At 72.6% G+C, this 57671-nt stretch carries 42 protein-coding genes (1 of these 42 running past the window's edge); 15 read left to right on the top strand and 27 right to left on the bottom strand.

Going from position 1 to position 57671, the window contains the following annotated elements; all coding sequences use genetic code 11:
• The 10 genes from OO47_RS12940 to OO47_RS12895 all read right to left on the bottom strand — a co-directional run.
• Nucleotides 1-638, bottom strand: partial view of an ABC transporter permease gene (locus tag OO47_RS12940; protein ID WP_030207022.1) — the 5' portion only. Its footprint begins 286 nt before the window's first position; only the first 638 of its 924 coding nucleotides appear in the window; the start codon lies at nucleotides 636-638; the stop codon falls past the left edge of the window.
• Nucleotides 639-750: 112 nt separating this feature from the next.
• Nucleotides 751-2376 (bottom strand): peptide ABC transporter substrate-binding protein, encoded by a 1626-nt coding sequence (locus OO47_RS12935; protein WP_030207021.1) that lies wholly within the window; start codon nucleotides 2374-2376, stop codon nucleotides 751-753.
• A gap of 168 nt (nucleotides 2377-2544) precedes the next feature.
• Entirely contained in the window at nucleotides 2545-3657 is a 1113-nt protein-coding gene (locus tag OO47_RS12930) for an ABC transporter ATP-binding protein (protein ID WP_030207018.1), read from the bottom strand.
• Nucleotides 3650-4705 carry an ABC transporter ATP-binding protein gene (locus OO47_RS12925; protein ID WP_030207015.1) on the bottom strand — a complete coding sequence of 352 codons (1056 nt, stop codon included), beginning with the start codon at nucleotides 4703-4705 and terminating at the stop codon, nucleotides 3650-3652. The genes OO47_RS12930 and OO47_RS12925 overlap by 8 nt, the downstream gene beginning before the upstream one ends.
• Before the next feature lie 14 nt (nucleotides 4706-4719).
• A complete protein-coding gene (locus OO47_RS12920) occupies nucleotides 4720-5676 on the bottom strand; it encodes an ABC transporter permease (protein WP_030207012.1) in 957 nt (318 codons plus the stop codon).
• A complete protein-coding gene (locus OO47_RS12915) occupies nucleotides 5669-6601 on the bottom strand; it encodes an ABC transporter permease (protein ID WP_030207008.1) in 933 nt (310 codons plus the stop codon). The genes OO47_RS12920 and OO47_RS12915 overlap by 8 nt, the downstream gene beginning before the upstream one ends.
• 171 nt (nucleotides 6602-6772) lie before the next feature.
• Complete coding sequence (locus OO47_RS12910) at nucleotides 6773-8410, bottom strand: peptide ABC transporter substrate-binding protein (RefSeq protein ID WP_030207006.1); 1638 nt, start codon at nucleotides 8408-8410, stop codon at nucleotides 6773-6775.
• Nucleotides 8411-8982: 572 nt separating this feature from the next.
• Nucleotides 8983-10884, bottom strand: a complete 1902-nt coding sequence (gene typA / locus OO47_RS12905) for a translational GTPase TypA (protein WP_030207003.1) — start codon at nucleotides 10882-10884, stop codon at nucleotides 8983-8985.
• Between the two features lie 303 nt (nucleotides 10885-11187).
• The gene (locus OO47_RS12900) at nucleotides 11188-13680 is read right to left on the bottom strand and encodes an ABC transporter family substrate-binding protein (RefSeq protein ID WP_030207000.1); all 2493 of its coding nucleotides are present in this window, start codon (nucleotides 13678-13680) and stop codon (nucleotides 11188-11190) included.
• Between the two features lie 147 nt (nucleotides 13681-13827).
• The gene (locus tag OO47_RS12895) at nucleotides 13828-14712 is read right to left on the bottom strand and encodes a transglutaminase domain-containing protein (protein WP_051715350.1); all 885 of its coding nucleotides are present in this window, start codon (nucleotides 14710-14712) and stop codon (nucleotides 13828-13830) included.
• Nucleotides 14713-14996: 284 nt separating this feature from the next.
• On the opposite strand from OO47_RS12895, the gene OO47_RS12890 reads away from it, so the two are divergent.
• Together OO47_RS12890 and OO47_RS12885 are read left to right on the top strand one after the other, a co-directional pair.
• A complete protein-coding gene (locus OO47_RS12890) occupies nucleotides 14997-17114 on the top strand; it encodes a TPM domain-containing protein (protein ID WP_199812296.1) in 2118 nt (705 codons plus the stop codon).
• A gap of 61 nt (nucleotides 17115-17175) precedes the next feature.
• Nucleotides 17176-17883 (top strand): PspA/IM30 family protein, encoded by a 708-nt coding sequence (locus OO47_RS12885; RefSeq protein ID WP_030206992.1) that lies wholly within the window; start codon nucleotides 17176-17178, stop codon nucleotides 17881-17883.
• An 82-nt stretch (nucleotides 17884-17965) separates the two neighbouring features.
• Here the strand turns inward: OO47_RS12885 and OO47_RS12880 are convergent, their stop codons facing one another.
• The 5 genes from OO47_RS12880 to OO47_RS12860 all read right to left on the bottom strand — a co-directional run bounded on the left by OO47_RS12880 (nucleotide 17966) and on the right by OO47_RS12860 (nucleotide 23091).
• Nucleotides 17966-20536, bottom strand: coding sequence for a SpoIIE family protein phosphatase (locus OO47_RS12880; protein ID WP_033208995.1), 2571 nt, complete (start codon nucleotides 20534-20536; stop codon nucleotides 17966-17968).
• 144 nt (nucleotides 20537-20680) lie between these two features.
• Nucleotides 20681-21103, bottom strand: coding sequence for an ATP-binding protein (locus OO47_RS12875; RefSeq protein WP_030206986.1), 423 nt, complete (start codon nucleotides 21101-21103; stop codon nucleotides 20681-20683).
• 199 nt (nucleotides 21104-21302) lie between these two features.
• Nucleotides 21303-21734 (bottom strand): (deoxy)nucleoside triphosphate pyrophosphohydrolase, encoded by a 432-nt coding sequence (locus tag OO47_RS12870; protein ID WP_051715346.1) that lies wholly within the window; start codon nucleotides 21732-21734, stop codon nucleotides 21303-21305.
• 45 nt (nucleotides 21735-21779) lie between these two features.
• Complete coding sequence (locus OO47_RS12865; protein WP_030206980.1) at nucleotides 21780-21959, bottom strand: hypothetical protein; 180 nt, start codon at nucleotides 21957-21959, stop codon at nucleotides 21780-21782.
• A 379-nt stretch (nucleotides 21960-22338) separates the two neighbouring features.
• Nucleotides 22339-23091 (bottom strand): GntR family transcriptional regulator, encoded by a 753-nt coding sequence (locus OO47_RS12860; RefSeq protein WP_030206979.1) that lies wholly within the window; start codon nucleotides 23089-23091, stop codon nucleotides 22339-22341.
• Between the two features lie 241 nt (nucleotides 23092-23332).
• Here OO47_RS12860 and OO47_RS12855 point away from each other — a divergent pair, with 241 nt between their 5' ends.
• A complete protein-coding gene (locus OO47_RS12855; protein ID WP_030206976.1) occupies nucleotides 23333-24697 on the top strand; it encodes a glycoside hydrolase family 18 protein in 1365 nt (454 codons plus the stop codon).
• An 83-nt stretch (nucleotides 24698-24780) separates the two neighbouring features.
• On the opposite strand, the gene OO47_RS12850 is transcribed toward OO47_RS12855, so the two are convergent.
• Both OO47_RS12850 and OO47_RS12845 read right to left on the bottom strand, forming a co-directional pair.
• Nucleotides 24781-25947 carry a DUF4190 domain-containing protein gene (locus OO47_RS12850; RefSeq protein ID WP_033208993.1) on the bottom strand — a complete coding sequence of 389 codons (1167 nt, stop codon included), beginning with the start codon at nucleotides 25945-25947 and terminating at the stop codon, nucleotides 24781-24783.
• 202 nt (nucleotides 25948-26149) lie between these two features.
• Nucleotides 26150-27724: a S8 family peptidase gene (locus OO47_RS12845; protein WP_030206973.1), complete on the bottom strand. Its 1575-nt coding sequence runs from the start codon at nucleotides 27722-27724 to the stop codon at nucleotides 26150-26152.
• 190 nt (nucleotides 27725-27914) lie between these two features.
• On the opposite strand from OO47_RS12845, the gene OO47_RS12840 reads away from it, so the two are divergent.
• Nucleotides 27915-29027 carry a pyridoxal-phosphate dependent enzyme gene (locus OO47_RS12840; protein ID WP_030206971.1) on the top strand — a complete coding sequence of 371 codons (1113 nt, stop codon included), beginning with the start codon at nucleotides 27915-27917 and terminating at the stop codon, nucleotides 29025-29027.
• Nucleotides 29028-29084: 57 nt separating this feature from the next.
• On the opposite strand, the gene OO47_RS12835 is transcribed toward OO47_RS12840, so the two are convergent.
• The 4 genes from OO47_RS12835 to OO47_RS12820 form a co-directional block, all read right to left on the bottom strand.
• Nucleotides 29085-29810, bottom strand: a complete 726-nt coding sequence (locus OO47_RS12835) for a DUF4232 domain-containing protein (RefSeq protein ID WP_030206969.1) — start codon at nucleotides 29808-29810, stop codon at nucleotides 29085-29087.
• 141 nt (nucleotides 29811-29951) lie between these two features.
• On the bottom strand, nucleotides 29952-32600 hold the full coding sequence (locus OO47_RS12830; protein WP_030206967.1) for an AfsR/SARP family transcriptional regulator: 2649 nt from the start codon (nucleotides 32598-32600) through the stop codon (nucleotides 29952-29954).
• Nucleotides 32601-33575: 975 nt separating this feature from the next.
• Nucleotides 33576-35978 carry an ABC transporter permease gene (locus tag OO47_RS12825; protein ID WP_030206964.1) on the bottom strand — a complete coding sequence of 801 codons (2403 nt, stop codon included), beginning with the start codon at nucleotides 35976-35978 and terminating at the stop codon, nucleotides 33576-33578.
• The gene (locus tag OO47_RS12820) at nucleotides 35972-36754 is read right to left on the bottom strand and encodes an ABC transporter ATP-binding protein (protein ID WP_030206961.1); all 783 of its coding nucleotides are present in this window, start codon (nucleotides 36752-36754) and stop codon (nucleotides 35972-35974) included. Before OO47_RS12820 ends, OO47_RS12825 begins: the two co-directional genes overlap by 7 nt.
• A 189-nt stretch (nucleotides 36755-36943) precedes the next feature.
• Between OO47_RS12820 and OO47_RS12815 the strand changes: the two genes are divergently transcribed.
• From OO47_RS12815 to OO47_RS12790, 6 genes are all read left to right on the top strand, one after another.
• Nucleotides 36944-38161 (top strand): sensor histidine kinase, encoded by a 1218-nt coding sequence (locus OO47_RS12815; RefSeq protein ID WP_030206957.1) that lies wholly within the window; start codon nucleotides 36944-36946, stop codon nucleotides 38159-38161.
• Complete coding sequence (locus OO47_RS12810) at nucleotides 38161-38793, top strand: LuxR C-terminal-related transcriptional regulator (protein WP_033209009.1); 633 nt, start codon at nucleotides 38161-38163, stop codon at nucleotides 38791-38793. The genes OO47_RS12815 and OO47_RS12810 overlap by 1 nt, the downstream gene beginning before the upstream one ends.
• Nucleotides 38794-39100: 307 nt before the next feature.
• Nucleotides 39101-40348, top strand: coding sequence for a helix-turn-helix domain-containing protein (locus tag OO47_RS12805; protein WP_030206952.1), 1248 nt, complete (start codon nucleotides 39101-39103; stop codon nucleotides 40346-40348).
• Between the two features lie 308 nt (nucleotides 40349-40656).
• Nucleotides 40657-41448 (top strand): toll/interleukin-1 receptor domain-containing protein, encoded by a 792-nt coding sequence (locus OO47_RS12800; RefSeq protein ID WP_030206948.1) that lies wholly within the window; start codon nucleotides 40657-40659, stop codon nucleotides 41446-41448.
• Complete coding sequence (locus OO47_RS12795; RefSeq protein ID WP_030206945.1) at nucleotides 41445-43448, top strand: hypothetical protein; 2004 nt, start codon at nucleotides 41445-41447, stop codon at nucleotides 43446-43448. Before OO47_RS12800 ends, OO47_RS12795 begins: the two co-directional genes overlap by 4 nt.
• The gene (locus OO47_RS12790; RefSeq protein ID WP_030206942.1) at nucleotides 43445-44686 is read left to right on the top strand and encodes a hypothetical protein; all 1242 of its coding nucleotides are present in this window, start codon (nucleotides 43445-43447) and stop codon (nucleotides 44684-44686) included. Before OO47_RS12795 ends, OO47_RS12790 begins: the two co-directional genes overlap by 4 nt.
• Nucleotides 44687-44919: 233 nt before the next feature.
• Here the strand turns inward: OO47_RS12790 and OO47_RS12785 are convergent, their stop codons facing one another.
• The 4 genes from OO47_RS12785 to OO47_RS12770 form a co-directional block, all read right to left on the bottom strand.
• Complete coding sequence (locus OO47_RS12785; RefSeq protein WP_030206938.1) at nucleotides 44920-45336, bottom strand: PIN domain nuclease; 417 nt, start codon at nucleotides 45334-45336, stop codon at nucleotides 44920-44922.
• The gene (locus tag OO47_RS12780; protein ID WP_234323151.1) at nucleotides 45333-45476 is read right to left on the bottom strand and encodes a hypothetical protein; all 144 of its coding nucleotides are present in this window, start codon (nucleotides 45474-45476) and stop codon (nucleotides 45333-45335) included. Before OO47_RS12780 ends, OO47_RS12785 begins: the two co-directional genes overlap by 4 nt.
• A 62-nt stretch (nucleotides 45477-45538) precedes the next feature.
• Complete coding sequence (locus OO47_RS12775) at nucleotides 45539-46183, bottom strand: LuxR C-terminal-related transcriptional regulator (RefSeq protein ID WP_030206935.1); 645 nt, start codon at nucleotides 46181-46183, stop codon at nucleotides 45539-45541.
• Complete coding sequence (locus OO47_RS12770; protein ID WP_078489623.1) at nucleotides 46168-47415, bottom strand: sensor histidine kinase; 1248 nt, start codon at nucleotides 47413-47415, stop codon at nucleotides 46168-46170. Before OO47_RS12770 ends, OO47_RS12775 begins: the two co-directional genes overlap by 16 nt.
• 176 nt (nucleotides 47416-47591) lie before the next feature.
• Between OO47_RS12770 and OO47_RS12765 the strand changes: the two genes are divergently transcribed.
• Nucleotides 47592-49520 carry a serine hydrolase domain-containing protein gene (locus OO47_RS12765; RefSeq protein ID WP_106969391.1) on the top strand — a complete coding sequence of 643 codons (1929 nt, stop codon included), beginning with the start codon at nucleotides 47592-47594 and terminating at the stop codon, nucleotides 49518-49520.
• A gap of 115 nt (nucleotides 49521-49635) precedes the next feature.
• Here the strand turns inward: OO47_RS12765 and sbnB are convergent, their stop codons facing one another.
• Nucleotides 49636-50643 carry a 2,3-diaminopropionate biosynthesis protein SbnB gene (sbnB, locus tag OO47_RS12760; RefSeq protein ID WP_030206929.1) on the bottom strand — a complete coding sequence of 336 codons (1008 nt, stop codon included), beginning with the start codon at nucleotides 50641-50643 and terminating at the stop codon, nucleotides 49636-49638.
• Between the two features lie 80 nt (nucleotides 50644-50723).
• Entirely contained in the window at nucleotides 50724-52994 is a 2271-nt protein-coding gene (locus OO47_RS12755; RefSeq protein ID WP_078489622.1) for an MMPL family transporter, read from the bottom strand.
• A 373-nt stretch (nucleotides 52995-53367) separates the two neighbouring features.
• Here OO47_RS12755 and OO47_RS12750 point away from each other — a divergent pair, with 373 nt between their 5' ends.
• The 4 genes from OO47_RS12750 to OO47_RS12735 form a co-directional block, all read left to right on the top strand.
• The gene (locus OO47_RS12750; protein WP_234323150.1) at nucleotides 53368-54351 is read left to right on the top strand and encodes an ATP-binding cassette domain-containing protein; all 984 of its coding nucleotides are present in this window, start codon (nucleotides 53368-53370) and stop codon (nucleotides 54349-54351) included.
• Nucleotides 54348-55151, top strand: a complete 804-nt coding sequence (locus OO47_RS12745; protein ID WP_030206923.1) for an ABC transporter permease — start codon at nucleotides 54348-54350, stop codon at nucleotides 55149-55151. The genes OO47_RS12750 and OO47_RS12745 overlap by 4 nt, the downstream gene beginning before the upstream one ends.
• A 21-nt stretch (nucleotides 55152-55172) precedes the next feature.
• Nucleotides 55173-56153: a 2,3-diaminopropionate biosynthesis protein SbnA gene (gene sbnA, locus OO47_RS12740; RefSeq protein WP_030206921.1), complete on the top strand. Its 981-nt coding sequence runs from the start codon at nucleotides 55173-55175 to the stop codon at nucleotides 56151-56153.
• Nucleotides 56150-57671 (top strand): condensation domain-containing protein (locus OO47_RS12735; RefSeq protein ID WP_030206918.1); only part of this gene is annotated, 1522 nt, incomplete at its 3' end. The genes sbnA and OO47_RS12735, both read left to right, overlap by 4 nt.

Genomic DNA, 57671 nt, shown 5'->3' with positions numbered 1-57671 from the left:
CCCTTGGCGACGGCGGTGCGGACGTAGTCGGCGCGCTTGTTCTCGGCGATCGAGGTCCGGGTGAGCCGGGTGACGTAGGCGAGCGACACGGAGGCGAGGACCAGGCCGGGGACGATGAGTTCGTCGAAGGTGGCGGCGGAGGAGACCGAGGGGTCGATCCACTTCCACTTGACGCCGAGGAGGAGCTGGACGAGCAGGCCGGTGACGAAGGTCGGGACGGAGATGACGACCAGGGTGAGCAGCAGCACGGTGGTGTCGACGGGCCGCCCGCGCTTGAGGCCGGTGAGGACGCCGAGGCTGATGCCGATGACGATCTCGAAGAGGATCGCCACGAGGGTGAGGCGGATGGTGACCGGGAAGGCGTTGGCCATCAGCTCGGTGACCTCCTGGCCGTTGAAGGCCGTGCCGAAGTCTCCGGTGAAGACGTTGCCCATATAGGTCAGGTATTGCTGCCAGACCGGCTTGTCGAGGCCGAACTCCTTCTTGAGCTGGGCGGCGGTCGCCGGGTCGCACTGGCGGTCGCCGCACAGTCCGGCGACGGGGTCGCCCATCACGTTCACCATCAGGAAGATCAGCAGCGTGGCGCCGAAGAAGACCGGGATCATCTGCAGCAGTCGCCGGATCACGTATCGACCCATGAGGGACTCCGGGGGTTGGCTCCGGTGCGGACGTGCTTCGGAGGGGAGGAAGGCGTACGGCCCGGCGCGGAGGTCCGCGGGCCGGGCCGTGCGCCGTCGGCCTGCTACGCCGTCAGTTCACCTTGATCTGGTCGTAGACCGGGACGCTGAAGGGGTTCAGGGTCACGTTGCTCACGCGCTCCGAGTAGCCGGCGCTGCCGTTCTGGTACCAGAGCGGGATGGCGCCCATGTCGTCGCGGAGGACTTCCTCGGCCTGCTGGAAGATGCCGACGGCCTTGGCGGTGTCGGCCTCGGCGTTGGCCTGGTTCACCAGCTTGTCGAACTCGGGGTTCGTCCACTTGCCGTCGTTGGAGGAGGCGTTGGTGTAGTACAGCGGCTGGAGGAAGTTCTGGATGAGCGGGTAGTCCATCTGCCAGCCGGCGCGGAACGGGCCCGTGAGCTTCTGCGTGGTGACCTGGTTGCGGTAGTCGGCGAAGGTGCCGACGGGGTTGCCGACGCAGGCGCGGTCGTTGCCGAGGGCGCGGTTGATGGAGTTGCAGACCGCGTCCACCCACTCCTTGTGGCTGCCGGTGTCGGCGTTGTACGAGATCCGCATGGTGCCGCCGGGGATGCCGCCGCCCTCGGCGACCAGCTTCTTCGCCTCGGCCGGGTCGTACGTGCAGAGGTCGCCGCAGACGTCCTTGAAGCCGCCGTCCTCGCCGAGGACGGGCGAGGTCCAGTCGACGGCGGGGGTGCGGGTCTTCTGGAAGATGGTCTCGGTGATCTGGTTCCGGTCGATGGCCCGCGACAGGCCCTGGCGGAGCTTCGCCTGGTTCGGCTTGTTCCAGTTCGGGTCGTAGAACGGGAAGGAGAGGGTCTGGATGATGCCGGCGGGCACGTTGATGTACCGGTCGCCGAGGTCGGCCTCGACGTTCTTGAGCTGGGCGGCGGGGACGTCGTCGACGAGGTCGAGGTTCCCGGCGATCAGGTCGGTGTAGGCGGTGTTGTTGTCGGTGTAGACCTTGAGGGTCACGCCGCCGTTCTGCGCCTTGTCGGTGCCGGGGTAGGCGTCCCACTTCTTCAGGACCATCTGGGAGCCCTTGGAGTACGAGTCGATCGTGTACGGGCCGTTGCCGACGGGCTTCGAGAGCCAGCCGGCGCGGTCGCTGAAGAAGGACTGGGGCAGCGGGGCGAAGGCCGCGTAGCCGAGGGTGACCGGCCAGGTGGAGAACTTCTGGGTGAGCTTGACCGTGAAGGTGCGGTCGCCGGTGACCTTGAGGCCGGACATGGTCTCGGCGGTGGGGTCGCCCTTCTCGGGGTGGACCTGGTCGTAGCCCTCGATCTGGCCGAAGAAGTAGGCGTTCTTCTGGTTGTTCTTCAGGTGGGCGCCGTAGTTCCAGGCGTCCACGAAGGACTTGGCGGTGACCTTCTCGCCGTTGGAGAAGGTCCAGCCGTCCTTGACGGTGATGGTGAAGTTGGTCGAGTCGGTGGTCTCGATCTTCTCGGCGAGCATGTCCTTGGCCTCGCCGGTCTTGGGGTCGTACTGCTTGAGCCCCCGGAAGATCATGGACAGGACCTTGCCGCCCTGGACCTCGTTGGTGTTGGCGGGCTCCAGCGGGTTCTGCGGGTCGCCCCACGAGGAGGACACGACGCCGTCGGCCCCTCCGCCGCCGCCGCTGTCCCCGCCGCCGCAGGCGGTCGCCGCGAGGGCGACGGCGGTGGCCAGAGCGGCCCACTTGGCGTGCGTGGCTCCGCGCATGGAGTGCCTCCCGTATGTACCGATTCACACTGAGAGCCCCAATATCACCCCGCGACAACGCGCCTGCATGTTGTCGGCGCCCATCAGTGCGACGGCGGACCGCACGGAAACGGCCGGCTCCCGGCGCCGTGGGGCGCCGGGAGCCGGCCGTGCGGAACCTCCGGGGCGTCAGTGCGCCGGGACGACCTGCTTCTCCTCGGCGAAGTGGCACGCCGAGAAGTGGGCGGCCGGGGTGTCCTGGCCCTTGAAGACGGACGGCACCGCGAGCAGCGGCACCTCCTGGGCGCACTTCTCCTGCGCCTTCCAGCAGCGGGTGCGGAAGCTGCAGCCCGACGGCGGGTTCGCCGGCGACGGGACGTCACCGGTGAGGATGATCCGCTCGCGGTGCGCGCGGGCCTCCGGGTCCGGCACCGGCACCGCGGAGAGCAGCGCCTGGGTGTACGGGTGCGTCGGGTGCTCGTAGATCTCCGAGTCCGTGCCGATCTCGGCCATCTTGCCGAGGTACATGACGCCGACGCGGTCCGAGATGTGCCGGACGATCGACAGGTCGTGCGCGATGAAGAGGTAGGAGAGGTTGAACTCGTCCTGGAGCTTCTCCATCAGGTTGATGACCTGGGCCTGGACGGAGACGTCCAGGGCCGAGACCGGCTCGTCGCAGATGATGATCTCGGGGTTGAGCGCGAGGCCGCGGGCGATGCCGATGCGCTGGCGCTGACCGCCGGAGAACTGGTGCGGGTACCGGTTGATGTACTCCGGGTTCAGGCCGACGACGTCCAGGAGCTCCTGCACCTTGCGGCGCCGGTCGCCCTTCGGGGCCACCTCGGGGTGGATGTCGAAGGGCTCGCCGATGATGTCGCCGACGGTCATGCGCGGGTTGAGCGAGGTGTACGGGTCCTGGAACACCATCTGGATGTTCCGGCGGACCGCCTTCAGCGCGCGCCCGGACAGCTTGGTGATGTCCTGGCCCTTGTAGAAGACCTCGCCCGCGGTGGCCCGCTCCAGGTTCATCAGGAGCTTGGCGACCGTGGACTTGCCGCAGCCGGACTCGCCCACGATGCCGAGGGTCTCGCCCTGGTAGAGGTCGAAGGAGACCCCGTCCACGGCCTTGACCGCGCCGACCTGCTTCTTGAAGAGGATGCCCTGCGTCAGCGGGAAGTGCTTCTTCAGGCCGCGCACCTGGAGGATCGGCTCGCCCCGCTCGACGGGGGCGTCGATGGCGGCGACCAGGGCCTCTTCGTTGGCGGCGGCCACGGCCTCGTCGTTCTTGCTGAGGTCAGCCATGGATCGTCTCCTTCCAGAAGTGGCAGGCGCTCTTGCGGCCCGGAAGGTCCGTGCCGTCCTGCTCGGTGACCGGCGCCAGGGCCGGGATCTCCGTGCGGCAGATGTCCTCGGCCTTCGGGCAGCGCGGGTTGAAGGCGCAGCCGGTGGGCACGCGGAGCAGGTTCGGCGGCAGGCCCTTGATCGCGTAGAGCTCCTGGCCCTTCTGGTCCAGGCGCGGGATCGAGTCCAGCAGACCGCGGGTGTACGGGTGCGCCGGGCGCTTGTACAGCTCGTGCACGGGCGCCTGCTCGACGATCCGGCCCGCGTACATCACGGCGATCTTGTCCGCGACGTCGGCGACGACGCCGAGGTCGTGGGTGATCAGGATCAGACCCATGTTGTATTCCTGCTGGAGCTCCGCGAGGAGGTCCATGACCTGGGCCTGGACGGTCACGTCGAGAGCCGTGGTGGGCTCGTCGGCGATGATCAGGTCCGGCTCCAGGGCCAGCGCCATGGCGATCATGATGCGCTGGCGCATGCCGCCGGAGAACTGGTGGGGGTAGTCGGAGACCCGGGCCTTGGCGGCCGGGATCTTGACCTTGTCCATCAGCTCGACGGCCTTGAGCTTCGCGTCCTTCTTGGACAGGCCCTGGTGGACCCGGAACATCTCGCCGAGCTGGTAGCCGACGCTGAGGACCGGGTTCAGGGAGGACAGCGCGTCCTGGAAGATCATCGCGATCTTGCGGCCGCGGACCTTCCGGCGCTCCTCGTCGGACATCTTCAGCATGTCCTGGCCGCGGAACAGGATCTCGCCCTTGGGGATCCTGCCGGGGGGCATGTCGAGGATGCCCATGATGGCCTGGGCCGTGACGGACTTGCCGGAGCCGGACTCGCCGAGGACGGCGAGGGTCTCGCCGGCGTTCACCGAGTAGTTGACGCCGTTGACCGCCTTGGCCACCCCGTCACGGGTGTGGAACTCCACGTGCAGGTCGCGGACTTCGAGCAGCGGGCCGGTGTGGGACCCGTCGCGCGGCGCGGGGACGGCCGCGGTCTTGTCGATGATGCTCATCTTTTACGCCCTCCTCAGCGCAGCTTGGGGTCGAGGGCGTTGCGGACGGCTTCGCCGAGCATGATGAACGCCAGGACGGTGAGGCTCAGCATGATCGACGGGTACAGCAGGATGTGCTGCGACGTACGGATCGCCTGAACACCCGCGGAGATGTCGACACCCCACGAGACGGTCGGGGAGGCGAGGCCGAGTCCCAGGTAGGACAGGGTCGCCTCGGCGGAGATGTAGCCGCCGAGCGCGATGGTGGCGACGACGATCACCGGGGCCATGGCGTTCGGCAGGATGTGCCGGAAGAGGATCCGGCCGGTGCCGGCGCCCAGCGCCTTGGCGGCGTGGACGTAGTCGGCCTGCTTGACCGTGATCACGGCGCCGCGCATGACGCGGGCCATCTGCGTCCAGCCGAGGAAGGCGAGGGCGAAGACGACGACCCAGACGGTGCGCTCGACGAAGGCCTGGAGGACGACCATCGCGCCGAGCAGGAAGGGGATGCCGAAGAAGACGTCGGTCAGGCGGGAGAGGACCGCGTCCACCCAGCCGCCGAAGTAGCCGGCGATCATGCCCATGGTTCCGCCGACGACGGTGACGATCAGGGTGACGCAGACGCCGACGATGATCGAGGCGCGGGTGCCGTAGATCAGGCGTGCGTAGACGGAGCGGCCCTGGATGTCGTAGCCGAGCCAGCCCGCGGAGCCGACGTCGCCGAGCTCGGGCTTGCCGACGTAGTGCTTGACGAGGTCGCCGGCGGTGGGCGACGCACTGGTGAACATCCCCGGGAACGCGGCGATGAGCAGCAGGAAGAAGATCAGCACCGACGACACGAGGAAGTACGGGTTGCGGCGCAGGTCCGCCCAGGCGTCGCCCCAGAGCGAGCGGGGCTTCTCCGCCTTGTCCTGCGGGGCGGGCGCGTCCACCGGGGGTGCGGCGACGGCGTCCGGCGCCGTGGCGGCAGCGGTCTTGGTCACGTCAGGCATACCGGATCCTCGGGTCCAGGACCGCGTACAGCAGGTCGATGAGCAGACTGGTGATTAGGTAGACGACCACCAGAACGGTGACGAGGCCGACGAGGGTGCTGCCCTCGCGGCGGGTGATCGACTCATAGATCAGACCACCGACACCCTTGACGTTGAAGATGCCTTCGGTGACGACCGCGCCGCCCATCAGGGCGCCGATGTCGGTGCCGAGGAAGGTGACGACGGGGATCATCGAGTTGCGCATGAGGTGGACGCCGATGATCCGGCGCTTCGGCAGACCCTTGGCGACGGCCGTGCGCATGTAGTCGGCGCGCAGGTTCTCCGCCATGGAGGTGCGGGTGAGCCGCGCCACGTAGGCGAGGGAGAGGCCACCGAGGACGATGGCGGGGGCGATCATCTCGGACAGCAGCTGGTCGTTGCTGACGTTCGGCTCGATCCAGCCGAGCTGGAAGGCGAACACCATCTTGATCAGGAAGCCGAGCACGAAGACCGGGATCGAGATGATCAGCAGGGTGAAGATCAGGATCGCGTTGTCGGCCATGCGTCCGGCGCGGAGGCCGGCGACGATGCCGAGGGTGAGGCCGAAGACGAGCTCGAAGGCGAAGGCGAGGGCCGCCAGCTGGATCGTCACGGGGAATGCGTCCCCCAGGACTTCGGTCACAGGCCGGTCGTTGCGGATCTGCGTGCCGAAATCGAAGTGGAAGACGATTCCACTGATGTAGTCCCAGTACTGCTTCAGGATCGGCTGGTCGAGGCCGAGCTTGTGTCTGATCTCCGCGATGGTCGCGGGCGACGCCCCCTTGTCGCCGAAGAGACCGGCCACGGGGTCACCGGGCAGGCTGTAGACCATGAGGAAGATCAGCAGGGTTGTCCCGAAGAAAACCGGGATCATCTGGAGCAGTCGTCGTGCGACATAGCGCCCCATCATGCCTCCGTTGAGATGTGACGGCCGCAGCCGAGGGCCCTCCCCCGACGCGCCTGCCCGGATTCGGACAGCGCGGTGCCGTGGAAGGGCCCCCCAGCCGCTGCGTAAGGCGCCGAGACGGGACTGGCGATCCGCCAGTCCCGTGACGGCATGCGGACTACGCTTTCGGGTTTACTTGTGGACCTCGACGCCGGTCAGGATCGGGTCGCCGTCCTGACCGTAAGCCACGCCCGAAACCTTCTCGGAGTAGCCCGCGTTGACCTTGTAGTACCAGAGCGGGATGGACGGCATGTAGTTGACCAGGTCCTTCTCGATGGCCTGGAACTCCTTGACCGACTCCTCCAGCGTGGGAGCGGAGTCCGCCTTCGCGATCTTCGCGTCCAGCTCCTTGTTGGAGAAGCCACCCTGGTTGCCCGCCGCACCCGTACGGAACAGGTCGGAGATGAAGTTGGCGTTCACCGGGTAGTCGAGCACCCAACCGGAGCGGTAGAACGACTTGACCTGCTTGTTCTTGCGGGCCTGCAGGTCGGCCTGGAAGTCCGGCTTGCCGTCACCCGTGCAGGCGACGCCCGTGGACTGGGTGATGGAGTTGCAGACCGCGTCCACCCACTCCTTGTGGCCGCCGTCGGCGTTGAACTGGATGGAGATCTTGTTGCCGGGAACGCCGCCGCCGGCCTTGATGAGCTCCTTGGCCTTGGCCGGGTCGAACTTGGTGACGTCGACCGCGTTCGGCTGGTAGCCGAGCACACCCTTGGCGACCCAGCCGGTGGCGGGCTCGCGGGTGCCCTGGAGCACCGTCTTGGTGATGGTGGCGCGGTCGATGGCCATCGAGAGGCCCTGGATGACCTTCGGGTCGACCTGCTTCGGCTTGCTCCACTGGTCGGCGTAGAAGGCCACGGCGACGGTCTGGATCGCGGAGTACGCCTGGTCGACGGCGCGGTCGCCGAGGTCCTGGCGGTAGACCGGGAGGTCCTTCGGGGCGAGCTGACGCAGGACGTCGACGTTGCCCGACTTCAGGTCCTCGTAGGCGGCCTCGAGGGTGGTGTAGTTCTTGAAGACCACACCGCCGTTCTTCGCCTTGTTCGGGCCCTTGTAGTCGTCGTAGCGGACGATCTCGATCTGCTTCTTGTGGTCCCAGCTCTTGAACTTGTAGGGACCGTTGCCGATCGGCTTCTGACCGGCGGCCTTGGTGTCCTTGTAGAACGCCTCGGGCAGCGGGGCGAAGACGATGTAGGCGAGCTTGTGGCCGAAGTACGGGACGGCCTTCGCCAGCTCGATGGTGAAGGTGTTCTCGTCGACGACCTTCAGACCGTCCAGCTTGTCGGCGGTGGGCTTCGCGCCCTCGCCCTCCGGGCTGAGCTTCTCGAAGCCCTTGATGTCGGCGAACCACGAGCTGAGGCCCATGGCGTTCTTGACGTTGGCGTTCCAGTTCCACGCGTCCACGTAGGACTTGGCGGTGACCGGGGTGCCGTCGTGGAAGGTCCAGCCCGGCTTGAGCTTGACGGTCCACGTCTTCGAGTCCGTCGTGGTGACCGACTCGGCGTTGATCATCTCCAGCGAACCGTCGGCCTTGTAGTCGACCAGGGTCGAGAACAGGCCGGCCATGACGGCGGAGCCGTTGGACTCCATCGTGTCGCCGGTGTACAGGGGCTTCTCGGGCTCACCGAGCTCGATGGAGAAGATCCCGTTCGGGTCAACAGCGCCCTTGGCGTCACCGGCCCCGTCGCTCTTACCCCCGCCACAGGCGGTCGCAGCCAGGGCGACGATGATCGCGCCCGTTACCCACTTGGCGCTCTTGGCACCGCGCATGGGTTCCTCCTCATGAGTCCACTTTGTCACTACAAGAGGGGCACTCCGAGTTTCGCCGACACCCCTGACGGCTATGCACTCAAGTGCCCCGAGTGTGCTCGTGAGTCGGCACTCCCCACAGTGCGTGACCCATTGACCCGAGCTCAACGGAGCCAACTATTAAGTACGTCCGGGCCGTAAACCACACTTAAGTGGTCTCGTTTTGACAACATCACCACCCCCCGAGGTACCGAAATCCGGACAAAGGGAGTCCAGACAGACACCCCCGAAACGGACTGTTAATACACGTTCCGGAGAGCGATGACCGGTATCCGGACACTCCGTCTCTGAATTCGACTTGACGACGGAGCCCCGCACGGCCTCCCCTCCCGGCCCGGCGGGGGCGCCCGCGAAGGCCCTCGCGGCGCTCTCCGCCGTGAACTTCGCAGGTGATCCGGGTGGCACCCCCGGAGCTTCCCCACCGCGCCCCCGGGGCAATCCCCGACGACCCTCCGGACAGAGGGTACGACTGAGCCCCGCCGGGGCCGGCGGGGCTCGGTCGTACGTCCGGAACCGGTCCAACCGGTTCGGTGTCAGCCGTTCTTGGCGCGCGAGGCCGAGCGGCCGCGCTCCTTCTGGTCCAGGACGACCTTGCGGATGCGCACGGCCTCCGGGGTCACCTCGACGCACTCGTCGTCGCGGCAGAACTCCAGCGACTGCTCCAGGGAGAGCTTGCGCGGCGGGACGATCGCCTCGAAGGAGTCGGCGGAGGAGGAGCGCATGTTGGTGAGCTTCTTCTCCTTGGTGATGTTGACGTCCATGTCGTCGGAGCGCGAGTTCTCGCCGACGATCATGCCCTCGTACACCTCGGTGCCCGGATCGACGAAGAGGACGCCGCGCTCCTGGAGGTTGGTCATGGCGAAGCCGGTGACCGAGCCGGCCCGGTCGGCGACCAGGGAGCCGTTGTTGCGGGTCTGGAGCGGGCCGAACCAGGGCTCGTGGCCCTCGTGGATGGAGTGGGCGATGCCCGTGCCGCGGGTCTGCGTCAGGAACTCCGTGCGGAAGCCGATGAGGCCGCGGGACGGGACGACGAACTCCATGCGGACCCAGCCGGAACCGTGGTTCGACATGTTGTCCATGCGGCCCTTGCGGACGCCCATGAGCTGCGTGACCGCGCCCATGTGCTCCTCGGGGACGTCGACCGTCAGGCGCTCGACGGGCTCGTGGACCTTGCCGTCGACGTCCTTGGTGACGACCTGCGGCTTGCCGATGGTGAGCTCGAAGCCCTCGCGGCGCATCTGCTCGACCAGGATGGCGAGCGCGAGCTCGCCGCGGCCCTGGACCTCCCAGGCGTCGGGGCGCTCGGTGTCGAGGACGCGGAGCGAGACGTTGCCGACGAGCTCGCGGTCCAGGCGGTCCTTCACCTGGCGGGCGGTGACCTTGCGGTCCTTCACGGCGGACTTGGCGTCCGCGCCCTTGCCGGTGCCGCCGCGGCCGACGAGCGGCGAGGTGTTGGTGCCGATGACCATGGAGATGGCCGGCTGGTCGACCGTGATCAGCGGCAGCGCGATCGGGTTCTCCGGATCGGCCAGGGTCTCGCCGATCATGATGTCGGGGATGCCGGCGACGGCGCAGATGTCACCGGGGCCCGCCACCTCGGCCGGCTTGCGGGTGAGCGCCTCGGTCATCATCAGCTCGGTGATGCGGACGTTGGAGATCGTGCCGTCCCGCTTGATCCACGCGACCGTCTGGCCCTTGCGCAGCTCGCCCTGCTCGACGCGGAGCAGCGCGATGCGGCCGAGGAAGTTGTCGGCGTCGAGGTTGGTGACGTGGGCCTGGAGCGGCGCGTCCTCCTCGTACGACGGGGCCGGGACGTGCTCCAGGATGGTGGAGAAGAACGGCTCCAGGTTGTCGCTGTCGGCGGGGACGGTGCCGTCCTCCGGCTTGGTCAGCGAGGCGACGCCGTCGCGGCCGCAGGCGTAGACGATCGGGAACTCGATCTGGTCCTCGTCCGCGTCCAGGTCGAGGAAGAGGTCGTAGGTCTCGTTGACGACCTCGTCGATCCGGGAGTCCGGGCGGTCCGTCTTGTTGATGCAGAGGATGACGGGCTTGCGCTGCTGGAGGGCCTTGCGCAGCACGAACCGGGTCTGCGGGAGCGGGCCCTCGGAGGCGTCGACCAGGAGGACGACCGCGTCGACCATCGACAGACCGCGCTCGACCTCGCCGCCGAAGTCGGCGTGGCCGGGGGTGTCGATGATGTTGATCGTGATCGGGGCCCCGCCGTCCTTGGGGTGGTACTTCACCGCCGTGTTCTTGGCGAGGATCGTGATGCCCTTCTCACGCTCCAGGTCGTTCGAGTCCATCATGCGGTCGTCGAGCTGCTGGTGGGCGGCGAAGGCACCGGCCTGCTTGAGCATGGCGTCGACGATGGTCGTCTTGCCGTGGTCGACGTGGGCGACGATGGCGACGTTGCGGATGTCGTGGCGCGTGGGCATGGGTGGCTTGCGCTTCTCTCGGATCGTGGGAATCGGCGTCAGTTCCTCTTACGCCCGCCGGGCGGACGCGCCACGGCTGTCTCCCATGGTACGGGGCCGTCGTGCAAGAGGCTTCCCCGCCCGGGTTCCGAGAGGGTCTACTGGAAGGTTGCGAGGGTGTGGGGGAGGCGGTGCGGCCGGGTCAAGGGGCCGACGCGATCCTGCCCGCCGGGATCACCGGCGGGCAAGGAAGTTGAGCTGGTTCTGAGGTTGTGACCTGCACTTTCAGCCGCTTCGGCGCTTTCGGCGGTTTCGTGCCGGGCGCTAGCCCTGCTTCCGGCCGGTCGCCCCGGTCCCCTCGGGGCCCTTGGCGGTCTCCTTCTTCTCGAAGCCGATGTCCTGGTAGCGGGGGGCGGCGAAGCCCCAGGCCCCGGCGTTCACCAGATCGGCCCTGGCGGCGACCAGCTGGGGGCGCTGGTAGAGGGGGATGGAGCCGGCCGCGGCCCAGATCCGGGCGTCGGCCTGGCGGACCAGCTCCAGGGCCTCCTCCTCGTCGAGGGTGCCCGCCGCCTGGTCGAAGAGCTGGTCGATGCGGTCGGTGCCGACCCGGGAGTAGTTCTGCTCGACCATGAGCGAGCCGTCCGAGGCGGGCTCGGGCTTGGCGAAGATCGGCCGGGCGTCGGTCGCGGGGAAGGCGGAGGCGGGCCAGGAGTAGAGGGCCAGGTCGTAGTCGCCCGAGGCGATGTGGTCCTTGAAGAAGCTCTCGTCGGGGACCTTGGTGACCTCGGTGCGGATGCCGACCGCGTCGAGCATCCGGACGATCCGGTCCCCCACGGTCCGCAGCGACTCGGAGCCGGGCCCGGACGGCAGGACGAAGCGGAGGCTGAGCGCCTTGCCGTCCTTGCCGAGGGCCTGCTTCGCCCCGGGGACGGCGGCGGGCGCGGCGGTGCCGCGCGGGGCGTAGGCCCCGGCCACGCCCCGGTCGGGCCGGGCGGCCTGCGGGACGCCGGCCCGGGCGGCGGAGCCCGCACCGACGTCGAGGGCGCCGGGGCGGGCGTCCAGGGCCCCGGGGCGGGCGTCGAGGGGTTCCACCCGGGTGTCGAGGGCTTCCGCGCGGGCCTGGAGGGCGGCGCCCTGGAGCGCGGCGGAGGGGGCAGGGGCGAGGACGCGGGCGGCGCTCTGGGGGTCGCCGGGGGCGGGGGCGGCCCGGTCGGGGACGGCCCGGCGGTCGCCGGGCTTGTCGTCGCCGACGATGTAGAGGCCCTCGTCCGAGGGGGCGTCCCCGGAGGCGTCGTCGCTCTTCTTCTCGGCGTCGGCGGGGGCGGTGGGACTGCTCTTCGCGGGCTTCTCCGACGCCTCCTTCCCGGTCCCCTCCTTCTCCGCCTCGCTGCCCGCCTTCGTGCCGGCGGGCAGCTCGGCCCCGCCGGGGACCCAGCCGGCGTCGGCGAGGAGCGCCCGTGCCTCCTGGGTGTCCTGGCCGCCGAGGGCGTCGCTGCCGTCCTTGTACGCGGCCTGGCCCGCGAGGGCCAGGTGGCTGCCGGGGGGCTTCGCCGGGAGGCCGAGCGGCTTGAGCACGGTTTCGGCCAGCTCTTGGCGGTCGATGGCGCGGGCCACCGCGCGCCGCACCCGCTCGTCGGAGAGCGGCCCGGACTCGCCGTTCAGCGAGAGCTGGGTGTAGGCGGGCTCCAGGGACTTGCGGACCACGTACTTCGCGAGGGTGTCCTGCGCGCTCGCGTACCGGGCGATCGCCTCCTGGTTCTTCTTGCGGGCGGCCCGGACCTCCTCGGCCTTCTCCTCGTCGGAGCCGTGGGCGAGGGCCCAGGACCTCAGGGCCTTGGAGGGGGTGATCGAGGAGCCGGGGCCGTGGGCGAGGGCGGCCTGCGCGCCGTTCCGTCCGGCGCGGGCGTCCTTGAGCGCCAGGGAGATCCGCTCGGCCGTGGAGCGGTCGATCTCGGCCAGGTCGAGGGTGCCCCCGGCGAGGGCGTCCGCCCGGTCGGACCGGGGGACGGGCTTGAGGACGACGGTGTCGAGCTTGGCGGCCTGCCCCCACCAGCGGGGGTTGCGGGCGAGGGTGACGTCGCCGCCCCCGGTGTCGACCGACTTCAGCAGGAACGGTCCCGCGGTGGCCTTGAGGGTGGTGCGGGCGCCGTCGTTGAAGGCCTCCGGGGACCCCATGACCTGCTTCGGGTAGAGCGGGGTGAAGAGGGACTGCCAGTCGGCGTAGGGCTTGGCGAAGGTGACCCGCACCTCCAGGTCGTTCCTGCCCCGCTCGATCTTCTCGATCCGCTCGTAGCCGGAGTTCCGGGCGGTCCAGTACGCGGTGTCGCGGCCGCTCAGGGCCCGCCACTGGGCGACGAAGTCGGGCGCCCCGATCTCGCGTCCGTCGCTCCACACGGCCTGCTGGTTGAGCTTGTAGAGGACGACCTGCTTGGGCTCGGTCTCGACGACCTGCGCGGACTCCAGGTAGTCGGGGTTCCGCTGCGGCCGGCCCCGCTGGTCGAGGGTGTAGAGGGCGGGGAGCACGGCTCCGGCGATGCGGGAGGTGGTGGCGTCGGCGTCGGCCTGGAAGGCGTTGAGGGTGGTGGGGGCGGCGTCGACGGCCCAGCGCAGGGTGCCGCCGTCGGCGACCCGGTCGCGCGGGGCGGGCGCGTTGTCCTGGGCGGCGACCGGGGCGGCGTCGGCGTCCTCGTCCGCGCTGCATCCGGCGAGGACGGTGACGGCGAGGACGGCGCTGGTGAGGGTGGCGACGGTACGGAGCGTCCGGGAGCGGGGGCTCTTGGGGCATGTCCCCCCGTGAGGGGCGCCGATCTGGGACATGTCTGTACCCCTTCGTCCAGATTCATTCCATTTGGGGATGATCACACCTACTGTTCATCCACTGAAAAGGAGGAAGGGAATCCGGCCAGGGCGACACGACGGAACGGCCGAAAAACGCCACTCGGGCGGCCCAACGGGGGCCGGTGGTCAGGCCGCGGCCCGACTTTCGCCGCCCTTCGCTTCCGCCCCCGCCCCCGCGCCCGCGCTCCAGCGGCCGAGGACGGGCTCGGCCAGGGTGCGGGCGGCGAGGCACAGGGTCTGGCCGTGCCGGGCGAAGAGCTCGTCGCGCGAGGTGAAGCGGCCCAGGTCGGTCCTGAGGTGGGCGGACAGGTCGCAGGGGGCGGAGCCGGCGCACGCCGGCGGCGCGTCCCAGTCGACGGCGGTCCGGGCCACCGCCTCGAAGAGCGTCTCGGGGCCGGAGTTCGTGAAGCCCCCGCCCCCGGCCGGAGCGCCGCCGTCCGCCCCGGGCCCGTCCACCCTTGACCAGTCCGTCCCGGACCCGTCCGCCCCTGACCCGTCCGCCCCGGACCCGCGCGTCCCGTGGCCCGCGAAGAGGTCGGCCACCGGGACCCAGGCCCCGTCGAGCAGGAACTCCGGCCACGCGAGGAGCACGTCCTCGGGCACGAGGGGGCGCAGCCCCGGGAAGCGCGGGTACCAGAAGGCGCCGTCGACCAGCAGGCCCCGGACCCGCGTGGGCACGCCGAGGGAACGGGCCACCGCCTCCAGGACCGCCATGCGCTGGCTGCACGAGCCCCGGCCGAGCCGCAGCGTCCGTGACACCCGGCGCAGGTCGTCCACGGAGTACACCGGGCGCACGGCGGAGGCGATGATCCCGTGCGCGGTCCGGAGCCGCTCGCGGTCCGTCACCGCGCCCCGCGCCCGCGCCGCGCGCCGCACCCGGTCCGCGAAGGCGGCGGTCAGGGGGTGTTCCAGGTCGAGGATCGCCGTGGGCCGGGTCGACCCCGGGGCGTCCTCCGCCGGGACGGGCTCCGGCGCGGCGGACCGGAAGGGCATCAGAAGACGGCTGGTCATGGTGGGCTCCCCCTCTGCCGGTGATGGCGGGCCCATCCTCCCCCGGGCCGCGCGGCCCGGAGACCGCGGGGTCGCGAAAACCGGGGGTACGGGCGGCCTCCCGGCGGCCTCCGGACGGCTCGGCCCGGTCGCGGGTGGACATACCCGGACATAGCCTCGCGTGTGTGACGCGAAGGTATGCAGCGCGGACGGGTGCGGCGCGGACTGGTGCGGCGCGGGCGTTTCCAGCACGGTCCCGTGGAGCGCGGACGGCCGCCCGGGCCCTTCTCGCGGTCCTGGCGGCGGTGTGGTGGCTCGCCGCCCCCGCCACGGGCGGTGTCCCCGCCGCGCACGGTGTTCCCGCCGTGTCCGGTGTTGCCGCCGCGCACGGTGTTCCCGCCGTGTCCGGCGCCCGCGCCGACGACCCCGTCGTCCTGTCCCGGGACGGGCAGATCACCGACCGGGTGGGTGCCCTCCGCGACCGCCGCGCCTCCGTGGAGCAGGCCCTCGACCGCCTCTACGAGCAGGAGCGCGTCCAGCTCTTCGTCGTCTACGTACGGGACTTCTCCGGGCGCTCCGGCCAGGACTGGGCCGACGCCACCGCCGCGCGCAACGGGTTCGGCGCCGGCGACCTGCTGCTCGCCGTCGCCACCCACGACCGGCAGTACGGCTACTCGGCCGACCCCGGCTCCGGCCTCACGCAGGCGCGGCTCGACGAGGTCGCGCGGACCGCGATCGAGCCGGCCCTGCGGCAGAACGACTGGGCCGGGGCCGCCGTCGGCGCGGCGGACGGCTACGGCGCCGTCCTCGCGGGCCGGCCGGTCACCGCTCCCCCGATCACCCCCGGGCCCGCCGACCCGGGCCACGCGTCCGACGACGGCCCCTCCGCCTCCGACCTGGTCCTGCCCGTGGTGCTGGTCGGCGGCGCCGGGGCGGTGGCGGCCTACGCGTACGCCAGGCGGCGCAAGCGGACCGGGACCCGCACCACGCCCGCGAACGGGCAGGGCTGGGGGCCGCCGAAGGAGCCCGCGCCGCCGACCCTGGACGAGCTGGACGGGGAGGCGCGCCGGACCCTGGTCGCCACCGACGACGCCGTCCGCACCAGCCGGGAGGAGCTGGGCTTCGCGTCGGCGCAGTTCGGCGAGGAGGCGGTGCGGCCCTTCACCGAGTCCGTCGCCTTCGCCCAGGAGCAGCTGACGGCGTCGTTCCGGCTGCGGCAGAAGCTGGACGACGCCTTCCCCGAGGACGACGCGACCCGCCGGTCCATGCTGGAGGAGATCCTGCGCCGCTGCGGGGAGGCGGACGCGCGGCTCGACGCCGAGACCGAGTCCTTCGACCGGCTCCGCGCCCTGGAGCGGACCGCCCCCGAGGCGCTGGCGGCGGTCGAGGCCGCGCTCCGGGAGCAGACGGCCCGGATGGGCACGGCCGAGGCGGCGCTGACCGCCATGCGCGAGCGGTACGCGGAGACGGCGGCCTCGCCCGTCGCCGGCGACGTCGAACAGGCACGGGATCGGCTGGTCTTCGCGGAGGACCGGGTCGGGCGGGCCCGGGAGCGGATCGGCGCCGGTGACAACGGCGGGGCGGCCGTGCACGTACGGGCCGCCGAGGGCGCCGTGGACCAGGCGGCCCGGCTGATCGGGGCGGTGGACCGGCGGGCGCAGGAGCTGGCCGAGGCCGTGGGCCGGCTGCCGGGCGTCCTCGCGGAGACGGACGTGGACCTCGCGGACGCCCGCGGCCTCCTGAAGGGGACCGCCGCCGGGGTGTCCACGGCCGACCTCCAGGGCCGGATCGCCCGCGCCGAGGCGGTGGTGGCCGAGGTGCGGCGGAGCGCGGAGGCCGGACGGTACGACCCGATCGGCGCCCTGCGCCGGGTCGAGGAGGCGGACGCGGCCCTGGACGAGGCCCTGGAGGGGGCGCGGGAGCGCGAGTCGGGCACGCGGCGGGCCCGCGCGCTCCTGGACCAGGCGTTGCTGACGGCCCGTTCGGCGATCGGGGCGGCCTCCGACTACGTCGCCACCCACCGGGGCGCGGTGGGCAGCGAGGCCCGGACGCGCCTGACCGAGGCCGGGCGCCGCTGGGAGGAGGCGCAGGCCCTCGCGGCCGACGACCCGCAGTCCGCCCTCGCGGAGGCCCGGCAGGCGGACGCGCTCGCCCGGCGGGCGCAGGACCTCGCCGAGCGGGACGTCCGCGCCTACGGGAACCCGATCGGCACGGGCGGGATGCCGGGGACGGGAGGGGGTTCCGGCGGGCTCGGCGGCGCGGTGCTCGGCGGCATCATCCTCGGCGGCCTCTTCGGCGGCGGAAGGGGCGGCGGGCCCGGAGGCCTCGGCGGGGGGTTCGGGGGCGGCGGCTTCGGCGGCGGGCCCGGCAGCTTCGGCGGCAGCGGCACGCGCGGCCGGCTGGGCGGCGGCGGACGCTTCTGACCCGGGACCGCCGTCCCACGAGCACCTTCTCTCCCCCTCATCCCCCTCAAGGAGAAGTCCCATGAGCAAGCAGACCGTCCTCGGCCGGGTCACCCAGCTGGCGAAGGCCAACATCAACGCCCTGCTGGACCAGGCGGAGGACCCGCAGAAGATGCTGGACCAGCTCATCCGCGACTACGCGAACAACATCGCGGACGCGGAGGAGGCGGTGGCCGCGACCATCGGCAACCTCCGGCTGATGGAGCAGGACCACCGGGAGGACGTGGAGGCGGCGAAGGAGTGGGGCGGCAAGGCGCTCGCCGCCAGCCGGAAGGCGGACGAGCTGCGGGACGGCGGGCGGGCGGCGGAGGCGGACCGCTTCGACAACCTGGCGAAGGTGGCCCTCGGCCGCCAGCTCCAGTCGGAGAAGGAGGCGCGGACGGCGGAGCCGGCGATCGCCGCGCAGACCGAGGTGGTGGCGAAGCTCAGGGACGGCCTCGACCGGATGAAGGCGAAGCTCACCGAGCTCCAGGCCAAGCGGGACGAACTGGTGGCCCGCGCCAAGTCGGCGCAGGCGCAGAACACGATGATGGACGCCGTGAAGAACGTCGACGTCCTCGACCCGACCAGCGAGCTGAGCCGCTTCGAGGACAAGGTGCGCCGGGAGGAGGCCCGGGCCCTCGGCAAGCAGGAGCTGGCGGCCTCCTCCCTGGACGCGCAGTTCGAGCAGCTGGACGCGCTCGGGGACGACGCCGAGATCGAGGCCCGGCTGGCGGCGCTCAAGAAGTGACCCGGCGCCACCCCCGTACGCGTACAGCCCGTCCCCGTACACGTACGCGTACAGCCCGCCCCCGTACGCGTACGCGTACGGCTCAGAACATGCTGAGCAGCTGCTCCACGGTCGGCTCCGCCGCCTCCCCGTCCTCCGGCAGGTCCAGTTCGAACCAGACGGTCTTGCCGCGCGGAGTGCGGCGCGAGCCCCAGGAGGAGCTGAGGAGCCCGACGAGCTGGAGGCCGCGGCCGCCCTCGTCGGTGTCCTTGGCGCGGCGGCGGCGCGGCTGGACCAGGCCGGCGTCCCAGACCTCGCAGACGAGGGTGCGGTCGCGCAGCAGGCGCAGCCGGATCTCGCCCTCGCCGTAGCGCAGGGCGTTGGTGACGAGTTCGCTGACGAGGAGTTCGACGGTGTCGACCAGCGGTTCGAGGTCCCAGGCGGCGAGCTGGGCGCGGGCGAGTTCGCGGGCGCGGCCGACCGAGCGGGGCTCCCTGGGCAGCCGCCAGTCCCCGACGGCCTCGGCGGGCAGCCCCTGGACCCGGGCCATCAGGAGGGCGATGTCGTCCTCGCCGTGCCCGGTGTTCAGGCTGCCCAGGACCCGGTCGCAGACGTCCTCCAGGGGGCGGGACGGGTCGGTGAGGGCGCGCCGGAAGGCGCTGAGGCCCTCGTCCAGGGGGTGGTCGCGGGACTCGACCAGGCCGTCGGTGTAGAGGGCGAGGAGGGCGCCCTCGGGGATCTCGACCTCGACCTCCTCGAAGGGCTCGCCGCCGACCCCGAGCGGCATACCGGGGGGCACGTCGAGCAGCCGGGCCGCCTCGCCGGGTTCGACGAGGACCGGCGGGAGGTGGCCGGCGTTGGCGAAGGTGCAGCGGCGGGTGACCGGGTCGTAGACGGCGTAGACGCAGGTGGCGAGGTAGACCTCGGAGAGCTCGGGGCCGCGGTTCTTGTGCGCGCGGGACTGCTGGGTGCCGATGGGGGCGCCGAGGCCGCGGGCGATCTCGTCCAGGTGGGAGAGGACCTCGGCCGGTTCCAGGTCGAGCTGGGCGAGGGTCCGCACGGCGGTGCGCAGTTCGCCCATGGCGACGGCGGCGCGCAGGCCGCGGCCCATGACGTCCCCGATGACGAGGGCGGTGCGGTGGCCGGGGAGTTCGATGACGTCGAACCAGTCGCCGCCGACCTCGGTGGCGTCGGTGCCGGGGAGGTAGCGGCAGGCGATGTCGAGTCCGGCGGCCTCGGGGTCGCCGGGCGGGAGCAGGCTGCGCTGGAGGATGAGGGCCCGCTCGTGTTCGCGGCGGTAGAGGCGGGCGTTGTCGATGCAGACGGCGGCCCGGGCGGCGAGTTCGACGGCGAGGGCCCGGTCGCGCTCCCCGAAGGGCTCGCTGCCCTTGGCGCGGGAGAACTGGACGAGGCCGACGACGGTGTCGTGGGCGGTCATGGGGACGACCAGGGTGGACCGGGCGAGGTCGCCGTCGTCGCCGTGGACCGTGCGGACGCGGCCGGTGCGGAGGGCTCCGGCGTACGGGGAGTTGAAGGGGTAGCGGTGGACGGCGCCGACCTCGATGGGCACGGTGCCCGGGCAGCCGGGGTCGGAGGCGTGGCCCTCGTCGGTCCTGCGGGGGGTGTCGGAGACGGCGCTGGCGAAGGCGACCCGGCGCAGTTCGGCGCTGCCGGCCCCGTAGCCGACGTCGTGGGAGCTGCCCCAGCGGCCCGGCGGCGCCTCGTCGCCGGTGAGGAGGCCCTGGTAGAGGTCGACGGAGGCGAGGTCGCAGAAGCCGGGGACGGCGACGTCGAGGAGTTCGCGGGCGGTGGCCTCCAGGTCCAGGGTGTTGCCGATGCGGGCGCCGGCCTGGTTGAGGAGGGCGAGGTTGCGGCGGGCGCTGGCGGCCTCCCGGGCCGCGTTGTGGCGGCGGGTGACGTCGATGCCGAGGCCCGCGACGCCGATCGGGCGGCCGGAGCCGCTGTGCACGCGGTAGAGGTTGATGGACCAGTGGCGGCGGTCCCTGGCGCCGGGGGCGGCGCCGACGATCCTCAGGTCGGTGACGGACTCGCCGGTCTCCAGGACCTTCCGCAGGGCGCCGGTCATCCGGTCGGCCTCGGCGCGGCTCAGGTAGTCGTGGACGGTGCGGCCGCGGTGGTCGTCGGCTTCGCCGCCGAAGACGGTGGCGAAGCGCCGGTTGGCCCGCCGGACGGTGAGGTCGGTGTCGAAGAGGAGGAACCCGAAGGGCGATTGGCCGAATATCGCCTGGGAGGCGGCGAGGTCGGTCTCGATGCGGCGGAGGGCGCGCACGTCGACGACGATGCACAGCGCGGCCCGCTCCCCCGTCTCGGTCTCGGTCGGCATGACGTACATCTCGGCCACGCCGTGGGGGCGTTCCTCGCCGGGGACGCGGAAGGGGACGAGGCCCGTCCACTCCTTGCCGTCGAGGATCTCCTTGACCCTCCGGTGACCGCGCTCGCGCAGGTCGGCGGGCATGAAGACCTCCACGGGGTCCTTGCCCCTGGCCTCCTCCGCGGTGACGCCGAAGAGGTCCACGGCCCTCCGGCTCCACTGCTCGACCAGGCCGTCGGGCCCGATCGAGAAGGAGGCCACCCGGATGTAGTCGTAGAGGGAGCCGGGCGGGCTGCTCTGCCACACGACGCCGCCGCTCGCCGTCCCAGGTATCTCGCTCACGCGACCGTCCCCTCCAGCTCACCGCACCGGACCGGCCATGCCCGCAGTATTCAATACGGCGGGCTCCGGCGGTACGACGTTCACGATCACAGGGTGGTCTCGTTCGCTCCTCGCCGAGTACCGGTGATCGTTGTCCCACCCTCTTTACTCACCAGGCAGAGCCAGCTCGAACCATACGGTTTTGCCGACGGTCCCCTTGCGGGTCCCCCAGCGGCGGGCGGTGCCGGCCACGAGGCCGAGGCCGCGGCCCCCCTCGTCGTCGGGCCCGGGGGCCTTGGCGGTCGGCGGATCCGGAAGCGGATCGGAGACCTCCACGAGCAGCGCCGTGCAGTGGGCCGGGTCGGCGCCGTCGGGGTGGACGCGGACCAGGCGGACCCCGATGGGGCCGGAGGCGTACCGCAGGGAGTTGGTCACCAGCTCGCTGACCAGCAGGACGGTCACGTCGCCGAGGAGTCCGTCGAGCTCCCAGGCGCGGAGGGTCTCGCGCACCGCGTGGCGGGCGGTGCGCACGGCGTTCGCCTCGGCCGGGAAGGTCCACTCGGCGCGGTCGCCGTCGGTGTAGATCACACCCGATCACTTCCCCAGCCGTGGGTCAGCAGGAAGGCCCGCGCCTTCGCGCGAGGTACCAATGGGGACATACCCACCATATGCGGCAAGTTATCCCACCGGGGGCGGTCACCGGCGCACGGTGGCACGAACGGCGTAGGGAGCGGCCGGGCGCCCGCCGGAGGGGCGCCCGGGGGATGCCCGGGGGACGCCGGGGGCCTCAGTGCTCCGGGAGCCGCAGCCCGGCCTCGGCGACGGCGGGGCGGTCCTGGTCGAGCCAGTCGACCGAGTCCAGCTCCGAGCGGGTGAGCCAGCGCAGTTCGTCGTGGTCCTCCAGGGGGCGCGGTTCGCCGGAGAGCAGGCGGGCGGTCCACACCCGCAGGACGTAGCCGGGTTTCAGCGGCCACTCGCCGGGGATGCGCTCCCCCGGCTCGACCTCCACGCCGAGCTCCTCCCGGAGCTCCCGGACCAGGGCCTCCTCCGGGCCCTCGCCCGGTTCGAGCTTGCCGCCGGGCAGTTCCCAGCGGCCGGCGAGGTCGGCGGGGGCGCTGCGCCGGGCGGCGAGCAGGCGCCCCCGGTCGTAGAGGGCGCCGGCGACGACGACCACGGGGACGGGGTCGCGGCGGTGGGTCTCGGTGGTGCGTTCCGTCATGGCGCGAGCGTAGCCGGGACCCGGGGACGGGGGTCCGCGGGCGGCTCAGAGGGCGGGGCTGCCGATGCGCTCGACCCAGTAGAGCTGCTTGTGGCCGCGGTCGTCGAGGCTGTCCGCGACCTTCCGCGCCTCGCCCTCGGTCGCGTACCGCCCCACCCGGTAGCGGTTGCCGTTGTCGTCCTGCCGAATGACGAGCCAGGGGAGGACGGGGTCGCTGTCGGTCATCGGGCTCCTCCCTCCGCCGGTCCGCGTGCCGTCAAGGATCTCCGGGAAACCGCAATCCGCATATGCCGGAGCTTACGCCTGACCTTCACACAGCGGATACGGGTTTACACAAAGAGGCACGGTTCGGCCGGTTACCGACGGAGCGCGGCCGAAGTCGGGCCCCACCCCGGACGGCCACGCACCCTGACCCCCCGTCACCCGCCACCCCCACACAGGAGTACGCCCCCGGCCCCGGAGGCACGGGCACACGGGCCGACGGGCCCACCCCCCACCGCCCCGAACACCCCCGAAAACCCCCGCGCGGGCACGAACGGGCGACGGGCCGCGCGGACGCGGCGGGTCCGCGGCACCGGGAGTGCGGCGCGGGCCCCGCCCCGCGTCACCTCACCGGCAGGTGGTACGCGATCCGGTAGCGGTCGGCCGGGACCACCACGTCGGCGGTCTCGACGGCCCGGCCCGAGGCGTAGTAGGTCCGCTCCACGACCATGACCACGTGGCCCGGGACCCCGCCCAGCGCCAGGAGCTCGTCGGCGAGGCCGGGGCGGGCGCCGACCTCCTCCACCACGTTGTCCACGACGACGTCGATGGCGGCCATCCGCTCGACGACCCCGCAGCCGCCCAGGGGGCCCTCCTCGGGCAGCATGACCGGCGTCCGGCCGGTGACGGCGAGGGGCTCCCAGGAGGTGGAGACCATCATGGGCTCGCCGCCGTCCCGGTACACGTACCGCGTGCGCATCACCCGCTCGCCCGGCTCGATGCCGAGCCGCCCGGCCACCTCCGGGCTCGCGGGCTCCTGTCCGCTGTTCGACTCCCAGGTGCCGTGCGCCCCCTCGGCCGCCTGCTCCTGCCGGAAGGGGCTGGCCCCGGAGGCCGGGCGGTAGCCGGAGCGGGCGATCCGGCGCGGCACCGGGCGCTCCCGCACGTACGTCCCGGAGCCCGAGCGGCCCTCCACGAGCCCCTCGGCCATCAGTACCTTGCGGGCCTCCAGTGCGACGGTGTCCGACACCCCGTACTCCTCGCGGATGCGTGCCTGCGAGGGAAGGCGGGTATGGGGCGGAAGCGAGCCGTTGGCGATCTTCTCCCGCAGATCGCCCGCCACGCGCAGATAGGCGGGCTGCTCACCGAACGTCACTGGACACTCCCCTCAGGTTGACTGTCAGCTACAGCGTGACAACCGTGGGTCGCGAACCGCAAGCATGGGCCAGAGTTTCACTCGAAGTGATGAAGCCCTCGCCGTACACCTCGACTACCGAGGTTTTCTCCGGGGCGGATGCGGTCGGATCCCTTGACCCCATTGGTACAGACCAATACTTTCCTCCCTGCACGCACGCGCACTCCGCACGCTCCATCCCGCCTCGCACAGGAACGAGCCCATGCGTCCCAGAGCCATGTCCAAGCCGACCTTCGGCGCGGTCGCCGCCGTCACCCTCGGCCTCCTCGCCGCCCTGGCCCCCGCCGCCGACGCGCACCAGGCCCCGCACGGAGCCGCCCACGAGTCCTCTCTCAAGCCCTCCCACGGGCAGGACCTCAAGCGGATCGGCTACTTCACCCAATGGGGCATCTACGGAAGGAACTTCCAGGTCAAGGACCTGGAGACGAGCGGCACGGCCGCCAAGCTCAGCCACATCAACTACGCCTTCGGCGTGATCGGCCCGGACGGCAAGTGCCTCATGGGCAACGCCCCCGGCTCCGACCCCTGGGCCGACTACGTGCGCCCCGTCGACGCGGCGAACTCCGTGGACGGCGCCGGCGACACCGACGGGCAGCGCCTGGCGGGCAACTTCAACGAGCTGCGCGAGCTGAAGGCGAAGCACCCCGGGCTCAAGGTCATGATCTCGCTGGGCGGTTGGAGCGGCTCCGCGCACTTCTCCGACGCGGTGCGCACGGACGCCGGCCGCAAGGCCCTCGTGGCCTCCTGCATCGACACGTACGTCAAGGGGAACCTCCCCGTGGACGGCGCCCGCGGCGGCGCCGGGGCGGCCGCCGGGATCTTCGACGGCATCGACCTCGACTGGGAGTGGCCGGGCTCGGACGGCGCCCCGGGGAACGTGATCCGCCCCGAGGACAAGCCCAACTTCACCAAGCTCGTACGCGAGTTCCGCGTCCAGCTCGACGCCTACGGGCGCTCCCTGAAGAAGCGCAAGCACTACGAGCTGAGCGCGTACGTGCCCACCGCCCCCGCCAAGATCGACGCGGGCTTCGAAGTCGCGAAGATCATGCGGGACTTCGACTTCGTGAACCTCCAGGGCTACGACTTCCACGTCTCCGGCGAGCCGAGGACCGGGCAGCAGTCCGCGCTGTACGCGAAGGACGACTTCAGCGTCGACCAGACCGTCAGGGCCTGGCTGCGGCGCGGCGCGCCCGCCCGCAAGCTCGTGGTCGGCATGCCCTTCTACGGCCAGGGCTGGACCGGGGTCACCGGCGGCGGCAACGGCCTCGGCAAGCCCGCGGCCGGCCCCGCCCCCGCCACCTGGACGGCGGGCTCCGAGGACTACAAGTTCCTGAAGCGGCTCGCGGAGTCGGGGACGTACAAGCTCTACCGGGGTGAGCGGAACGGGCACGCCTGGCTCTTCGACGGCACCACCCTGTGGACGTACGACGACCCCGCGGTGCTGCGCACCAAGGCGGACTACGTCCGGCGGAACGGGCTCGGCGGCGCGATGGTCTGGTCCCTCGACGGGGACACCCCGGACGGGGAGCTGATCACCGCCATCGACCGGGGGCTGAAGCGGCGCTGATCCCCGCGCCGGGTCCGTGCCCGGTCCGTGCCCGGCCGCCGAGCGGCGGTCGGGCACGGGGGTGCGAGAGGGCGGGCCGCGCCTCAGGCCGAGGTGCCCGCGCCCTCCGGCGGGGTGTCCGTCAGACCGAGCGCGCCCCGCGCGTCCGCGCCGTCGGGCAGGACGTCGAAGGCCGGGTCGTACGCCTCCCAGTACGCGTCGGCGTCGGCCGCCGTCGCCAGCCCCCGCCACTGCTTCGAGGCCGCCGCGAGGTCCTTCCGGAGCGTCGCCACCGACCCCGCGGAGGCACCGGGCCAGGAGTGCCGTCCGAGGGCCGCGTGCGCCCCGTCGAGCGCCGCCAGGACCTCGACGGCCCAGGCCTTGTTGGCCGCGAAGTCCTCCTCGGGGTCCGCGTCCGGCTCCCGGTAGAGGGCCGTCTCGATCGGGTTCAGGGACTTCAGGAAGTGCGCCTGGTCGGTGTCCAGGGTCGTGGCGTCGGCGCGCAGCGAGCCCTTGAACGGCTTCTTCTCGCTGGCGAACGCGCAGGTCACGGCCCGGTCGCCGAACTTCCAGCTCTCGCTGCTCGGTAGGTAGTAGAAGAGCCAGACGTCCTCCGGGATCGCCCAGGTGTCCATCGCGTACGCCAGGTTGACCGTCTCGCAGCGCTTCTCCGCGAGCGCGTCGATCGCGTCCTCGCCGGGCCACGAGGCGAAGCCGGTGACCTCGAAGCCGCCGGTGACCTCGCCGTCGTGCGGACGGGCGCAGTCGACGACGGTGACCTCCGTCGTGTAGTCCTTCGCCTTGCCGTGGTCGTCGAAGCACTGGCCGGTGCGCAGCGAGAACGGGGACGACGAGCGGGAGGCGTCCTCGACGCCCTTCTTGAAGCCGCTCCACGCCGAGGAGAAGCCGCCGGTCACGAGGCCGGCGACGAGGAGCACGCAGCTGAGCGCGGAGAGCACGATACCCGCGATCGCGAGCCCCTTGCCCGCCTGGCCCTTCTTCCGGATCTTCGGGAGGGCCACGAGGCCCAGGACCAGGCCGAGGGGCGGGAGGCAGCAGACGACGCCGGAGACGAGGGAGGCGACGGCGAGTCCGCTGGTGCTCCGCGGGGGCTGCCCGTGGGGGCCGGTGCCGGGGCCGCCGGGCGGGCCGTAGGGGCCGGCCGCGTAGGGCATTCCCGGGGAGGTGTACGGCCCCGGGGCGGGCCACTCCCGCGGCTGCGGGCCCCCGGGGGGCGGCGGGGGCGGCGGGGCCGGCTGGATCGGGTCCACGGGTGGGTGCTCCTGCGGGGCGATGGTGCGAACAGGCGATCGAGCGCGCATCGTACGCGGTCGGGCCGACACCCGTCGCGCGCGTATCGCGGGGCGGGAGGGACGCCGGGCACGCGGAAGGGGCGGGCGCCCGTGGGCGCCCGCCCCTCGTCGTTCGGCGTGCGGTGTTCGGTTCTCCGTGCTCAGGAGACCCGGGGGCGGGTCAGAACTGCAGGCCCCAGGAGTCGATCTTCCCGGTGTCGGCGTTCGCGTTGTCCGTGACCCGCAGCTTCCAGGTGCCGTTGGCGACCTCCGAGGAGGCGTTCACGGTGTACGTGGTGTTGATGTTGTCCGTGCTGCCGCCGGTGCCGAAGGCCTTCAGCGTGTACGCCGAGCCGTCGGGGGCGATCAGCTGGACCTGGAGGTCACCGATGTAGGTGTGGACGATGTTCACCGGCACCTGGAGGGCGGAGGGGGCGTTGCCGGTGACGCCGGTGACGGTGACCGGGGACTCGACGGTCGCGTTGTCGGCGATGGCGTAGTCCGCGGTGTTCTCGAACTTCTTGCCGGGCGGCGGGGTGGTGCCGCCGTCACCGACGTACAGGAGCCGGTTCGGGGAGCCGGTGCCCGGGTTGGTGACCACGTTGGGCGTGGCGGCGTTCACCAGGGCGGTGCCCACCTGGGCCGGGGTGGCCGTCGGGTTGGCCCCGAGGTACAGCGCGGCCGCGCCGGCGACATGCGGGGCGGCCATCGACGTACCGGAGATCGTGTTGGTGGCGGTGTCGCCGGTGTGCCACGCCGAGGTGATGGACGAGCCCGGGGCGAAGATGTCCAGGACGGTGCCGTAGTTCGAGAAGCTGGAGCGGGCGTCGGTGTTGGTCGTGGAGCCGACCGTGATCGCCTCGGTCACCCGGGCCGGGGAGTAGTTCGACGCGTTGGCGTTGCTGTTGCCGGCGGCGATCGCGTACGTGACGCCGGACGCGATCGAGTTGCGGACGGCCGCGTCGAGGGTGGCGTCGGCGCCTCCGCCGAGGCTCATGTTGGCGACGGCCGGCTTGACGGCGTTCCGGGTCACCCAGTCGATGCCCGCGACGACACCGGCGGTGGTGCCGGAGCCGTTGTTGTCGAGCACGCGGACGCCGACGATCTTCGCCTTCTTGGCGACACCGTGGGCGGTGCCCGCGACGGTGCCGGCGACGTGGGTGCCGTGGCCGTTGCCGTCCTGGGAGACGTTGTCGTTGTCGACGGCGTCGAAGCCGTTGAAGGCGCGCCCGCCGAAGTCGCTGTGGGAGATCCGCACACCGGTGTCGATGATGTACGCCGTGACGCCCTGGCCCGCGTTGTCCGGGTAGGTGTAGCTCTGGTTCAGCGGGAGGGCCCGCTGGTCGATCCGGTCCAGGCCCCAGGACGGCGGGGAGGGCTGGGTGGCGTTGATCCTGAAGACGCGGTTCTGCGCCACGGACTTCACCGCGGGGTCGGCCGCCAGCTTCTTGGCCTGCGCCTCGGAGAGCTCGACGTTGTAGCCGTTGAGCGCCGAGGTGTACGTCTTCTTGATCTTCGCGCCGTACTCGGCGGCGACCGCGCGGCCCTCGGCGGTCTCGGCCGGCGCCGACTCCTCCAGGGTGACGATGTAGCTGCCCGCGATGGCGCCTTCGGCTCCGGCGTTCTCGATGACGCCCTCCGGGGCGGCCGGGGCGGCGGTGGCCGGGAGGGCGGAGAGCGAGCCGAGGGTGAGGGCGGCGACGGCGACCGCCGCGGCGGCGGCGACTCTGCGACGCGAATCACGCATCACTGACATGTGAGGGTTCCTCCTCATTGGTGGTGCGCTGCTGTGGGGGTGCGGCAGGGACATGACAAGACGGCACGAGGTGTCCGCGCCGTTTCGAACGTCCGGCTGCCGAGCGAAAGGTTGGCGGATCCATAGGAATCGCACAAGGGTGTCCGCCGCCCCGTAACGTCCGCGCCACACGGCTGCCATCCTGGGCCGCATGACCGCCTACACGTGCCCCCGGTGCCGCGTTTCCTCCCCCGTCTCCGCGCTCACCTGGTGTTGTCCGCAGTGCCGCGGCCCGTGGGACCTCGACTTCGCGAGTGAACCGGTCTCCCTCCCGTCACTCGCGTCACGTGTGAATTCATTGTGGCGTTACGCGGAGGCGCTGCCTCCGTTGCCGTGCGCGCCCGAGGTGACCCTCGGGGAGGGCCGCACGCCCCTCGTGCCCCTCACCGCATCCGTTTCGGCCAAACTCGACTTCCTCATGCCGACGTTGTCGTTCAAGGACCGGGGCGCGGTGGTGCTCGCCGCGCACGCCCTGCGCCTCGCGCGGGCCGGCGGCCTCGACCGGGTCGTGGCCGACAGCAGCGGGAACGCGGGCACGGCCGCCGCCGCGTACTGCGCGCGGGCCGGGCTCGACTGCCGCGTGTACGTCCCCGGGGGCACGTCCCCGAAGAAGGTGGAGCAGATCCGGGCGCACGGCGCCGAGGTGGTCGAGGTGCCCGGCGACCGCGAGGCGACGGCCCGCGCGGCCCGGGAGGCCGCCGACGAGCCCGGCACCTTCTACGCCTCCCACGTCCACAACCCGTACTTCACCCAGGGCACCAAGACCTACGTGTACGAGCTGTGGGAGGACCTGGGCGGACGGCTGCCCGACACGATCGTCGTCCCCGTCGGCAACGGGACCCTGCTCCTGGGCGCCGCCCTCGCCGTCGACGAGCTGCACCGCCACGGCCTGGTGGAGACCCGGCCCGCGCTCGTCGCCGTGCAGGCGGAGGCGGTGTCCCCGCTGGCCGAGGCGTTCCACGCGGGCGCGGACGACATCGCCGGGCCGGCCGCCGCCCGCCCCACCCTCGCCGAGGGCATCGCGATCCCGGCGCCGCCCCGGGCCCGGCAGATCCTGCGGGCGGTCCGGGCGACGGGCGGCACGTTCCTGACGGTGTCGGAGGAACGGATCCGCGCCGCCCAGCGGGACCTGGCGCGGCGCGGTCTCTTCGTGGAGGCCACCGGCACGGCCTGCTGGGCGGCGGTGGACGCGGCCCCGCCGCGCCCCGGCCTCACGGTGGTGCCGCTGTGCGGGGCGGGGGCGAAGACGGGCCTGGCGCCCTGAGCCGGCTCCCCCGCCCCGCACCCGGCGAGAAGCCGTACGGGTCGGAACCCGCACCCGTCAGAACTCGTCGGCGCCGTTGCGCAGCTCGTACGTCCAGTAGCCCGTCTTCGCGGCGGCCTCGTCGACCGCGAGGCCGCCGGCCGGGGCCTTGACGACGACGCTGCCCTCGGCCGGGCCGTCGGAGGCGAAGAGGTTCACGGTGAACTCGTTCACCACCTTGTTGTCCTCGTGGACGCCGCCGAGGGAGATCCGCACGTTGGCGTACGCGGACTCGCCGTTCTTCACCACGACCGGGACGGCCGGCCGGCTCTTCGCGACGGCCGGGACGTCCTTGGCGGTCTGGATCGGACCGAAGGCGAGCAGCGGGTACTTGAGCAGGGTGCAGGCGCGGCCGGAGACGTTGGTGGCGGTGAGGACGACGTGCTCGGTCGGGACCTCGTCGGCCTTCGCCGCCGTGATCCTGACGTCGCCGTGGGCACAGGCCGGGGCCTTGGCGGCGGCCTTGGCGCCGGTGGCGGAGCCGGTGGACGCGGTGGAGGCGTTCGTGCCCTTGCCGCCGACCGTGGAGCCGCCGGTGGAACCGCCCGCGGTGGCGGCCGAGCCGCCGGTGGCGCCCGTGGCGCCCGTGGCGGCGGTGGCCGCGTCGGCGGCGGCCTGCGGGGCGGAGCTCGCGCTGCCGGCGTCCTTGGCGCCGGTCTCGGAGCCGCCGCAGGCGGTCAGGCCCAGCGAGAGGGCGGCGACGGCGGCGACGGCCAGGACGGTGTTCTTGCGGTGGTGACGCATGGTGGTTCTCCCCCGGGAAGCGGTCGGTCGGCGCGTGTACGGGCCATGCGCCGGTGCACCCTTTCGGTGCGTACGCACCGGTTCGTCGATCGGTGCGGTATCCAGCTTTCCGCCCCGTACTGCCGTCCCGCCTGCGCGCCGCTAACGATCGGCTGACAGGCGCGAAAGGCGGTCGGCGGCCCGCGCCGACCCCTCCGGGAAACCCGCCTTCTCGGAGGCCACGACGGCGCGTTCCAGCTGGTCGGTGGCCTCTTCGAGGCGTCCGATGCCGACCAGCGCCTCGCCCCGGACGATCTGGAGCTGGGCCCGTACGACCACCGCGTCGGGGGCCGCCAGTTCCTCCGCGCGCAGGGTGTGGGCGAGCGCCGCCTCGTACTCCTCCGTCTTCAGGCAGTGGCCCGCCAGGTGCTGGAGGGTGAGGACCTGGGTGGAGGGATGGCCGGTGCGGTCGGCGAGCGAGACCGCGTGCCGCATGAGCAGGCCGGCCCGCTCGTGCTCCCCGGTGGCGTCCAGGACGGCGGCGTGGTTGACGTGGGCGATGGCCTCGCTGATCGGGTCGCCCGCGCGGGCGGCCAGGCCGGGCGCCTTCTCCAGGTGGACGAGCGCCTCGGCGTTCCGGCCCTCCGCGTGCAGGATCCAGCCGAGCAGCGCCCTGGCCCGGGACTGCGCGTCGATGTCGTCGATCCGCTCGGCGGAGGCGAGCCCGGCCTCCAGGAGCGGGGTCCAGCCGTCCCCGATCCGCATGAGCATCAGCGGCCACTGGACCAGGGCGAGCCGCCAGGCCCGGTCGTGCAGGCCGAGGGCGGCCGCGGCGGCGACCGCGCCCTCCAGGGCGGCGCGCTCGGCCACGTACCAGTCCAGGGCCGCCGTGCGGTCCTCGAACTCCCTGACGGCGGCGGGCCGCCGGGTGTCGGCGGGCAGCGCGTAGCAGGGCTGGGAGCCGGGCTCGGCGGCGGCGTCGGCCGCGAGCCCGGTGTAGAGGTAGTGGTCGAGGAGGCGGGGCAGCCCCTCGGGGTCGGCCCGGGGGGCGAGGTGGCGGGCGTAGAGGCGGACGAGGTCGTGCGGGGTCCAGCGGCCGGGCACGGCCTCGGTGAGCAGATGGGCGGCGGCGAGCCGGTCCAGGTCGGCGGAGGCCTGCGCGGGCGAGGTCCCGGCGAGCGCGCCCGCCGCGAACCGGTCGAGATCGGCGCCGGTGTGCAGGCCGAGCGCGCGGAACATGCGGGCGGCGGAGTCGGGGAGTTGCTGCACGGTGAGGCGAAGGGCGGCGGAGACGCCCCGGTCCTCGACGTCGAGGAGGGTCAACCGGCTCTGTTCGTCGGCGAGTTCGCCGACCATGGCGTCGAGGGTCCAGGCGGGCCGCTCGGCGAGCCGGGCCGCCGTCACCCGCAGCGCGAGCGGCAGCCCGTCGCAGAGTCCGGCGAGCCGCGCGGCGGCGGCGGGCTCGGCCGCGATCCGCTCCTCGCCGAGGACGGTGGCGAGCAGGGCGGCGGCGTCGGCCTCCGGCAGGTGGCCGAGCGGCACCGGCCGGGCGGCGTCGGAGGCGATCAGGCCGCCGAGCCGGTCGCGGCTGGTGACCAGGGTCGCGCAGTGGTCGCCGCCGGGCAGCAGCGGTCTGACCTGCCCGGAGGAGCGGGCGTTGTCGAGGACGACGAGCAGCCGGCGCCCGGCGGCGAGGGAGCGGAAGAGGGCGCCGCGCGCCTCGACGCCCTCCGGCATCCTCGGGTCCGGGACGCCGAGCGCGAGCAGGAACTCGCGGAGGACGGCGGCGGTCTCGGGCGCGGGGGTCTCGCTGAAGCCCTTCAGATCGGCGAAAAGACGCCCGTCGGGGAAGTCGGCGCGCCGCTCGTACGCCCAGTGGACCGCAAAGGCGGTCTTGCCGACGCCGGCGGGCCCGGTGACGAGGCAGACCGGCCCGTCCCCGGCCCGTACCGCCCGGTCGAGCGCGGCCAGCTCGGCGCCGCGCCCGGTGAAGCCGCGCGGCGCCCGGGGCAGGCCCTCCGGCGCGGGGAGTTCGGCGGGCGGGGCGACGGGGCGGGCGACGGGGGCGGGCTCGGCGGCGCGCAGCAGCGTCGCGTACGCCTCGCTGAGCGTCTCGCCGGGGTCGACGCCCAGCTCCTCGGCGAGCAGCCGCCGGGTCCGGTGGTACCAGTCGATCGCGTCCGACTGGCGTCCGGAGCGGCCGAGGGCCAGCATCAGGGCGGCCGCGAGGGATTCGCGCAGGGGGTGGGCGACGGCCTCGCTGCGCAGGACGGCGGCGGCCCTGGCGTGCTCGCCGAGCTGCCCGTACGCCTGCGCCAGCGCCTCCACGGTGGCGAGCCGCAGCTCTTCGAGCCCGGTGGCGGCGGCCTCCAGGGGCCGGCTGTGGACGGTCCCGGTGAGCGCGGGCCCCTGCCAGTACGACAGCGCCTCCCGCAGCATCCGGACCGCGTCGGCGGGCTGCCGCTGCACCCCGGCGAGCCCCACCAGCTCCTCGAACCGGTGCACGTCCACCAGCGACTCGGGCATCCGCAGCACGTACGCCGAACCCTGGGTGGCGAGCTCGACCCCGTACGCCTCGGCCCCGTGCTCGGCGAGCAGGGCCCGCAGCCGCGAGACGTGCCCCTGGAGGACGGTCTTGGCGTGGGTGGGCGGCTCCTCCTCCCACAGGGCGTCGATCAACTGCCCCACGTTCACCGCGCCGTTGGGGCGCAGCAGGAGCATGGCGAGAAGGCTGGACCGCTTGGCGGGCCCCAGGGCCACGTCACCCTCCTCCGTCACCATCGCAACGGAGCCGAGCAGCCGGAACTCCACCTTCACACCTCCGCGATCACACTCCCCCGTCTTCCCCGGCAGACGAGGATACGTGGGGAGAGAGGGCCCTCCGCGACGCCGCGTTCCCCGGGCGGCGCGCATCGGCCGAATCCGGACGTGGCGTTCCGCACAGTGGCGTTCCGCACGGCGGCCCGCGCGCGGGCGGAGGCGCGGGCGGGCGGGTCTGGACGCGGGCGTTCCGACCGCGGTCGGTCGCGGTCGCCCCGTTCCCGGTCGCCCCCGTTCCCGGTCGCGGTCGTTTCCGGGCGCGCCTCGGACGTACCCGTTCCCGACCGCCCGCCGGCCGAGCTGGAAGCGGCTGCGGGCGTCCCGCTTCTCCGTCAGCTCCGAGACGAGGCGCCGTTCGCTGCGCAGGGAGACGCCCAGGCGGCGGGCCGCGGCCCCGTCCGTGTGGCCCCGGGCCAGGAGGCGCAGCAGTTCGCGGGGCTGCGATCCGGGGTCCTCCAGGCTGCGCCGGGGGGCCTCGCCGAAGGGGACCGCCGACGCCCACACCGCCTCGAACAGCGCGAGGAACGCCGTCACCGCGCCGGGCCGGCGCAGCGGCGCCGCGCCCGCCGCGCTGTCGGCCGGGTCGATCGGCACCATCGCCGGCTCCCGGTCCTTGATCCACAGGCGCATGGGAAGGGCCGGCGCGGTGCGGACCTCCGCGCCGCGCTCGGTGAGCCGGACCGCTTCCCCGGCGCCGCCGTCGGGCCGCCGGCGGTCCGTCCGTTCCGTGGGGGTGGGCGATGCGCGCATGCGCTCTCTCCTGCGAGACCGTGTACGTGGCGGAGGCGGGCGGCCGAACCGCCGGAGCCCCGGCTTCACACGCTCCGGCCCGCCTGTCACCGCTCGCCGGGTGCCACGAGGATGCACGGCACGGACGTGCCGGGGAGCCTGCGGGGCGGCCGCGGTACGCCTGTGCGGTGCCGTCCTGCTTGTGCGGTGCTCTTGGGCGTGCGGTGCCGGTTCTCCTTACGCCGTCCGCCTCTTGAGGGTCTTCGACGTGACCGCGACGCCGGCGAGGACGGCCGCCGCCAGGGTGCCGACGACCGCGAGGACGATGGCGCCGGGGTTCAGGTGCAGGCCCACGTCCGAGGAGGTGGCCTCGGAGAGGCCGGCCGCCATTCCGGCCAGCGGGGGCAGCGTGACCAGGACGCCGAGGACCGCGCCGATGACGACGACCAGGGCGGTCTCGCCGGCCGAGGTGAACAGGAGCTGGCGGACGGTGCCGCCGGCCGACTTCATCACGCCGAAGTCGCGGCGCCGGCCGTGGGCCGCCATGGCCATGCTGTTGGCGACGGCGATCACGCTGTAGCCGACGGCGACGACGATCAGCATCACGGCCAGGGACTCGGTGAGCTCGGCGTCGGTGTCGTAGTCGGCCAGGGCGTACGCGGCGGCGTCGTGCAGCGCGACTCCGGGGACCTCGTCGGAGGCCCCGACGCCGCCCGGGACGAAGATGTCGTCGGTGAGCGCGGCCGGGTCATGGGCGCGGACCAGGTCGCGGGCGACCACGAAGTCACCGCGGGCCGGGTCGTCGGGGAGCACCTGGGAGACGCGGAGGGTGACGGTGGCGCCGTCCGCGAACCGGACCGGGACCTCCTGTCCCTGCTTCAGGCCCAGTTCGCCGGCCTTCTTCGCGCCGAGGACGGCCTCGCCCGGCCTGTTCCAGCGCAGGTCCCGGCTGCCCAGGACGTCCAGGACGGTGGCCGCGCCGGCGTTCTCGGCGTCCCCCGCCCTGCCGGTCTCCACGAAGGCCCGGGTCGGCAGGGCCGCCTTGCCGACCGGGTTGGCGGCGACGACCTCGTCGGTGTGGCCCGGGGTGCCGTCCGGGGTGACGATCGTCTGTCCCGCGACCTTCAGGGCCTCACCGGCCGGGTAGGCGACCCGCATGGTCTCCACCATGCCGCTGAGCAGCACCGCGAAGCCGACCGCGGCGATCACCGGGGCCACCAGGGAGGCGGCGCGGTGCGGGTGGGCGACCAGTTCGGCCCGGATCAGGACCGGGGCGGCCCTGCCACCGCCCTGGAACGGGGCGGTGAGGAACCGGCCGACGGGGCCGACGAACACGGGGGCCAGCAGGGCCGCCGCGACGATCAGCGCCATGGTGGCGAAGATCGCCGTGTTGACGCGGTCGTCGGCGCTGGAGACGGCGGTGCCGATCGCCGTCAGGACGCCCAGGGCGAGGACGGCCAGGCCGGCGGTCCAGCGGCCGCGTCCCGTGCCCCTGTCGGCCGAGCGGCTGTCGAGGAGCGCCTCGACGGGGGCGACCCCGGCGGCCTTGCGGCCCGCCGTCCAGGCACCGATCACGCTGACGCCGACGCCGATCGCAGAGGCCGTGAGCAGCGGCCAGGCCGCGACGGAGACCTCCGTGCCGGGCGGGGACACGTCCAGGTCCTCGAGGAGGGAGAGCAGCAGCGGCGTCGTGAGCACACCGGTCGCGCAGCCGGCGGTCGAGCCGGCCAGGCCGACCACGGCGGCCTCGCCGAGGATCATGCGGCGGACCTGCTTCGGCGAGGCGCCGAGGGTGCGCAGCAGGCCGATCTCTCGGCGGCGCATGCCGGTGGACAGGACCAGCATGGAGGCGACCACGAAGACGGTGGTGAAGAGGCCGAGGAGGGCCGTCGCGCTGATCAGCTGGACGCCGAGGAAGCGCTTGTGCTCGATGTACGCGGGCTGCAGCTCGGCCCGGCCGTCGCCGGAGACCACGTCGCCGCCGGCGCCGAGGACCTTCTTCGCGGCGGCGGTGACCGCGCCGGTGTCGGCGCCCTTCTCGGGGATCAGGGCGACGGCGGCGACGCCGGGCCGCTGCCGGGCGGCGAACTCCTCGCTGAAGTAGTAGCCGGGGCCGTCGACGGTGCCGACGACCCGGAACCGCTCGCGCCCCCGGGTGATGTTGACCGTCAGCTCGCTGCCCACGGGCGCGCCCAGGGCGCGGTCCACCACGACCTCGTCCGCCGCGGCGGGGGCCCGGCCGGAGACCAGCTCGTACGGGGCCGTCCGCGTGCTGGAGAAGCCGTGCCCGGACTCCAGGGCGCCCTCGTCGGCGACGGGCCTGCCGTCCTTGACGGCCTGGGCGTAGAAGGAGCGGTCCACCACGGCGGCGGCGACGCCGGGGATCTCCGCGAGCCCGGAGACGATCGGCTCGGCCTCGGCCCTGCTCCAGGGCATCCGGTCGCCGGGGCTGCCGTCGGCGTCGACGGCCCGCTTCGGCAGGGCGAGGGCCGCGGTGCCCTCGTAGCGGGGCTGGACCTTCGCCTCGGCGGAGTCGTGGACGACCAGCGTGGTGGTGATCAGGGCGACGCCGACCAGGACGGCGACGAAGGCGCCGAGGAAAGCGGACCAGTGTTCACGGACGTTCGCGAGGGTCAGCATGCCGGTCGGGCCTCCAGCCGGGCCATGCGGGTGGCGATCGAGGCGGCATTGTCCACGCCGGCCCGTCGGTCGAGCGGGACACGGTCGGCGATCCTGCCGTCCTTCAGGAAGACGACGACGTCGGCGTGGGCCGCGGCCACCGGGTCGTGGGTGACCATCAGGGTGGTCTGGCCCTCCTGGTCGACCAGCATCCGCATCATCCGGAGCACCTCGCGGGAGGTGACGGTGTCCAGGGCACCGGTCGGCTCGTCCGCGAAGAGGACGTCGGGGCGGGTGACGAGGGCGCGGGCGAGGGCGACGCGCTGCTGCTGGCCGCCGGAGAGCTCGCCGGGCCGGTGGCCCGCGCGCTCGGCGAGTCCCACGGAGGCGAGGGCCCTCGCGACCTGCTCGCGGCCGACCCTGCGGCCGGCGAACCGGGACGGGAGCTCCACGTTCTGCGCGGCCGTCAGGGACTCGACCAGGTTGAAGGCCTGGAACACGAAGCCGACGTGCTTGCGGCGCAGCTCGGTGCGCTCCTTCTCGTTCTGCCGGCCGATGTCCACGCCGGCGAGGACGATCCTTCCCCCGGAGGGCCGTTCGAGGCCGGCCGCGCACTGCAGCAGGGTCGACTTGCCGGAGCCGGAGGGGCCCATGATCGCGGTGAAGGTGCCGCGCGGGAAGCCGAGGGAGACACCGTCCAGAGCGGTGACCCGTCGTCCGCCGGTGCCGTGCACCTTGCGGAGATCGTGGAGTTCGACCGCGTCCTGTGCGGGGGTGGTGGGGCTCGTCGTCGTCATGCGCCGATTCCACCGCGCGGGGGCGGCCCGGAGCACTGGTCCGCTCTCTACTCCTGAGGTAGAGCAGGCTCTACCCGGCGCTCCGGAGCCGTCCCGGTCCCGCGGAGGCGCGCAGAAGTGCAGCCGTGCGGCCGTGCGGCCGTGCGGCCGTGCAGACCGGCAAAAGGCCTCCTGGGTAACGTGGTTCGCATGCAACCCACGACGGCCTGGCAGGCCATGGCTCGGCACCCCCTGAGCTTCCTGACCTCCAGCTGGCCCTGGCGGTCCCTCGCGTATCTGAGCGGCGGTGTCGTGGTCGGTGCCGCGGCGGTGCTGGTTTTCGCCCTCGGCCTGGCGGCGGGGCTCGTCCTGCTCGTCGTGCTGATCGGTGTCGCGCCGCTGGTCGGCCTGGTCCTCGCCTCCACCCTGGTGGCCGCGGTGGAGCGCCGGCGGCTGCGGCTGGTCGACCGAGACCGGCTGCCCGACCCGCACCGGCCGCCGGACGCCCCGGGTGCGCGCGGCTGGGTCGCGACCCGGCTCAAGGAGCGGGCCACCTGGCGGGAGCTGATGTTCACGCTCCTGTCGGCCGCGGCCCTGTGGTGGCTCGACCTGCTGGTGCTCGGCTTCTCCTTCGGGGTGCCGGCCGTGACCATCGCCGCGACCGACGGCGACACCTGGCCGTGGACGGTGTTCGGCGCGATCGTGCTGCTGTCCTCGCCGTACACGGTGACCTCGTGGGCGGGGGCGCGCGCCGCCATGGCCCGCACCTTCCTCGCGCCGCGGGACCGGGAGCTCGGCGAGGAGCTGCGCGAGGTGCGCGCCTCGCAGTCGCGGCTGCTCGACTCCTTCGACGCCGAGCGGACACGGATCGAGCGCGACCTGCACGACGGGGCCCAGCAGCACCTCGTGTCGCTGGGCATGACGCTGGGCATGATGCGCCTGGACGTCGAGGAGGGCTCCGGCCTCGACGAGTTGCTGACCCGGGCGGAGAAGCAGCTCTCCACCGCCCACCAGGAGCTGCGGGCCCTGATCCGGGGCCTCAACCCGCCGGTCCTCGCCGACCACGGACTCGTCGCGGCGGTCGAGGACTACGCGGGCCGCTTCCCGATCCCGGTGGCCGTGGACCTGAGGCTCCCCGAGCGGCTGCCCAGGAAACTCGAAACCACGATGTACTACCTGATCAACGAGGCCCTGACGAACGTCGCCAGGCACAGCGGCGCCACGACCGCCGAGGTGCACGCCCGCTACCATGCCGACCTGCTGGTCCTCGACATCAAGGACGACGGCCGGGGCGGGGTGGACTCCTCGGGCAGCGGCGTGACCGGTCTCGCGGACCGAGTCACCGCCCTCGGCGGCCGGATGCGGGTGTCGAGCCCGGCCGGTGGTCCCACCCTGTTGCACGTGGAGGTTCCGTGTCGCTTCGCCTGATCGTGGCCGAGGACGCCGTCCTGTTGCGCGAAGGCCTGATCGGACTGCTCGAACGGGTCGGCCACGAGGTGGTGGCGGCGGTCGGCGACGCCGACGCCCTGGTCGGGGCGGTACGCGCCGACCGCCCCGACCTGATCGTCACGGACGTGCGGATGCCGCCCTCGCTCGGCGACGACGGGCTGCGGGCGTCGGTCGGGCTGCGCGCCGAGTTCCCCGGACTGCCGGTCCTGGTCCTCTCCCAGTACGTGGAGCGCTCGTACGCCCTGCGCCTGCTGGACTCGGGCGGCGGCGCCGGGGTGGGCTACCTGCTCAAGGAGCGCGTGGGCGCAGTGGCGGACTTCACGACCGCGATCGAACGGGTCGCCGCGGGCGGAACGGTGGTGGACCCCGAGGTCATCCACCAGCTCGTCCGCCTCCACCAGGACCCCCTGGAACGGCTCAGCGCCCGCGAGCGCGAGGTGCTCTCGCTGGTCGCGGAGGGCCGCACCAACGCGAGCCTGGCGAAGCACCTGTTCATCAGCGAGGCGGCCGTGAACAAGCACATCGGCAACATCTTCACCAAGCTGGACCTCCCGGTGGACACGGACGGACACCGCCGGGTCCTCGCGGTGCTCGCGTACCTGCGGGCGTGAGGGGCACGGCCCGCGCGCCCCTCCGCGTCGCGTAGGTGCGCGACGTACTCACCGAACGGGTGCTGCCGAACCACCCCAGCCACCGGCCACACACGAACACTTTTCCCAATCATGGTCAACCCCCGTCACTCCGAGGGACGGGAAGGGTGCAACGGAGAACGAAAGAGGCAACGGGCAACACCGCCGAACCCCGATTCCCCGGACGGGGGTCGTGCCAGACTCCCTTTCGGACGCGAAGAGAAACGGGGCCGTCACGGCAGGTGTTCACCGTAGGTTCTCGCGGTCACCGTTCAAGGGGAGGTTGACGATGAGCACGGCTTCACTTTTCGGCCCGGAACTTCGCCGTTTACGCGTGGAAGTGGGGCTGACTCTTACCGAGTTCTCCACGGCCCTCAACTACGACAAGGGGCACCTCAGCAAGGTCGAGCGCGGAGAGCGTTCCGCGTCCCCCGAACTGGCCCGGCGGTGCGACGCCTTCCTCGGTGCGAACGGCGAGCTGCAACGTCTGGTCGTCCGCCCCGAGGCGGATCCGGGCACCGCCGAGGCTCCTGCCGGCCAGAGGCGCCGGCGCGTCGGGCGCCGGGCAGTCCTCTCGGTGGGGACGGGCATCCTGATCGACCTCGGCCTGAAACTCGGCGGTCAGGCGTTGTCCTCCGCCGACGACTCCCTCCTGGGCTCCTACCGCATGCAGTTCGACCAGTTACGGAAGCTCGGTCAGTCCACCGCCCCCAAGATCCTGCTGCCCCTGCTGGAGACGCAGTCCCGCATGATCGCCGGGCTCGCCTCCGACGCCCGGTCCTCTTCTCGGGCTCCCGCGCTCCTGCTCGCCTCGCGGTTCGCGGAGTTCACCGGCTGGATGGCTCAGGAGGCCGGAGACAGCGACGCGGCACTCGGCTGGACGAGCGAGGCCGTCGAATTGGCGCGTGCCGGGGGTGACCCGCACCTCGGCTCCTACGCGCTGGTGCGGCGCGCCCTGGTCACCATGTACGCCGGGAATGCCGCCGGCACCGTCGCCCTGGCCCGCCGCGCCCAGAGCAGCGATCTCCCGCCTCGGATCAGGGGACTCGCGGCCCAACGGGAGGCGCAGGGGCACGCGCTCGCCGGCAACGAAGTCGACTGCCTCCGCAGCCTCGACAGAGCGCGGGAACTGCTCGCCGACGACGACACCCTCAACGGCGTCAAGCCCGTCATGGGCACTTCGCACGTGAGCAATCCGGCGGCGATGTCGACCGGCTGGTGCCTGTACGATCTCGGCCGGCCCAAGGTCGCCGCCGAGGTCCTCGACCGGGAGTGCCGCACCCTCCCTCCGCACGCACTGCGCACCCGCGCGCGGTACGGCTTCCGCAGGGCCCTGGCCCACGCCGCCTCCGGAGAGGTCGAGCAGGCGTGCACAATCGCCGGGGGGTTCTTGGAGATCCTGCCGGCCGTGCCTTCGGCGACGGTGAACACCGACGTCCGGCGTCTTGCGCGGGAGCTCTCCCGGTTCCGGAGCAGCCGGGCCGTACGTGATCTGCAACCGGCGTTGGCGCGGGCCCTCTCCCCCACACACGGCTGAGCCTGCCTCCACGGCAGACGACGACCCCTCGGACCGCCCGGCTCCGCCGGGCCACCCGGCCGCCCCTCCGGATTCCGCGGGCCCGGCAGGCGCCGCTGATCCCCGTCCAACGCGTCACGCCGCGCCCCGGCCTCTTCAGGCTGCCCGCGATCGATGACGCGCCGGGCGGTCTTCTTCCACCCGTACGCCTTCCTGTTGACGCGCCGCGGCGGCGCACCGTGGGGCCCACGGCCTGGCCCCGGTTCGCCACCCCGCGCCCGTACCCGCTCACCACCGTTCTCCGTCTTCCTCTCATGGAGGGAACCTTCATGCCCCAGGTCTTCGTCAACTACCGCACCGGCGACGAGGAATCCGCCGCGACCATGATCGCCAGGGAGCTCGCCCGGCGATTCGGCGACCAGCGGATCTTCTTCGCCAGCAACTCGATCGAGCCCGGACGTCGCTTCCCGGTGGAACTGATCAGGGCGGTGGAGGAGTGCGAGGCCCTCCTCGCCGTGATCGGGCCGCGCTGGGCGGGGGTGCGGGGGCCCGACGGTCGCCCCGCCCTTGAAGCCGAGCAGGACTGGACCCGTCACGAGATCCGGGCCGCGCTCGGCCGGGGGGTCCTGGTGATCCCCGTGCTCGTCGGAAAGGCCACGCGGATCGACCGCGCCACTCTCCCGGAGGATCTGCGGGAACTGGCGGACTGCCAGTACAGGCGGTTCGACCACCGCAACGCCGAATCGGACCTGACGACACTCGGCGATACCCTCGCCCGACTGCTGCCCGACCTGGGTACGGTGGACCGCGACGCCCGTACGGCGCGGGAGCGGGCGGAGTCGAAGTCCCGCGAGAGGCAGACCAGGGACACCGACCGCACCAGGATGCGGACGCGTGACGTCAAGCAGCGCATACGCGGTGGTATCGGAAACCTCAACGGGGACCTGGGCACCTTTGTCAACGAGCCGCAGGGGCCCGTGAACACAGGTTGGGGCCACCAGTACAACGCGCCCCACTTCGAGGGCGACAACACCGGGATCCAGTTCACGGCAGGCGACAACAGCGGCACGGTCCACCAGCGCTTCGAGCGCGAGCGGCGGCACTCGGACGACGGGCGATGACCGAGCGGGACCACGTCACCGTCAATGATCCGCGCGGCCCGGTGAACAGCGGCGAAGGGCCCCAGTATGTCTTCTACGGCGCCGGCCCGGATTGGATGATCCGCAAAGGGATCGCGTCCCTCCGGATCACCCGCGAGGACCGGGTTCGCCTGGCCGACCGGTTCGTTCCGCCGCCGGGCTACCGCGTCGCCGCCGACCTCCTAGAGCAGCCCGGGTCGGTGGTACTGCTGGACGGTCCGCCGGGCAGCGGCCGTCGCGCCGCGGCGATCATGCTGTTGCACGGATTCGGCACGGACGGGGACGCCGACGAGGAGGAGGGGGTCCGGTTCGAGGAGCTTCCCGCCACGGGCAAGGACGAGGGCCGGGACGAGAGCCCGTTCGCTCCCGGCGAGAGGGACCGCTTCCTCCTCAATCTCTCCGGGATCACCGACGAGGAGACGTACGGCAAGGCCCGGCACCGCCTGGCCCTGCTCCGGTCGGACGTCCAGAGGGCGGGGGCACGCATGGTCGTCGTCCTGCCGTCGGGCATGGAGCACGCCCACACACCGGATCTCGAACCGGACAGGGTGGAGCTGGAGCGTCCCCGGGGCGTCGCCGTCGTCACCCGGCACCTCCGCATGGACCGGATGCCCTTCCGGCCCGCGGACTTGGAGAGTACCGACCTCCAGCGCCTGTACGACCGCTCCCCCATGCGGGAGCTGGCACGACTCACAGGGCTGGTGAGGGCCGCCCGCGACAGCCGCCGGTTCGGTACCGACTTCACAGGGTGGCTCGACCAGGCGATGCACGCCGTGACCGACCGTGCCGACGAAGTGGGTCGACAGGTCACCGCGGCCCGCACCACACCCGAGCGAGCCCTGCTGCTCGCGACAGCGGTGTTCGAGGGGGCCCGCGCCGACATCGTCTACGAGGCGTGGCAGGGCCTGATGGGTACGGTGGGGCACGCGGAGGAGGCGACGCCCGAGCTAGCACGGACGGATTTCGGGGAGCGGTTGCAGAGACTCGGGATCGAGCGGGACCCGGAGGGGCGGCTCCGCTTCGAGCGGCTGGCTTACGCCGACGCAGTACGGGCGTACTTCTGGGCGAACTTCCCCGGAGTGCGCGACGACCTCAGAGACTGGATCGCCCGTGCCTGCGGGCTGCGCGGTCTGACCACCGACGACCGATTGAACGTAGTCCTCCGCTTCGGCGAGCGTTCGCTGGCCGTCGGACGGCCCGACCACCTCTTCGACCTCGTCGTACGCTGGGCGAACCACTCGACCGGGACGGCCTGCGACCCGCGAGCCGTGGCGGCCCTCGAACTGGGCCTCGGGCACGAGGAGTTCGGGGGGTGGTTTCGCAGACAGGTGTACGAGTGCGCCGTGAGGTCGGGCCCCTTGCCGGATGACCTCGCCCGCGTCCTGGTCACCGCCTGCCGCCAGAGCCTCGGCGTGACGCACCCGGACCAGGCGATGGTACGACTCCACCATCTCGCCGTACGGGAGGGGAGAGCGGCGCACGAGGCCCGGAAAGCACTTTTCGAACTCGCTGGCCGCGACCTCCGGCTCTACCGGCTGCTGATCGGCCGCCTGCGGGACCGGGCGCACCGAGGGCCACGCGGGGCGGAGCCCCATCTCCGTCTGCTCATAGAGCTGCTGAGAAGCGGCCGGGCGCCCGAACCGACGCCGTGGCCGGCCCTGTTCCAGGGCTGGGAGGCGGTGTTCTCCCAGCCGCCGACAGAACTCTGGAACCCGCTGGTGAGCAGCTGGCTGAGCACCGTGGCGAGCGACCACGCCCAGGACAGGGCTCTGCAGCTGATGGTCGGGGCAACCCGTGGACGCACAGCCGCTCTGCAGCGTCTCTACGTCATCGCCTGCGACTGGGCACGGCTCGCGCGCCATCCGGACCAGGCTGCCGTCGCCACCCGTTTCTGGCAGCACATCGACCACGCGCAGTATGCCCGCACAGAGAGTACGGGGCGTGCGGGCGCCAGCCCCCGGACCACGGAAGAGACACGATGAGACACCGTTTTCCCAGCCTGTTGTTCGTTGCCCTCTGCGGCCTCGCACCGGCTGCGCTCGGAAACCTCCTGCACTGGTCGGCGTGGCTGTGGGGCTTCATGTCCATGGTCACGACCTCCGGTTCCCTGCTCCTCGTGATGGCGGTCCTCAGCGGGAGCCGCGCGTCGACCGGCCCGCACGAGCCCGGGGAGGCCGAGCCGCCCACTGCTCCGGCGGAGCCGCCGTACCAGGAGACGCAGGTGATCGACGCGGTGCTGCCGAGCGCGACGGACGGCTACGACTTCCTCTTCTCCGCCACTGTGTGGTGGAGACCGGTCCCCGACCGCACCGACCGGTCCGACAGCGCCTTCTCCTCTCTCGCCAGATCATCGATCGTCAGCCGGGCCCGTGAGATCGTCCGCCACGAGGAACCCGGCCGGGCGAGCTTCGCGCAATACCTCCTGGACGGGGAGTTGGGCGTCCCGCTCCCGGACCGGAGCGGGCGGGTGAAGGCCCTGGCGGACGGAGTGACGCTGGTTCTCGCCCCCGCCGACCGCGAGCGCCTCCGGAAGCTGAACGACCTGCGCAAGGACGAGGAGCTCTGGGAGTACGAGCGTCAGCACGAACGCAACAAGCGTCGTTACCTTGGTGAGGACGTGCTCAAGAGCGCGGGCAGTGCGGTGGTGTGGTGGCTCGCCCGCCACGAGGACGAGATCGACAAAGCGGTCCGCATGATCGGCCCGCTCGCCCAGATCTCGGCGGCGGCCAACGATGAGGAGGTGCCCGAACTCTTCCGCCACCTGCTCGTACCGCCCGTGGGCGGCCGAGGGGAGATGTCCGACCGCGAGCAGGAAGTAGGGATCGCGGTGCGGCTGCACCTGTTGTTGGCGGAGGCGGGCCTGAAACCGGACATGGACGGATACGCGGTGCTCGCGCATCGTGTGGTGCGGAGTCTGAGGGAGCAAGGGCTGGACGAGGCCGCCGAGGAGATCGAGCGGACCTTCTTTTCGGCGCCCGACGAGGAGCCTTCGGACGGAGAGAACGCAGGAGGGCCCTGGCCGCCACCCTTCTCGGGCCCCGAGGACTCGCTGTTCACCGACACTGCCGCGGCCCCGGACGCCGACGCGACCGAACGGGATCGGGGCCCGTGGGAGACCGGCGAGGACAGTATGGCGCCCCCGCCCTTCTGGGACCCCTCGTACAGCTCACACCGCCCCTCGACGCCTCGCGTTCGGGAGGACGACGGATCCAGAACCTGATCCGGTGAACAGCCGCGCCTGGAAATCCCCTTCACCGAAAACCACGGCGGAGGACCTTTTCCGGGCGCAGAAACCGACCAGGGGCCCGGCCTTCCGAGGCCGGGCCCTCATGACCCACATGTTCGGCGAGCCGTGGACGCGAGGGTGCGACACCCGCTACGCGTCGAAGCGGGACTCCGCCACGACGCCGAGAAAGCTGTCCAGCCCTGCGGGCGCCGGTGCGTGTTCCCGGCTCAGTCGGCGGTGCCCGGCTCCACGACCCACTCGGCTCGCAGACCGCTCACCGAAGCGGTCATGTCGAAGTCGCCGTCGTAGTGCAGGACCGTGGCTCGATGCCGCTTCGCGGTCGCCGCGATGAGGAAATCGGCCGGCGACAGTGCCCGGTGGAAGCCAGCGTTCAGGGCCAGGACCTGGATTTCGAGCGCCCGCTCGAACTCTTCGTCATTGCAAGGAAGGTGGTCGAATCCGCGGAGCAGGGTGCGCAGCCGCAGCGCCTCGGACTTGCCGTGCGCCGAGTACAGGACCCCGTACTCGGTCGGGGCGCACACCGTCAGGAGGCCGTCATGGTCCAGCTCGTCCAGCCGCGCCCGCACCGCCGGTCTGCCCCGGCGGGCCGGCACGGACTTGTCGATGAGGTAGCGCCTCTTCATGCCGCCGAAGTCCCGCCTTCGCGCTTCAGGGAGCCGTCCGGATTCCGCGGCCCCATCTGCGAACGGATCTCCGCGAACACGCCCTCGAACTCGCCGTCGTCCATGGCGTCGAACAGCTCTCGGCGCAGCCGCAGTTTCACTCCCTCCTCCATGGCCGCCCGCTCCGCCGGGGGCGGAGCGGTCCGGCGTGGTGGGGACGCGGTCACTTGAGGTAGGCGAGGACCGCGAGGACCCGGCGGTTGTCGGCCTCCGAGGGGGGCAGGTCGAGCTTGGTGAAGATGTTGGACGTGTGCTTGATGACGGCCCGCTCGGTGATCACCAGCTCCTGGGCGATCGCGGCGTTCGAGCGGCCCTCCGCCATCAGGCCGAGGACCTCGCGCTCGCGCGGGGTGAGCCGGGAGAGCGGGCCGTCGCGGTGGTGGTCCTTCGCGAAGAGCTTGGCGACGACGTCCGGGTCCATCGCGGTGCCTCCGGCCGCGACGCGGCGGACCGCCTCCACGAAGCCGTCGGGGTCGAAGACCCGGTCCTTGAGGAGGTAGCCGATGCCGCCGCTGCCGTCGGCGAGGAGCTCGCGGGCGTAGAGCTGCTCGACGTACTGGGAGAGGACCAGGACCGGCAGGCCGGGGATCCGGCCGCGGGCCTCCAGGGCGGCCCGCAGCCCCTCGTCGGTGAACGTCGGCGGAAGCCGGACGTCGACGACCGCGACGTCCGGCTTGTGGTCGAGCAGGGCCTGGAGCAGTCCGGGTCCGGTGTCCACGGCGGCCACCACCTCGAAGTCGTACGACTCCAGCAGGCGGACGAGGCCGTCCCGCAGCAGGAAGAGGTCTTCGGCTAGGACAACGCGCACGGCAGCTCCATGGTGAGGGTGGTCGGTCCGCCCGGCTTGCTGTTGATCGCGAGCAGGCCGTCGAAGGCGGCGAGCCGGCGCTCGATGCCGCGCAGCCCGGTGCCGCGCGAGGGGTCGGCGCCGCCCCGGCCGTCGTCGATGACCTGGCCGCGCAGCGCGCCGGCCTCGTACCAGAGGTCGATGCTGACATGTTCCGGGTCGGCGTGCTTGGCGGCGTTGGCGAGGGCCTCGGCGACCGCGAAGTACATGGCGGACTCCACGGGCGCCTCGGGGCGGCCGGGCAGGTCGGCGTTGACGGTGACGTCGAGCGGGCTGTCCAGGGCGAGGGCGCGCACCGCGTCGGCGAGGCCCCGGTCGGCGAGCACCGGCGGGTGGATGCCCCGGACCAGGTCGCGCAGTTCGGTGAGGGCCGCGGCGGACGCCTTGCGGGTGTCGGCCAGGATGGCGCGGACGGCCTCCGGGTCCTTGCTGAGGAGCTGCTCGGCGACGCCGAGGTTCATGCCCAGGGCGACCAGGCGGGCCTGCGCCCCGTCGTGCAGGTCCCGCTCGATGCGGCGCAGTTCGGCGGCGGAGCTGCTGACGGCGTCGCTGCGGCTGTCGGTGAGGCGGCGGACGCGCTGGGCGTTGCGGCTGGGGGCGAGCAGGGTGCGGGCCAGCGAGGCGTGGGCCCGGAGCAGGGCGGGGCCGGTGGCGAGGCCGCCGGCGAGGACGAGGACGCCGAGGGCGGCGCAGTACCAGGCGGAGGTGAGGTCGCTGATCCGGACCCACAGGTAGTAGTTGGTGCCGGCGTCGGCGATGGGGCCGTAGATCGCGGGCATCAGCATGCCGCCGATGCCGCCGACGACGAGGGCGAGGGGCATCAGGGCGGCGATCACCCCGACCACCGGGTTGACCAGCGTCCAGGCCAGGTCGCGCCAGGTCGCCGGGTCGGTGAGGACCCAGTGGGTCCGCTGCCACTGCCCCTTGAGGCCGGGCGCGGGGGCGGGGGCGGGGAGGTAGGGCCGCTCGATCGGCCGGCCGGACCAGTGCCCGGCGATTCGGCGGGACGCGTCGACCGTGGTGCGCAGGGCGACGGCGAGGGCCGGGACGAGGAGCACGCCCAGGCCGATGCCGAGGAGCGAGACCGCCGTCAGGAACAGGCAGAAGAGGACGAGTTCGGCGATCGCGAGGCCGAGGACGGGCAGTCCCTTTCCTGCGGCGCGGAAACCCTCGCGGATGTTCAGCTTGGTCACGGTCGTCCCATTCCCCTCGGTGTGCGGCTCCCTGCCGCGTCGATGTCCTGAGTCTTGTCGATCGGGGTCCGGTGCGCAGGGGACGTGCGTCCCGTCCGCGAGGGTGTACCCAGGTACCCCCCGGGACGCCACCGAGGTGGCTGGGGCGCCCGCCCCGCGGCGACTTGACTGGACCCATGACAATGCGACTGCGACCGCGACTGAGGCACCTGCTCCTCCCGCTCTGCGCGCCGCTGCTCCTGGCGGCCGGCACCGGTACCGCCTCCGCGGCGCCGGAGACCCGCGCCGTGGCCGGGGCGTCCGCGCAGGCGGCGCCGTCCGGCCTGGCCGGGGCCGTCGACTCCCTGGTGCGCCGGCAGCTGGCCGAGCACCGCATCCCCGGCGCCTCCGTGGTGGTCGTGGAGAACGGCCGGCAGGTCCTCACGCGGGGGTACGGCGTCGCCGACGCCGCCGCGGGGACGCCGGTGGACCCGGCCCGCACCGGCTTCTTCCTCGCCTCGGACGCCAAGCTGTTCACCGCCGTCGCCGTCCTCCAGCAGGTCGAACGGGGCCGCCTGGACCTGGCGGCCGACGTCAACCGGTACCTCACGGCGTTCAAGGTGAAGGACACGTATCCGGGGCACCCCGTGACGGTACGCGATCTCCTCACGCACACGGCGGGGTTCGACAACACCATCATCGGGCGCGCCGCCACCCGGCCCGAGGACGTCCGTCCGCTGGGCGAGAGCCTGGCCGCCCACCAGCCGCGCCGGGTGCGCCCGCCGGGCGAGCTCTCCAGCTACGACAACTACGGTGTGGCGCTCGCCGGTTACCTGGTCGAGACGGTGACGGGCACGCCGTTCGCCGGCTACCTGGACCGCGAGGTGCTGCGCCCGCTGGGCATGACGCGGACGAGCTTCGCGCAGCCGCACGCCCCCGCGGTCGCCGCCGGCCTGGCCCGCGGCCACCGGCCGGAGGGCGGGGGCCAGCGGGTCCAGGACGGGCAGTACGGCGACTGGTCGCCGACCGGCGCCGGCGCGGTCACCACCGCCGCCGACATGGGGCGGCTGCTGCGCGCCCTGCTGGCGGGCGGCGGACCGGTGCTGTCGGAGCGCTCCGTCGAGGCCCTGACGAAGCGGCAGTTCGGCAACGACGACCGGCTGCCGGGCCTCGGCTACATCCTGGAGGAGCGGGTGCGCGCCGGGCAGCGGATGCTGGTCAAGGACGGCGACCTGCCCGGTTTCCACGGCAACCTGGCGCTGCTGCCCGGCCGCGACGCCGCGGTGTACGTGGTCTACAACGGCGACGGCGAGAACGGCACCGCCGCCTACGCGGGGCAGGAGGTCGTGGACCGCTTCGCCGACCACTTCGGGGCAGCGGCCGGCGCGCGCCGCTCCGTTTCGCTCGCCGACGTCGCCCCGTACGAGGGCGAGTACCGCTCCACCCGCACCAGTTCCTCGGAGCTGACCCGGGTGAGCGCCCTGATCGGCTCGGTGCGGGTGAGCGCGGGCGACGGCGCGACGCTGACCACGACGGGCCTCTCGCGCGACCCGGAGGCCGCCGCGCGGCACTGGGTGCAGCTGAGCCCGGGGCTCTTCCAGGAGCGCGGGGGGCAGGACCGGATCGCGTTCCGCGACGGGCGCCTCACGGTCGCCTCCGACGCCTCCGTCTCGTACGAGCGGCTGCCCTGGTACCTCTCCCCCACGCTGCACCAGCGGGCGCTGCTCGGCTCGCTGGCCTTCCTCGCCCTGACGGTGCTCGCGCTGCCGGTGCCGGCCCTGGTGCGGCGCCGCCGGCCGGGCACGTCGGCCGGGGCGCGCGCCGCCAAGCTGCTGCTGTGGATCTCGGGTGCGCTGATCACCGCGGCGACGGTCTGCTTCGTGCTGCTGTCCGCCGACCCGAACGCCCTCAACCGGACGGTCATCGTGGGCGATTCGCCGCTCCTGAAGGCGGTGCCGGCGCTGACCGGCGTCGCGCTCGCGACCACCGGCGCCATGGTGGTGTGCGCCTTCCTCTCGTGGCGGCGGCGCTGGTGGCGGGTGACCGGCCGGGTGCACTACACGTGCAGCACGCTGGCGGCGCTGGTCTTCCTCGGGGTGGCCGCCTCGTACCGGCTGGTGGGCTGAGGCGCGGCGGGGCCGCCGCGGCGGGGTGGTCACGGTCGCTCCTTCGTCGGACGCGGGAGGGCCCGGGCAGGAGGTCCTGCCCGGGCCCCGTCGTGCGTGGCGGGTGGGGTCGGGGCTACCAGCGGCTGGTCTCGCCGAAGAAGTCCGCGATCTCGACGGCGTCGCCGGAGGCGCGGGCGGCGCGGAAGACGTGCAGGCCGACCGCGAGGTCGAGGACGCCGAGGCCGAACGGGGAGAAGACGACGGGCTTGTCGTCGCCGACGGCGACCTCGCCGCGGACGAACTGGGCGAGGGTGCCGGTGACGAAGTGCCGGTCGCCGTACTTCTGCTCGGCGAGGTGCGGGGAGGTGTTGGCCTTCAGGCAGTGCTCGACGTCGTCGAGGATGTTGTACGCGCCCTCGATGAGCTCCGGGCCGAGGTCGCGCAGCGAGATGTTGAGGACGACCTGGCCGGGGGCGAGGGCGTCCGGGTCGGTGATGTACGGCTCGGCGGCGGTGGTGGCGAGGACGACCAGGTCGGCGCCGGTGAGGGCGGCGGTGAGGTCGGACTCGGTGCCGGCCGGGTAGCCGAGGGCGTCCGTCGCGTGGGCGGCGAGCGCGGAGCCGTACTCCTCGTTCTTGTCGTGGACGGTGACCCGGCCGACCTCCCAGTCGCGGGCGCGGAAGAACTCCAGGATGTTGCGGGCGATGATGCCAGCGCCGACGACGGTCAGCCGGGCGGCGGTGCGGCCGCCGGTGAGCTGTTCGGCGGCGAGGACGGCGGAGGCCGCGGTGCGGGCCGCGCTGATCTGCGAGGCCTCCAGGCAGGCGAAGGGGTAGCCGGTCTCGTGGTCGTTGAGCAACAGGGCGGCCGAGGCGCGCGGGATGCCGCGCCGGATGTTGGCCGGGAAGCTGCTGATCCACTTGATGCCGGAGACGTCGGCTTCGCCGCCGAGGTGCGCGGGGAGCGCGATGATGCGGGCGTCCGGCTTCTCGGGGAAGCGCAGGAAGTAGCTGTCGGGGTTCACCGAGTCGCCCGCGTGGTGGGCGAGGTAGGTGTCGCGGACGACGTCGACGATGTCCTGCCGGGAGGCCGAGATGATCTCCCGCGCGGTCTTGCCGCCGACGACGCTGAACTCGTACATGGAGAGGGTTCCTTGGGATCGTGAGCGGATGGGAAGGCGCGGGCCGCCGCCGGTCGGCGACGGCCCGCGGTGGGGGAGGGTCAGCGGTCGGCGAGGGTATGCCCGGCCGGGGCGGTGCGCGGGACCGCGGAGTGCTCGGAGTGCTCGGCGTGCGCGGCGTGCTTCGGGGCGGGCGTCGCCGCCTCCTCGCCGTGGGACAGCTCGGGCAGCCACTTCAGCCAGGACGGCAGCCACCAGTTGGAGCGGCCGAGGAGGGCCATCACGGCGGGCAGCAGGACGGCGCGGACCAGGGTGGCGTCGAGGAGGACGGCGACGGCCAGGCCGACGCCGAGCTGCTTGAAGTCCTGCATGGACAGGGTGCCGAAGACCGCGAAGACGGCGACCATGATCATGCCGGCGCTGGTGACGACCCCGGCGGTGGAGCGGATGCCGTGGGCGACGGCGGTGCGGTTGTCGACGCCCTGGTCGTACGCCTCGCGGATCCGGGACACCACGAAGACGTGGTAGTCCATCGAGAGGCCGAAGAGGACGACGAAGACGAAGAGCGGCATCCAGGACTCGATGGCGCCGACGGCCGTGGTGCCGACCAGCTCGTCGCCCCAGCCCTTCTGGAAGACCGCGGTCATGACGCCGTAGGCGGCGACCACGGAGAGCAGGTTGAGGACGATCGAGGTGACCGCGATGACCGGTGAGCGGAAGCAGAGCAGCATCAGCAGGAAGCTGACGCCCATGACGAAGGCGAAGACGGGCACGATCGACGACTTGAGCTGGTCGTTGTAGTCGGTCGAGAAGGCGAGGTCGCCGCCGACCAGCGCCTGGTCGGCCGCGTCCTTCCCCAGGGTGGCGGGGATGAGGTCGCCGCGCAGCTCCTCCAGGGCGCGGACCGAGGTGGCGTTGCGGCCGTCGCCGGCGAGCGGCGCGCTGATGACCGCGATGTCCTCGGCCTCGTGGACGGTCACCTCGACGGGGTTCTTGACGTGGCCGGAGGCGAGGGCGCGCTCCTTGAAGGCGTCGACGGCGCCGGTGGCCCGCGCGGAGGTGATGTCGTCGGTCTTGAAGACGATCTGGGCCGGGGCCGGGGCGCCGGGGAAGACGTCCTCGATCCGCTGGGCGGTCTTCGCGGTGACGTTGTCGGCGGGCAGCAGCTGGTCGAAGCCGAGCTTCTCGGTCTTCATGGACAGTGCCGGGGAGGCCAGGGCGAGGAGGAGGGCGATGCCGAGGACGGCGAAGACGGCGGGCGCCCTGAGGACCGCGCCGAGCAGCCGGCCGGGCTTGTCGCCGACGGTGCGGACGACGGCCTTGCGGCGCAGGCCGGGGATGCGGCCGGCGTCGATGCGGTCGCCGAGCATGGCCATCACGGCGGGCAGCACCGTCATGGAGCCGAGCACCGCGATGAGGACGACCTCGATGGTGGCGATGGCGAAGCCCTCGAAGACCGTGAGGCCGGAGAGGAACATGCCGGACATGGCGACGGCCACGGTGAGGCCGGAGATGAGCACGGAACGGCCGGAGGTCGCGGCGGCGATGCGCAGCGCGCTGTCCTTGTCGCGGCCGGCGGCGCGCTCCTCGCGCTCGCGGCGGATGTAGAAGAGGCAGTAGTCGACGCCGACGGCGAGGCCCATGAGGAGCAGCACCGAGTTGGTCATGGCGTCGACCGGGACGAGCTGGCTGGAGAGCGCGAGCAGGCCCATGGCGGCGACGCACGCGGTGATGGCGAGGATCAGCGGGAGGACGGCGGCGAGGAGCGCGCCGAAGACGACGAGCAGGATGCCGAGGGCGACGGGGACGGCGGTGAACTCGGCGCGGGTGAAGTCCTCGCCGAGGGAGTCGTTGATGCCCTTGAGGCCGCTGGCGGCGCCGTACTGGCCGAAGGTGACCTCGGCGTGCGCCCCGTCCGCCTTCGCGAGGGCGTCCACGACGGGCTGGATGCGGTCGGCGGCGGTGTCCGGGTCGCCCTTGACGGCGAACTGGACGAGGGCGTCGTGCTTGTCCTCGGAGATCGCGCCGGTCTTGTAGGGGTCGCCGATGCTCTGGGCGAGGCCGGTGCCGTCCACGGCGGCGATCGCGTCGGCGACGGCCTTCTTGAACGCGGGGTCCTCCGCGGTGAGTTCGCCGCTGTGGACGAGGACCATCTCGGGCGCCGGGGTCTTGATGCCGGCGTCGACGAGGACGCGGGCCGCACGGCCCGACTCGCCCGTCCCGTAGTCGGCCTCGGTCAGGCTCTTCTGGCCCGCCATGCCGCCGAGGACCGTGAGCGCGATGACGGCGAAGAGCCATCCGAAAAGTGCGGTCTTGCGGTGCCGGGCGCTCCAGGCGCCCAGTGAGGCCGCCAGATTTCGTTGCCTTGCCATTACCTCTCCCAGTGGGACGTCAGCGGGGGACCCTTGATGAGCGACGTCTCTCACTGTAGATATCGGGGGCCCTCCGGCCTCCCCTCCTCATATGTCAGGCAACTGCCGCTGCAGGATACTGCCAGCGGCCCGCCGCAAGGCCCTGCAGCATGTTGCAGCGGCAGCCTGCGGCCAGCTGGAGCGACGCGATCCGGCCAGTTCGGCCGTTAGGTTCCTACTCGTCGGGAGTTGCGCGGCGGAAGTGGCCGACACGGTGCCCGCCGAACGGAAAAGACGGCCGGCGATCCGCCCTCCATTTACCCACTCCGCTCCGTGCCCACCCAGCCCATAATCAGCCAACCAATTTCACCCGATGTGTGAAAGGGGGAATTCCGTGAACACCGCGATCGAGGCGGCCGGCCTGACGAAGCAGTACGGCCGCCACCGCGCCCTGGACGGCGTGGACCTGTCGGTCGAGGCGGGCACCGTGCTCGGCCTGCTCGGGCCCAACGGAGCGGGCAAGACCACCACCGTCCGCACGCTCGCCACCCTGCTCGAACCCGATGCCGGCACGGCTCGCGTCGCGGGCTTCGACATCGTCCGGCAGCGCCGCGAGGTGCGCCGCCGGATCGGTCTCGCCGGGCAGTACGCCGCCGTCGACGAGCTGCTGACGGGACGCGAGAACCTCGTCCTGCTCGGCCGGCTGCTGCGGCTCGGCCGCCGGGGAGCGGCGGCCCGCGCGGCTCAACTGCTCGCGCAGTTCGAGCTGGAGGCCGCCGCCGACAAGCCCGCCAAGGAGTACTCCGGCGGCATGCGGCGGCGCCTCGACCTGGCCGTCAGCCTGATCGCCTCGCCCGAGGTGCTCTTCCTCGACGAGCCGACCACCGGACTCGACCCGGCCAGCCGGGCGACCCTGTGGCGGATGGTGCAGGACCAGGTCGACCAGGGCGTCACGGTCCTGCTGACCACCCAGTACCTGGAGGAGGCGGACTTCCTCGCCGACCGGATCCTGGTCGTCGACCGGGGCCGGGTGATCGCCGAGGGCACCTCCGACGAGCTGAAGCGGAAGGTGGGCGGCGAACGCCTGGAGGTGGCCGTCGCCGACGGCGCCGCGCTCGCGCAGGCCGCCGCGGTGCTCGCGCCGCTCGCGGTCGCCGCGCCGCAGCTCGACGAGCGGCAGCGGACCGTCCACGTGCAGCTGCCGGACGGGATGGGCGCGCTGGCGTCCGCCGCGACGGCGCTCGACTACGCGGGCGTCACCGTCGAGGAGTTCGCGCTGCGGCGCCCCTCGCTCGACGACGTGTTCTTCCATCTGACCGGCGAGCCGACGGGCACGCCGGCCCCCCACGACGCGGCGAAGGCGGAGGCGTCCCTATGAGTTCGGTGCTTGCCCACGGCGGTGACGTCGCGGCCCTCACCGGCCGGCACCTGCGCCATCTGCGGCGCACCCCGGAGAAGATCATCGGCGTGGCCCTGACACCGGTCGCGATGGTGGTGATCCTCGGCTACCTCTTCGCGACCGTCGTCGAGGTGAAGAACACCGGCGGCAGCTACCGCGAGTACATCATGGCCGGGGTCTTCGCCCAGGTCGGCCTCTCCTGCATCGGCATCACCGCGATCGGGGTCGCCGGCGACCTGGGCAAGGGGCTGATCGACCGGTTCCGTTCGCTGCCGATGGGCCGGGCGACCGTCCTGGTCAGCCACACGCTGGCGGACCTCGCCGCGGCGGCGCTGAGCATCGGGCTGGTGGCCGTGACCGGCCTGGCGGTCGGCTGGCGGGTGCACGGCTCGTTCCTGGAGAACCTCACCGGCTTCCTCCTGCTGCTCGGCTTCGCCTACGCGATGCTCTGGGTCGGCGCGCTCCTCGGCATGGTGATGCGCAACCTGGAGGCGATCAGCGGCGTGGCCGCCCTGCTCCTGGTGCTCTTCTCCTTCCTCTCCAGCTCGTTCATGCCGCTGACCGGTCTTCCCGGCTGGCTGCGGGCCGTCGCCGAGTGGAATCCGGTCAGCGCGGTCTCCGAGGCCTGCCGGCAATTGTGGGGAAACACCGGCGCGACTGCCCCCGGCAGTTTCCCGGTGGAAAACGCGGTGCTCGTCTCGGCGATCAGCATCGGTCTGCTCATCGCCGTTCTCATACCTCTCAGCCTGCGCGTGTACCGCATTTCGGCAACGCGATAGCCTTGTCTTCCTGGGGGAATCATGCCGGTCATATCGGCTCCGCACGAATTCAACACCGAAGATCTCTACGTGGATCTCCGGGCGTTGTACGGGTATCCCTTGCACCTCAAATGCGAGGGCTTCAACTTCGCCGGTTCCATCAAGCTCAAGGCCGCCGCGAGCATGATCGAGGCGGCCGAGCGCAGCGGTGCGCTCACCAAGGGCTCGACGCTGGTGGAGTCGTCGTCCGGCAACCTCGGGGTCGCGCTCAGCGTGATCGCCGCGGCCAAGGGCTACCACTTCATCTGCGTGGTCGACTCGCGGACGAACGTCGCCACGCGCAAGCTCATCGAGTCGCTCGGCAGTGAGGTGCACACGGTCACGGAGCCGGCCGGGGAGGGCGGATTCCTGGCGGCGCGGCTCGCGTACGTCCGGACCCTGCTCGCCGCCGACCCGCGGGTGGTGTGGCTGAACCAGCACGCCAACCCGGACAACTGGCGGGCGCACTACCGCACCACGGCCCCGCAGATCGAGAAGCAGTTCCCCGGTCTGGAGGTGCTGTTCGTCGGCGCCGGCACCACCGGCACGCTGATGGGCTGCGCCCGCTACTTCAAGGAGCTGCCGCGGCCGGTGACGGTCGTCGCGGTCGACAGCGTCGGCTCCGTCACCTTCGGCGGCCCGGCCGGCCAGCGCATGATCCCCGGCCTCGGCACGGGGGTGCGCCCCGCGCTGCTCGACACCTCGTTCGTCGACCACGTCGTGCACGTCCCCGAGGCCGACACCGTCAGCGCCTGCCACGCGCTGGCCCGCGGCGGGTTCCTCTTCGGCGGCTCCACCGGGACCGTCGTGAGCGGTGCGCTGCGCTGGCTCGCCGAGCACCGCCCGGGCGAGAACGGCACGGCGGTCGCCATCGCCCCGGACCTCGGCGAACGCTATCTGGACACCGTCTACCAGCCGGACTGGGCGCGCGAGGTGTACGGCATCGAACCGACCGGACTTCCCACGGGAGCAACGCAGTCATGACCTCCACACCTCCCGCCCGGCAGCTGCCGCTCTCCGCCGCTCAGCGCGAGATGTGGTACGGGCAGCAGGCCGACCCGGGCAACCCCGTCTTCACCATGGGCGACTTCCTGGAGCTGCGCGGCCCCCTGGACACCGACCGGTTCACGGCCGCGTGGCAGGGGGTCGTGCGGGAGGCCGGCACCCTGCGCGCCCTGTTCACCGAGCGCGACGGCGAACCGTTCCAGGAACTCGCCGACGCCGACGCCTTCCCCGTCGAGTCGCTCGACCTGTCCGGGGAGCCGCGGCCGCGCGCCGCCGCCGAGGCGTTCATGCGCGAGGACCTGCTGGTGCCGCCGGACCTGACCTCGGGCACCCTGCGGTCGGTGCTGCTGCGGCTCGGCCCGGACCACCTGCTGTTCTACATCCGGGTCAACCACATCCTGGTCGACGGATTCAGCCGCGTCCTCGTCTACAACCGGCTCGCCGCGCTGTACGCGGACCCGGAGGCGGAGGGCGCGTTCCCCGACCCGGGCACGCTCGCCGCCGACGAGGCCGCGTACGCGGAGACGCCCAGGTACGCGAAGGAGCAGGCGTTCTGGCGGGCCCGCTTCGAGGAGCAGCCGGAGCCGGTGAGCCTCTCGCCGCGCCCCGGCGGCCCCGCCCGGAGCTCGCTGCGGTGCGAGGCCGTGCTGCCCGCCGCCGTGGTCGAGCGGCTGCGGGCGCTGGCCTGGGACACCCGCGTCACCTGGCAGACGCTGCTGATCGCGGCGACCGGCGCGTACGTGCAGCGGGCGGCCGGCGTCGACCGGGCCCTGCTGACCCTCGCGGTGCCGGCCCGCGCCACGGCGGCCGCCCGCGCGGTCCCGGGCATGCGCGCCAACTTCGTGCCGCACCCGGTGCGGGTGGCGCGCGGCCGGACGGTGGCGGACTTCCTGCGCGACGGCGCGGCCGAGCTGCGCGCCACGCTGCGGCACCAGAACTACCGGGGCGACCGGATCCGCCGCGACCTCGGCTTCACCGGGGACGCGGGCCGCTCGCTCGGGCCGACCGTCAACGTCCTGGAGTCGGGCTTCGACTACGCGTTCGGCGCCTGCACGGGCCTGCTGAACAACCTGTCGACCGGCCCGGTCGAGGACATGCAGATCATCTACCTCGACGCCGCCGAGGAGGGGTACGCGGTCCGGCTGGACGCCAACCCCTCGCGCTACACGCAGGAGGAGCTGGAACTGCACCAGCGCCGTCTGTTCGGCTGGCTGGAGCGGATCGCCGCGGCGGGCCCGGACGCGGTCCTCGACCGGCTCGACGTGCTGCTGCCGGAGGAGTCGGCCGCGGTGCGGGCCGGCTGGGACGCCACCGCGGTGGACGAGGCGTACGCGGGAGTGGTGGAGCGGGTCCGTGCCCTGGCTCTCGACGAGCCCGGGAAGACCGCGGTCCAGGACGCGGGGGGCTCCGTCTCGTACGCCGAACTGGTCTCCCTGGCCTCGGCGGTGAGCCGCCGTCTGACCGCCGCCGGGGTCCGTCCCGGCGCTCGGGTGGCGA

The organism is Streptomyces bikiniensis (assembly GCF_000716625.1).
GTDB classification, from domain to species: domain Bacteria; phylum Actinomycetota; class Actinomycetes; order Streptomycetales; family Streptomycetaceae; genus Streptomyces; species Streptomyces bikiniensis.
This window is presented reverse-complemented; position numbering and strand designations above follow the sequence as displayed.

What these genes read in the sequence shown, in the direction of transcription:
- OO47_RS12935 (WP_030207021.1), bottom strand. Translation starts at nt 2,376, where the DNA reads ATGCGCGGAGCCACGCACGCCAAGTGGGCCGCTCTGGCCACCGCCGTC.
- OO47_RS12930 (WP_030207018.1), bottom strand. Translation starts at nt 3,657, where the DNA reads ATGGCTGACCTCAGCAAGAACGACGAGGCCGTGGCCGCCGCCAACGAA.
- OO47_RS12925 (WP_030207015.1), bottom strand. Translation starts at nt 4,705, where the DNA reads ATGAGCATCATCGACAAGACCGCGGCCGTCCCCGCGCCGCGCGACGGG.
- OO47_RS12920 (WP_030207012.1), bottom strand. Translation starts at nt 5,676, where the DNA reads ATGCCTGACGTGACCAAGACCGCTGCCGCCACGGCGCCGGACGCCGTC.
- OO47_RS12915 (WP_030207008.1), bottom strand. Translation starts at nt 6,601, where the DNA reads ATGGGGCGCTATGTCGCACGACGACTGCTCCAGATGATCCCGGTTTTC.
- OO47_RS12910 (WP_030207006.1), bottom strand. Translation starts at nt 8,410, where the DNA reads ATGCGCGGTGCCAAGAGCGCCAAGTGGGTAACGGGCGCGATCATCGTC.
- typA (WP_030207003.1), bottom strand. Translation starts at nt 10,884, where the DNA reads ATGCCCACGCGCCACGACATCCGCAACGTCGCCATCGTCGCCCACGTC.
- OO47_RS12900 (WP_030207000.1), bottom strand. Translation starts at nt 13,680, where the DNA reads ATGTCCCAGATCGGCGCCCCTCACGGGGGGACATGCCCCAAGAGCCCC.
- OO47_RS12895 (WP_051715350.1), bottom strand. Translation starts at nt 14,712, where the DNA reads ATGACCAGCCGTCTTCTGATGCCCTTCCGGTCCGCCGCGCCGGAGCCC.
- OO47_RS12885 (WP_030206992.1), top strand. Translation starts at nt 17,176, where the DNA reads ATGAGCAAGCAGACCGTCCTCGGCCGGGTCACCCAGCTGGCGAAGGCC.
- OO47_RS12870 (WP_051715346.1), bottom strand. Translation starts at nt 21,734, where the DNA reads ATGACGGAACGCACCACCGAGACCCACCGCCGCGACCCCGTCCCCGTG.
- OO47_RS12865 (WP_030206980.1), bottom strand. Translation starts at nt 21,959, where the DNA reads ATGACCGACAGCGACCCCGTCCTCCCCTGGCTCGTCATTCGGCAGGAC.
- OO47_RS12855 (WP_030206976.1), top strand. Translation starts at nt 23,333, where the DNA reads ATGCGTCCCAGAGCCATGTCCAAGCCGACCTTCGGCGCGGTCGCCGCC.
- OO47_RS12845 (WP_030206973.1), bottom strand. Translation starts at nt 27,724, where the DNA reads ATGTCAGTGATGCGTGATTCGCGTCGCAGAGTCGCCGCCGCCGCGGCG.
- OO47_RS12840 (WP_030206971.1), top strand. Translation starts at nt 27,915, where the DNA reads ATGACCGCCTACACGTGCCCCCGGTGCCGCGTTTCCTCCCCCGTCTCC.
- OO47_RS12835 (WP_030206969.1), bottom strand. Translation starts at nt 29,810, where the DNA reads ATGCGTCACCACCGCAAGAACACCGTCCTGGCCGTCGCCGCCGTCGCC.
- OO47_RS12825 (WP_030206964.1), bottom strand. Translation starts at nt 35,978, where the DNA reads ATGCTGACCCTCGCGAACGTCCGTGAACACTGGTCCGCTTTCCTCGGC.
- OO47_RS12820 (WP_030206961.1), bottom strand. Translation starts at nt 36,754, where the DNA reads ATGACGACGACGAGCCCCACCACCCCCGCACAGGACGCGGTCGAACTC.
- OO47_RS12815 (WP_030206957.1), top strand. Translation starts at nt 36,944, where the DNA reads ATGCAACCCACGACGGCCTGGCAGGCCATGGCTCGGCACCCCCTGAGC.
- OO47_RS12805 (WP_030206952.1), top strand. Translation starts at nt 39,101, where the DNA reads ATGAGCACGGCTTCACTTTTCGGCCCGGAACTTCGCCGTTTACGCGTG.
- OO47_RS12800 (WP_030206948.1), top strand. Translation starts at nt 40,657, where the DNA reads ATGCCCCAGGTCTTCGTCAACTACCGCACCGGCGACGAGGAATCCGCC.
- OO47_RS12795 (WP_030206945.1), top strand. Translation starts at nt 41,445, where the DNA reads ATGACCGAGCGGGACCACGTCACCGTCAATGATCCGCGCGGCCCGGTG.
- OO47_RS12790 (WP_030206942.1), top strand. Translation starts at nt 43,445, where the DNA reads ATGAGACACCGTTTTCCCAGCCTGTTGTTCGTTGCCCTCTGCGGCCTC.
- OO47_RS12785 (WP_030206938.1), bottom strand. Translation starts at nt 45,336, where the DNA reads ATGAAGAGGCGCTACCTCATCGACAAGTCCGTGCCGGCCCGCCGGGGC.
- OO47_RS12765 (WP_106969391.1), top strand. Translation starts at nt 47,592, where the DNA reads ATGACAATGCGACTGCGACCGCGACTGAGGCACCTGCTCCTCCCGCTC.
- sbnB (WP_030206929.1), bottom strand. Translation starts at nt 50,643, where the DNA reads ATGTACGAGTTCAGCGTCGTCGGCGGCAAGACCGCGCGGGAGATCATC.
- OO47_RS12755 (WP_078489622.1), bottom strand. Translation starts at nt 52,994, where the DNA reads ATGGCAAGGCAACGAAATCTGGCGGCCTCACTGGGCGCCTGGAGCGCC.
- OO47_RS12745 (WP_030206923.1), top strand. Translation starts at nt 54,348, where the DNA reads ATGAGTTCGGTGCTTGCCCACGGCGGTGACGTCGCGGCCCTCACCGGC.
- sbnA (WP_030206921.1), top strand. Translation starts at nt 55,173, where the DNA reads ATGCCGGTCATATCGGCTCCGCACGAATTCAACACCGAAGATCTCTAC.